Annotated in this window: 55 protein-coding genes (2 of these 55 running past the window's edge); 22 read left to right on the forward strand and 33 right to left on the reverse strand. The window is 71.5% G+C overall.

The window, feature by feature from the left end; translation table 11 throughout:
• From KUM38_RS24460 to KUM38_RS24485, 6 genes are all read right to left on the reverse strand, one after another.
• Positions 1–868, reverse strand: the 5' portion of a protein-coding gene (locus KUM38_RS24460) for a hypothetical protein (protein ID WP_217131627.1). The gene continues 131 nt to the left of window position 1, outside the view; 868 of the gene's 999 nt are visible here — the first part of the coding sequence; the start codon lies at positions 866–868; its stop codon lies off the left edge, out of view.
• Between the two features lie 170 nt (positions 869–1,038).
• Positions 1,039–3,489, reverse strand: coding sequence for a hypothetical protein (locus KUM38_RS24465; protein WP_217131629.1), 2,451 nt, complete (start codon positions 3,487–3,489; stop codon positions 1,039–1,041).
• A complete protein-coding gene (gene pstS / locus KUM38_RS24470; protein WP_217131631.1) occupies positions 3,486–5,207 on the reverse strand; it encodes a phosphate ABC transporter substrate-binding protein PstS in 1,722 nt (573 codons plus the stop codon). Before pstS ends, KUM38_RS24465 begins: the two co-directional genes overlap by 4 nt.
• Positions 5,204–6,502 (reverse strand): phosphate ABC transporter permease PstA, encoded by a 1,299-nt coding sequence (gene pstA / locus KUM38_RS24475; RefSeq protein ID WP_217131634.1) that lies wholly within the window; start codon positions 6,500–6,502, stop codon positions 5,204–5,206. Before pstA ends, pstS begins: the two co-directional genes overlap by 4 nt.
• A gap of 13 nt (positions 6,503–6,515) precedes the next feature.
• Entirely contained in the window at positions 6,516–7,532 is a 1,017-nt protein-coding gene (gene pstC, locus KUM38_RS24480) for a phosphate ABC transporter permease subunit PstC (protein WP_217131636.1), read from the reverse strand.
• Between the two features lie 219 nt (positions 7,533–7,751).
• Complete coding sequence (locus KUM38_RS24485; protein ID WP_308409033.1) at positions 7,752–8,024, reverse strand: hypothetical protein; 273 nt, start codon at positions 8,022–8,024, stop codon at positions 7,752–7,754.
• 582 nt (positions 8,025–8,606) lie between these two features.
• Here KUM38_RS24485 and KUM38_RS24490 point away from each other — a divergent pair.
• Positions 8,607–9,389, forward strand: a complete 783-nt coding sequence (locus tag KUM38_RS24490) for a calcium-binding protein (RefSeq protein ID WP_217131640.1) — start codon at positions 8,607–8,609, stop codon at positions 9,387–9,389.
• Positions 9,390–9,802: 413 nt separating this feature from the next.
• On the opposite strand, the gene KUM38_RS24495 is transcribed toward KUM38_RS24490, so the two are convergent.
• On the reverse strand, positions 9,803–10,480 hold the full coding sequence (locus KUM38_RS24495) for a PH domain-containing protein (protein WP_217131642.1): 678 nt from the start codon (positions 10,478–10,480) through the stop codon (positions 9,803–9,805).
• Between the two features lie 112 nt (positions 10,481–10,592).
• Between KUM38_RS24495 and deoC the strand changes: the two genes are divergently transcribed.
• From deoC to KUM38_RS24510, 3 genes are read left to right on the forward strand one after another with little or no spacing between them, the layout of a single operon-like run.
• Positions 10,593–11,546 (forward strand): deoxyribose-phosphate aldolase, encoded by a 954-nt coding sequence (gene deoC / locus KUM38_RS24500; RefSeq protein ID WP_217131795.1) that lies wholly within the window; start codon positions 10,593–10,595, stop codon positions 11,544–11,546.
• A gap of 5 nt (positions 11,547–11,551) precedes the next feature.
• Entirely contained in the window at positions 11,552–12,988 is a 1,437-nt protein-coding gene (locus tag KUM38_RS24505) for an aldehyde dehydrogenase family protein (RefSeq protein WP_217131644.1), read from the forward strand.
• The gene (locus KUM38_RS24510; protein ID WP_217131646.1) at positions 12,981–13,880 is read left to right on the forward strand and encodes an aldehyde dehydrogenase; all 900 of its coding nucleotides are present in this window, start codon (positions 12,981–12,983) and stop codon (positions 13,878–13,880) included. Before KUM38_RS24505 ends, KUM38_RS24510 begins: the two co-directional genes overlap by 8 nt.
• A gap of 148 nt (positions 13,881–14,028) precedes the next feature.
• Here KUM38_RS24510 and KUM38_RS24515 read toward each other — a convergent pair whose 3' ends face one another.
• Positions 14,029–14,694, reverse strand: coding sequence for an NAD(P)-binding domain-containing protein (locus KUM38_RS24515; RefSeq protein WP_217131648.1), 666 nt, complete (start codon positions 14,692–14,694; stop codon positions 14,029–14,031).
• Positions 14,695–14,794: 100 nt separating this feature from the next.
• On the opposite strand from KUM38_RS24515, the gene KUM38_RS24520 reads away from it, so the two are divergent.
• A complete protein-coding gene (locus tag KUM38_RS24520; RefSeq protein WP_217131656.1) occupies positions 14,795–15,172 on the forward strand; it encodes a helix-turn-helix domain-containing protein in 378 nt (125 codons plus the stop codon).
• Positions 15,173–15,351: 179 nt separating this feature from the next.
• On the opposite strand, the gene KUM38_RS24525 is transcribed toward KUM38_RS24520, so the two are convergent.
• The 3 genes from KUM38_RS24525 to KUM38_RS24530 all read right to left on the reverse strand — a co-directional run bounded on the left by KUM38_RS24525 (position 15,352) and on the right by KUM38_RS24530 (position 16,209).
• Positions 15,352–15,552, reverse strand: coding sequence for a hypothetical protein (locus KUM38_RS24525; RefSeq protein WP_217131658.1), 201 nt, complete (start codon positions 15,550–15,552; stop codon positions 15,352–15,354).
• A gap of 1 nt (position 15,553) precedes the next feature.
• Entirely contained in the window at positions 15,554–15,676 is a 123-nt protein-coding gene (locus KUM38_RS42990; protein WP_302181266.1) for a hypothetical protein, read from the reverse strand.
• Between the two features lie 83 nt (positions 15,677–15,759).
• Complete coding sequence (locus tag KUM38_RS24530; RefSeq protein ID WP_217131660.1) at positions 15,760–16,209, reverse strand: hypothetical protein; 450 nt, start codon at positions 16,207–16,209, stop codon at positions 15,760–15,762.
• A gap of 860 nt (positions 16,210–17,069) precedes the next feature.
• Between KUM38_RS24530 and KUM38_RS24535 the strand changes: the two genes are divergently transcribed.
• A complete protein-coding gene (locus KUM38_RS24535; RefSeq protein WP_217131662.1) occupies positions 17,070–17,237 on the forward strand; it encodes a DUF397 domain-containing protein in 168 nt (55 codons plus the stop codon).
• A gap of 52 nt (positions 17,238–17,289) precedes the next feature.
• Here the strand turns inward: KUM38_RS24535 and KUM38_RS24540 are convergent, their stop codons facing one another.
• Positions 17,290–17,628 (reverse strand): hypothetical protein, encoded by a 339-nt coding sequence (locus tag KUM38_RS24540; RefSeq protein ID WP_217131664.1) that lies wholly within the window; start codon positions 17,626–17,628, stop codon positions 17,290–17,292.
• A 127-nt stretch (positions 17,629–17,755) separates the two neighbouring features.
• Between KUM38_RS24540 and KUM38_RS24545 the strand changes: the two genes are divergently transcribed.
• Positions 17,756–18,397, forward strand: coding sequence for a uridine kinase (locus tag KUM38_RS24545; protein WP_308409034.1), 642 nt, complete (start codon positions 17,756–17,758; stop codon positions 18,395–18,397).
• A 268-nt stretch (positions 18,398–18,665) separates the two neighbouring features.
• Here the strand turns inward: KUM38_RS24545 and KUM38_RS24550 are convergent, their stop codons facing one another.
• Positions 18,666–19,403 carry a SigE family RNA polymerase sigma factor gene (locus KUM38_RS24550; RefSeq protein ID WP_217131666.1) on the reverse strand — a complete coding sequence of 246 codons (738 nt, stop codon included), beginning with the start codon at positions 19,401–19,403 and terminating at the stop codon, positions 18,666–18,668.
• Between the two features lie 243 nt (positions 19,404–19,646).
• On the opposite strand from KUM38_RS24550, the gene afsQ1 reads away from it, so the two are divergent.
• The 5 genes from afsQ1 (at position 19,647) to KUM38_RS24575 (ending at position 23,463) form a co-directional block, all read left to right on the forward strand.
• Positions 19,647–20,324, forward strand: a complete 678-nt coding sequence (gene afsQ1 / locus KUM38_RS24555) for a two-component system response regulator AfsQ1 (RefSeq protein ID WP_024883374.1) — start codon at positions 19,647–19,649, stop codon at positions 20,322–20,324.
• On the forward strand, positions 20,321–21,916 hold the full coding sequence (locus KUM38_RS24560; protein WP_217131668.1) for a HAMP domain-containing sensor histidine kinase: 1,596 nt from the start codon (positions 20,321–20,323) through the stop codon (positions 21,914–21,916). The genes afsQ1 and KUM38_RS24560 overlap by 4 nt, the downstream gene beginning before the upstream one ends.
• Complete coding sequence (locus tag KUM38_RS24565; RefSeq protein WP_217131670.1) at positions 21,916–22,539, forward strand: hypothetical protein; 624 nt, start codon at positions 21,916–21,918, stop codon at positions 22,537–22,539. The genes KUM38_RS24560 and KUM38_RS24565 overlap by 1 nt, the downstream gene beginning before the upstream one ends.
• Before the next feature lie 82 nt (positions 22,540–22,621).
• Entirely contained in the window at positions 22,622–23,203 is a 582-nt protein-coding gene (locus tag KUM38_RS24570; protein ID WP_217131673.1) for a VanZ family protein, read from the forward strand.
• 59 nt (positions 23,204–23,262) lie between these two features.
• Positions 23,263–23,463 (forward strand): PspC domain-containing protein, encoded by a 201-nt coding sequence (locus KUM38_RS24575; RefSeq protein ID WP_217131675.1) that lies wholly within the window; start codon positions 23,263–23,265, stop codon positions 23,461–23,463.
• Positions 23,464–23,549: 86 nt separating this feature from the next.
• Here KUM38_RS24575 and KUM38_RS24580 read toward each other — a convergent pair whose 3' ends face one another.
• On the reverse strand, positions 23,550–23,897 hold the full coding sequence (locus KUM38_RS24580; RefSeq protein ID WP_217131677.1) for an ATP-binding protein: 348 nt from the start codon (positions 23,895–23,897) through the stop codon (positions 23,550–23,552).
• Positions 23,898–24,035: 138 nt separating this feature from the next.
• Complete coding sequence (locus KUM38_RS24585) at positions 24,036–25,193, reverse strand: adenosine deaminase (RefSeq protein WP_217131679.1); 1,158 nt, start codon at positions 25,191–25,193, stop codon at positions 24,036–24,038.
• A 113-nt stretch (positions 25,194–25,306) separates the two neighbouring features.
• Here KUM38_RS24585 and KUM38_RS24590 point away from each other — a divergent pair, with 113 nt between their 5' ends.
• Entirely contained in the window at positions 25,307–26,068 is a 762-nt protein-coding gene (locus KUM38_RS24590) for an alpha/beta hydrolase (protein WP_217131681.1), read from the forward strand.
• 94 nt (positions 26,069–26,162) lie between these two features.
• On the opposite strand, the gene KUM38_RS24595 is transcribed toward KUM38_RS24590, so the two are convergent.
• Entirely contained in the window at positions 26,163–27,125 is a 963-nt protein-coding gene (locus KUM38_RS24595) for a LysR family transcriptional regulator (RefSeq protein ID WP_217131682.1), read from the reverse strand.
• A gap of 63 nt (positions 27,126–27,188) precedes the next feature.
• Between KUM38_RS24595 and KUM38_RS24600 the strand changes: the two genes are divergently transcribed.
• Positions 27,189–28,490, forward strand: a complete 1,302-nt coding sequence (locus KUM38_RS24600; RefSeq protein WP_217131684.1) for an MFS transporter — start codon at positions 27,189–27,191, stop codon at positions 28,488–28,490.
• A gap of 318 nt (positions 28,491–28,808) precedes the next feature.
• Positions 28,809–29,825: a sigma-70 family RNA polymerase sigma factor gene (locus KUM38_RS24605; RefSeq protein ID WP_217131686.1), complete on the forward strand. Its 1,017-nt coding sequence runs from the start codon at positions 28,809–28,811 to the stop codon at positions 29,823–29,825.
• Here KUM38_RS24605 and KUM38_RS24610 read toward each other — a convergent pair.
• Positions 29,709–30,107 carry an STAS domain-containing protein gene (locus tag KUM38_RS24610; RefSeq protein WP_217131799.1) on the reverse strand — a complete coding sequence of 133 codons (399 nt, stop codon included), beginning with the start codon at positions 30,105–30,107 and terminating at the stop codon, positions 29,709–29,711. The two genes, KUM38_RS24605 and KUM38_RS24610, sit on opposite strands and share 117 nt — an antisense overlap.
• Before the next feature lie 127 nt (positions 30,108–30,234).
• On the opposite strand from KUM38_RS24610, the gene KUM38_RS24615 reads away from it, so the two are divergent.
• Entirely contained in the window at positions 30,235–31,155 is a 921-nt protein-coding gene (locus tag KUM38_RS24615) for an AEC family transporter (protein ID WP_217131688.1), read from the forward strand.
• Position 31,156: 1 nt separating this feature from the next.
• On the opposite strand, the gene KUM38_RS24620 is transcribed toward KUM38_RS24615, so the two are convergent.
• The 16 genes from KUM38_RS24620 to KUM38_RS24695 form a co-directional block, all read right to left on the reverse strand.
• Positions 31,157–31,747 (reverse strand): Uma2 family endonuclease, encoded by a 591-nt coding sequence (locus KUM38_RS24620; RefSeq protein WP_217131690.1) that lies wholly within the window; start codon positions 31,745–31,747, stop codon positions 31,157–31,159.
• Between the two features lie 74 nt (positions 31,748–31,821).
• Positions 31,822–33,099 carry a thymidine phosphorylase gene (locus KUM38_RS24625; RefSeq protein ID WP_217131801.1) on the reverse strand — a complete coding sequence of 426 codons (1,278 nt, stop codon included), beginning with the start codon at positions 33,097–33,099 and terminating at the stop codon, positions 31,822–31,824.
• Between the two features lie 97 nt (positions 33,100–33,196).
• Positions 33,197–33,610, reverse strand: a complete 414-nt coding sequence (locus KUM38_RS24630) for a cytidine deaminase (protein ID WP_217131691.1) — start codon at positions 33,608–33,610, stop codon at positions 33,197–33,199.
• Complete coding sequence (locus KUM38_RS24635; RefSeq protein WP_217131693.1) at positions 33,607–34,881, reverse strand: ABC transporter permease; 1,275 nt, start codon at positions 34,879–34,881, stop codon at positions 33,607–33,609. Before KUM38_RS24635 ends, KUM38_RS24630 begins: the two co-directional genes overlap by 4 nt.
• Entirely contained in the window at positions 34,878–36,002 is a 1,125-nt protein-coding gene (locus KUM38_RS24640; RefSeq protein ID WP_217131695.1) for an ABC transporter permease, read from the reverse strand. Before KUM38_RS24640 ends, KUM38_RS24635 begins: the two co-directional genes overlap by 4 nt.
• Positions 36,002–37,561: an ABC transporter ATP-binding protein gene (locus KUM38_RS24645; protein ID WP_217131697.1), complete on the reverse strand. Its 1,560-nt coding sequence runs from the start codon at positions 37,559–37,561 to the stop codon at positions 36,002–36,004. The genes KUM38_RS24640 and KUM38_RS24645 overlap by 1 nt, the downstream gene beginning before the upstream one ends.
• A gap of 198 nt (positions 37,562–37,759) precedes the next feature.
• A complete protein-coding gene (locus KUM38_RS24650) occupies positions 37,760–38,809 on the reverse strand; it encodes a BMP family protein (RefSeq protein ID WP_217131699.1) in 1,050 nt (349 codons plus the stop codon).
• A 261-nt stretch (positions 38,810–39,070) separates the two neighbouring features.
• Complete coding sequence (locus KUM38_RS24655) at positions 39,071–40,120, reverse strand: BMP family protein (protein WP_217131702.1); 1,050 nt, start codon at positions 40,118–40,120, stop codon at positions 39,071–39,073.
• Between the two features lie 248 nt (positions 40,121–40,368).
• Positions 40,369–41,526: an RNA-guided endonuclease TnpB family protein gene (locus KUM38_RS24660; protein WP_217131704.1), complete on the reverse strand. Its 1,158-nt coding sequence runs from the start codon at positions 41,524–41,526 to the stop codon at positions 40,369–40,371.
• Between the two features lie 290 nt (positions 41,527–41,816).
• On the reverse strand, positions 41,817–43,046 hold the full coding sequence (locus KUM38_RS24665) for a M20 family metallopeptidase (protein WP_217131706.1): 1,230 nt from the start codon (positions 43,044–43,046) through the stop codon (positions 41,817–41,819).
• A gap of 289 nt (positions 43,047–43,335) precedes the next feature.
• Positions 43,336–43,740, reverse strand: coding sequence for a type II toxin-antitoxin system VapC family toxin (locus tag KUM38_RS24670; protein ID WP_217131708.1), 405 nt, complete (start codon positions 43,738–43,740; stop codon positions 43,336–43,338).
• 9 nt (positions 43,741–43,749) lie between these two features.
• Positions 43,750–43,989 (reverse strand): hypothetical protein, encoded by a 240-nt coding sequence (locus KUM38_RS24675; RefSeq protein WP_254397686.1) that lies wholly within the window; start codon positions 43,987–43,989, stop codon positions 43,750–43,752.
• Positions 43,990–44,071: 82 nt separating this feature from the next.
• Positions 44,072–45,136 carry a hypothetical protein gene (locus KUM38_RS24680; RefSeq protein ID WP_217131710.1) on the reverse strand — a complete coding sequence of 355 codons (1,065 nt, stop codon included), beginning with the start codon at positions 45,134–45,136 and terminating at the stop codon, positions 44,072–44,074.
• Positions 45,137–45,184: 48 nt separating this feature from the next.
• Positions 45,185–46,123 (reverse strand): N-acetylneuraminate synthase family protein, encoded by a 939-nt coding sequence (locus KUM38_RS24685; RefSeq protein WP_217131712.1) that lies wholly within the window; start codon positions 46,121–46,123, stop codon positions 45,185–45,187.
• A 13-nt stretch (positions 46,124–46,136) separates the two neighbouring features.
• Positions 46,137–47,393 carry an N-acylneuraminate cytidylyltransferase gene (locus KUM38_RS24690; RefSeq protein WP_217131715.1) on the reverse strand — a complete coding sequence of 419 codons (1,257 nt, stop codon included), beginning with the start codon at positions 47,391–47,393 and terminating at the stop codon, positions 46,137–46,139.
• A gap of 32 nt (positions 47,394–47,425) precedes the next feature.
• Entirely contained in the window at positions 47,426–48,766 is a 1,341-nt protein-coding gene (locus KUM38_RS24695; protein WP_217131718.1) for a DUF6716 putative glycosyltransferase, read from the reverse strand.
• 199 nt (positions 48,767–48,965) lie between these two features.
• Between KUM38_RS24695 and KUM38_RS24700 the strand changes: the two genes are divergently transcribed.
• The 6 genes from KUM38_RS24700 to KUM38_RS24725 all read left to right on the forward strand — a co-directional run.
• A complete protein-coding gene (locus tag KUM38_RS24700) occupies positions 48,966–49,952 on the forward strand; it encodes a glycosyltransferase family 2 protein (protein ID WP_217131719.1) in 987 nt (328 codons plus the stop codon).
• On the forward strand, positions 49,952–51,280 hold the full coding sequence (locus KUM38_RS24705; protein WP_217131721.1) for an alpha-2,8-polysialyltransferase family protein: 1,329 nt from the start codon (positions 49,952–49,954) through the stop codon (positions 51,278–51,280). The genes KUM38_RS24700 and KUM38_RS24705 overlap by 1 nt, the downstream gene beginning before the upstream one ends.
• A 121-nt stretch (positions 51,281–51,401) precedes the next feature.
• The gene (locus KUM38_RS24710; RefSeq protein WP_217131723.1) at positions 51,402–52,658 is read left to right on the forward strand and encodes a tetratricopeptide repeat protein; all 1,257 of its coding nucleotides are present in this window, start codon (positions 51,402–51,404) and stop codon (positions 52,656–52,658) included.
• On the forward strand, positions 52,655–54,859 hold the full coding sequence (locus KUM38_RS24715) for a polysaccharide pyruvyl transferase family protein (RefSeq protein ID WP_217131732.1): 2,205 nt from the start codon (positions 52,655–52,657) through the stop codon (positions 54,857–54,859). The genes KUM38_RS24710 and KUM38_RS24715 overlap by 4 nt, the downstream gene beginning before the upstream one ends.
• 45 nt (positions 54,860–54,904) lie before the next feature.
• A complete protein-coding gene (locus tag KUM38_RS24720; protein ID WP_217131734.1) occupies positions 54,905–55,870 on the forward strand; it encodes a glycosyltransferase family 2 protein in 966 nt (321 codons plus the stop codon).
• Positions 55,871–55,873: 3 nt separating this feature from the next.
• Positions 55,874–56,442: the 5' portion of an alpha-2,8-polysialyltransferase family protein gene (locus tag KUM38_RS24725; protein WP_217131736.1), read on the forward strand. The gene runs 787 nt beyond the window's last position; 569 of the gene's 1,356 nt are visible here — the first part of the coding sequence; it begins with the start codon at positions 55,874–55,876; the stop codon falls past the right edge of the window.

A 56,442-nucleotide genomic window follows, 5' to 3' on the forward strand; every position in this document is an offset into this window, starting at 1 on the left:
CGGACAGGTTGGCGGTCGGGACGACGTTGTAGACCTGGCGGAGGAAGTCGGCGTCGAAGCCGGAGTTCAGCGCGAGCGCGCTGCCCGAACCCGTGGTCGGGGCAAGGCTGTTGATGCTGCGCAGACGCGACTGGCCGCGGCGGTTCGGGACGTCGGCGAAGCCCTTGCCCTGGGAGATCCACTGGGCGATCGAGTACGGCATGAGCTGGTTGCCGTTGGCGATGGCCTCGCCGTTGTGCTCCTGGACGTTGTCGACGACGCAGTCGCCGAGGTCGGCCTCCGTCATGCCGAGCGCCGTCAGCCAGAAGGACCGGGTGCCGGAACCGGACTGCGGCAGCAGCGGCTGGGCGTTCGGGTACTGGGCCGAGTCGCACTCGTAGATGTCGATCAGCTGCGCCTTGGTGAGGTTCGTCGGCAGGGTGCTGCCGAGGTCCGTGGCGTAGGTGACACCGTCGAGGGCGAACGGGACGAAGGTGAGGTCGTCGGTGCTGGTGTCCGCGGGACCGCGCGAGGAGCGGGCGAAGTCGACGCAGTCGGTGCCGGCGGCGAGGTCGGCGTTGAGCGCGTTGATGCCGGCCGAGGAGCCGTTCGGACGCGCGATGCCGGCACAGCCGGTCGCCTTGGTCGTGATCGTGGCGGTGCCGGTGGCGTTCCAGGAGGCGATGATCTTGCCGCCCGCGTTGGTGACGGCGGCCGAGTCGCCCAGGCCGTTCATCACGTACTGCGTGGTGTCCGAACCGACACCGGCCAGCTGACGGTAGTCGGTGGCCGGGCTCGGGTCCGCCGAGGCCGGGGAGGACAGGATGCCGAGACCGAGGGCCGCGGCACCGACGACGGCACCGACCTTGGCGTAGGACTTGACGTTCACTTCTGAACCCCTTGCTGGTGGATTTTCGAAGAATGGACGTTCAAGCTGAATCCGGATTTTCTCGCTGCCGACCCGTCGGCCGGCCACCGCATACACTTCCAGGAATTCCCGGCGAATACCAACGAATTCCGCGCGATGGAAAGGTTACGAGAAGGCTCCCTAGGTGTCTCCTAGGAGATCCGGCGATGCGCGAGATGAAGCATCACCGGACCGGAGAGTCCGGCTCCTCCTCCCAGAATGAGTACGCCTATGAGAACCCAGCGGATAATGCCGATGATTTCCCCGCGGGTGATACCCCCGCCGGATTCCGCGGCGACCTTCTGCGGGTCCGAGGCGGCCGCCCCGGAGCCGTTCGCGGCGGACTGCGAGGCATCCGGCCCCGCCGTGCCGCCGTCGCCCCCGCCGGCGGCCGCGCCACCCGTGCCGCCCGCGGACGCGTCCCCGGGACCGCCCGCGGAACCCCCTCCGCCCGGGGAGCCGACGCCGCCGGAGTCCCCGCCGCCGGACGAGGTGCCGTCCGTGACCGTGCCGCGCTCCAGGGCGTCGGCGGCGGACTCGGCCTGGTCGCGCAGCCGTTGCGGCAGCGGCGCGTACCCGGGGGGAAGCTCACCGGCCGCGAGGCCGGGGGTCTGGCCCGGGCCGGCCACGTACCGGATCAGGTCCGCGTAGGCCGCGCGGGCCTCGGCGTCCTGGTTCACCGAGGCCACGGCGTAGGCGACGGCGGTCAGCGGGTACGCCGTCCCCTTGGCGCGCGCCGGATCGGCCTTGAGCACGGAGGGCGTGTCCGCCCAGGGCCGCATGGCTTCGGCGCCGGCCGCCAGGGTGTCGGCGGACGGCTTCACGAAGGTGCCGTCCGCGTTGCGCAGGGCCGCCGTCTTCAGGCCGTACCGCTCGGCGGAGACCGCGTCGACGACGGCCAGTACGGCGCGTGTGCCGAGGAGGGCGGGGTCGTTGACGAGTTTGGGCGGGGCGTCGGTGGGGGGTCCCCACTGGATGGTGCGGTTGTTGTTGCCGCGGAGCGTGCGCAGGGCGCCTTCGTGCAGGTCGGCCGTGTAGGGGTCCAGATCGGTCACCGTGTAGGTGAGGGGCGGGGTGCCGTTGGCGAGGGCGGGCGCCGTAGTGGGGTCCACCTTGGGGTACTCGGTCAGCGTCGTGTTCCCTGCCAGGTCCAGTTCCTCGTAGTACGGGTTCACCCGCGTTCCGTGGGGGTCCGGTTCCCCGGAGAGGAAGTCCCGGGCCTCCGGGTCCGACTGCAGCCAGTTCCAGACGACCCGCGAGGTGTCGGAGTTCTGCAGCGGCACCATGAGGCTGCGCGGCCGCACACCGCCCTTCGGGAAATCAGGGTTCAGCGCGAGGAATTCCGGGTCCTGGGCGAATGATTCCGGATTTCCGCTCACGTGCTCCGGTGTCCGTCCGGGCACGTCCTCCTGGTAGGAATGGGTGAGCATCTTCGCGACGATCCGCGGTGTCAGTTTCATTTCCTGCACGAGGCCCGACGGGTTCTCCATGAAGAAGGCGATCGCCAGTCCCGACACCGCCACCGGCGCGTGCACGATCCCTCCCCCGCCTTCCGCCGGGACCGCCGGGTCGACGGTGAAGCCGAGCAGGGGCGTGTCGGCCGACGTGGCCAGGACCTGGTTCCGGGCCACCTCCTCTCCGCCCTGGGTGAAGGCGAAGGTGCTCTTCAGCGAGGTGCAGAGCTTCGGCTGCCAGGAGGTGACGGCCTCCGTCACCAGTTCGGACCCGGCGGTGGGGCGTTCCGGCTGGCCCGACGGGCAGTAGTCGTCGACCGGCAGGAACTCCAGCGGCACCACCATCCGCTGCTCCCAGTTGGCCGCGGACAGCGGTGAGGAGTGCACGGCGAGGCTCTGGGTGCCGAGGACGTCCGTGCCGTCGGCGTCGTGGGTGCCGCGCGGCACGATGACCAGCCAGCAGGACCGGGGGTCCGCGGCGCTGCCGGCGGGCGCGGTGTTCAGACCGCAGCCGAGGTGGGGGGCCTGGACTCCGTCCTGGACCTCGAAGGTCACCTCGCCCCTGCCGTTGGCGAAGGTGCGGGCGCCGGCCTGCTCGTTCGTGTCCAGCGGACCGAAGTAGGTCCAGTCGGTGCGGGACTTGGTGGGCGGCAGACCGCCCACGGGCTGGAAGGGCGCGAACGTCTGGTCCCCCTTGTACTCGGTCTCCCGGGGGTCGTAGGCGTGGTTCTCCTTGTCCGTGCTGAGGGACCGGCCGGCGGTGTACTGGCCGGGGAACGGCTGGCCCGTGGCGCCGAACACGCACTGCTCGCGGTCCGGGCCCGCCGGGTCGTCCCCCCAGCACTGCATGATCTGCAGGAAGTTGTTGGTGAACTTGCCGGCCGGGGTCGCCTTTCCGCCCTCCCAGCTGACCCGGACCCCCTGCGAGCGGAGCCCTTCGGTCTGGTGCACGGTGACCTTCAGGCCGGAGAAGTCGTCGTGCGGGCCCTTCCGTCCGGAGACCGTCACCGCCGAGTCCTCCCCGGCCTCCGCCGCGGCGGCCGGCTGCGTGGCCGCCGGCGGCGGCAGCAGGGCCAGGACCAGCGCGGCGAGCAGGGAGCCGACGGCGGCCGGCACGCGCGGCCGGAACCTCTTCGGCGTGTTCGTCATGCCGCACCGCCGTTGCGCCGGGCCCGGTTCGCCATCACGCGGGCGACCAGCGGGGGGCCGATGACGACGCCGACCAGCAGGACGGCCGAGAGGGCCATCAGCGCGGTGCGCAGACCCGTCGTGTCACCGGAGGCGAGGGAGACCGGGCTGGCGGCCACGGAGCCGTCGCCGCCGTCGCCGGAGCTGAGCACCTCGCCGGTGTCGGGGTCGACGACGGTGCCGCCGGTCGACCCGCCCGTGCCCGCACCGCCGGTGTCGCCGCCGGTCGTGCCGTCGGCGCCGCCCGAGCCGGTGGAGCCCGCGCCGCCCGTCGAACCGGTGCCGCCGCTGCCTCCGGTGCCGCCGCCTCCGGGGCCCCCGGAGCCCGACCCGCCGCCGCTGCCGCCGTTGCTCACCGGGGTGGTCTGCTTGGCGCCGCCGGTGCCGGTGGCGCACTGGTCGGTGCCCTTCTTGTCGCACGCCTGCGGGTAGGGGGCGTTCTTCGCGAGGAGGTTCTCGCCGCTGGAGGAGAACGTCGGGTTGTTGCAGGACTTGATGTCGATCTTCTCGGTCTCGGCGCCCGGGATCTTGCGCACCTGCTCCATGCCGGCCTGGACGAGGTTCATCGGCAGGGGCGAGTAGCCGAGCCGGTCGGCCTGCTGCTGGCCCTCGCAGAGGAAGTAGTTGCTGAACGCGCTGAGCGTGGCGCCCTTGGCCTTGGTGAAGCCCATCTCCTCCTTGGTCGGGACGATCATGTAGCTGTAGCTGGAGAGGGGGTAGGTGCGCCGGTCGTCGAAGGTGTAGACCCCGTCCAGGTTCTGGGTCAGGTAGTTCGCCGAGCGCGGGTCGTTGTTGATCCGGGCGCGGGTGAGGGCGACGGCGACGCTGGAGGCGGTCGGCTCGACGTAGTAGCCGGACCGGTTGAGGACCTTCACCACCGGGAAGTTCGCGTTGCGGGCGTAGGAGTACTCGACGTAGGTGATGGCGCCCTCGGCCTGGGGCTGCTTGGTGTAGCCGGCGACGCCGAGAGAGCCGGACTGGGCGACGAAACCGGAGCCGGGGATGTTGGGGAAGTACGACGTCAGACCGCAGGGTGTGGGCTTGTTCGCGCGGCGGCAGTAGTCGTTCCACAGGGAGCCGTACTGCTTGGACATCCACAGGGTGAACTGGGCGGTCGTACCGGAGCCGTCGGAGCGGACGACGGGGACGATGCGGCGGGCCGGCAGGTTCAGCCTGGGGTTGTCGGCCCTGATCTCCGGCGCGTTCCACATGGTGAGCTTGCCGGTGAAGATCTTGCTGATGACGTCGCCGGACAGCCGCAGGTTGGTGACCTGCCTGCCGCCGATCTTGAGGTTGTACATGAACGACGTACCGCCGGCCACGATGGGCATGTAGGCGTACTTGCGCTTGGGCGGGGTGTCGGTGGTGCCGAACTCGGTGAGGCCGTAGGGGATCTCGGAGACGCCGAAGTCGGAGGTGCCGTTGGCGAACTGGTTGCGGCCGACGGTGGAGCCGACCGACGCGTAGTTCACGGTCATGCCCTGCTGGCGGACGTTGCGGCGCCACTGTTCGATCGCGTTGGCGCTCCACGTCGAGCCGGAGCCGCTGATCTTGACGTAGGTGGCGGCGAGCGCGGGCGGCGGGTTGACGGCCAGCAGCACGCAGCCCAGGGCGAGGCACAGTGCCAGCGCCTGGTACACGCGCGGTGCGCGCGGGCGTCGGACAGGTGCGGTTGTCACGGGGTGCTCCTCGTCGGTGCGGGGTGGTCGGTCGTCTGGTCGGCCCGGCCGCGGGCCGCGAAGCGCTGCGCGTCACGGCGGGAGGCCCGGACCCGGCGGTGTTCCTGTCGGCGGGACAGCCGGCCCGGCCCGCGCCCGCCGAGGACGCGGGCGAGGACGAACAGGACGAGCACCAGCACCAGAAGCACCGCCGCGGTGCCGAAGCCCCGGGCGATGTAGGTCGGTTCGGGGGACTTGACCAGCTCGAAGGCGGCGAGCGGCAGCGAGACCATCGGGTCCTGGAGCGGATTGGTGTTGAGCTCCGCGGTGAAGCCGGCGGTCAGCAGCACCGGCGAGGTCTCCCCCACCCCGCGGGCGGTGCCGAGGATGACGGCGGTGGTCAGCCCGGACCGGGAGGTGGGCAGGACGACGTGCCAGACGGTCCGCCAGCGCGAGGTGCCGAGCGCGTACGACGCCTCCCGCAGGGTTCCGGGCACCAGCCGGATCACCACGTCCGCCGCCCGGATGATGATCGGCAGCATCATCACCGAGATGGCGAGCGCGGCGGCGAGTCCGGAGCGGTCGAAGCCGAGGCCCAGGATGAAGGTGGCGTAGATGAACAGGCCGGCCACGATGGACGGCAGCGCGGTCATCGCCTCGACGATGGTGCGCACGAACCGGCTGAACGGGCCCGGCACCTCGTTGAGGAAGACGGCGCAGACCAGTCCGGCGGGGATGCAGACGGCCAGGGCGATGCCGATCTGCCACAGGGTGCCGACGATCGCGTGCAGGATGCCGCCGACGCCGAGCGGCTCGACCGGACCGGCGTCGGCCATCGACTGGGTGTAGAAGTTCAGGTGCGGCAGCGCCTCGCGGCCCTCGTAGAGGGTGTAGACGACGACGAAGGCCAGGACGGCCAGCATCAGCAGCCCGAGGGTCTGCACGACGGCCGCGGCGACCCGGTCGCGCACCGCGGGGCCGTCCTCGTCGAAGGAGACCAGCAGCGCGTACACGCCGAGGAAGAGCACGTAGGCGATGGCGAGGAAGCCGAGGACGCCGTTGAAGGGCAGCAGCCGGTCGAAGATCAGCCAGGTCAGCGCGAGGGACGCGGCGGCGGCGCCGAGCAGGGCGTAGACGTCGGTGGCGCGCAGTGTGGACAGGTTGCGGCGGGACTGCCCGGGCGCGGTCCGGGCGCCGGGGCCGCGCCCCGGCAGCGTGGTTCCCCCGGCCGGCGGCTTCGGCGGTCCCGCGAGGGCGGCCGGCGCGGCCGGCGGTCCCGGGTCGCCCGGCGGGCTCTGGGGAGCGGTGACGGTCATCCGGTCGTTCTCCTCAGGAGTCGCTCGCCGCGCCGGAACGGCTGCGGGCGACGATCGTCGATGCGGCGAAGTTGACGACCAGGGTCATCAGGAAGAGCGCGAGGCCTCCGGCCATCAGCGCCGACATGCCGATCTCGGACGCCTCCCCGTAGCGCAGGGCGATCAGGGAGGAGACCGAGCTGGTGCCGTTCTGCAGGATGTGCGGCTGGATCACGAACACCGGGGAGATCACCAGGTAGACGGCGATGGTCTCGCCGAGCGCCCGGCCCAGGCCCAGCATGGTGCCGCCGATCATGCCGCCCTTGCCGAACGGCAGGACGACGCTGCGGATCATGCCCCAGCGGTTCGCGCCGAGCGCGTACGCGCCCTCCCGCTCGCCGACCGGGGCCTGCGAGAAGACCTCCCGCATCACCGAGCAGATGATCGGCGCGACCATGAGGGACACGACCATGCCGGCGATGAAGGTGGAGGAGGTGTAGACGGTCGCGGTCGCGAGCGGGTCGCGGGGATCGGAGCCGTCGACCTCGAACAGCGGGATCCAGCCGAGGTAGGTGGAGATCCAGCGGGAGACCGTCACCACGTGGCCCTGGAAGAAGAACAGCCCCCACAGGCCGTAGACCACCGACGGCACGGCGGCCATCAGGTCCACGGTGCTGATGAGGGTCTGCCGGATCCGGGGCGGGGCGTATTCGGAGATGTAGAGCGCGGTGCCGAGGGCCATCGGTACGGCGAACAGGATGGCGACGAGCGCGATCAGCACCGTCCCGACCAGTACCGCGGCGATGCCGAAGTTGCCGCCGTCGGGCTCCCACGCCTCGGTGGTGAGGAAGTCCCAGCCCGCGACCTCCAACGCCTGCCAGGCCCGGAAGGTCAGGAAACCGCCGACCAGCAGCATGATGGCGAGCACCAGACCGCCGCCACCGCGCAGGACGCCCCGGAACACGCGGTCGGCGGCGCCCGTGTCGGGATGCAGGCGTCTCGGCGGGTCGTCGGCGGCTGCCGCGGCCGGCTCAAGGGTTCGCGTCGTCACATGTCATGACGCTCGTGAGGCGTGGTGGACGACTGCGCACACGCATGTGAACGAGATGCCCCCGAGAGGCAACTTCCGGGTTTGTCGTGAACGCGGCGCTCAGGAGGGAACAGTGGGGCCGGGGCCCGCCGTCGTGGCGCACCCCGGCCCCTGGAACCACCGGTCGGTCAGTGCCGTGTTCCCGTCCCGCCGGTCAGTGCCGTGTCCCCGTCCCGCCGCTCACTCCGACTCACCCCACGTGATCGGCCCGCCCGATCCGAGGTCGGCCAGCAGCGCCCGGAACCGGTCGTAGGCGGCCTGGCAGGTCGAGTGCCGTTCGTAGGCCCGCGCCGACACGGCGAGGGCACCGCCGGAAGGGTCGCGCAGGCGCCAGACCCAGCCGCTGCCCCCCGAGGTGTGGTGCACGGCGCCGGGCATTTCCGTCACGTCGGCGCACAGCCGCTCGAACGCCGTCCGGCAGTCGTCATGGTTTCTGTATGTGCGCGCTCCCACGGCGATGACCCGTCCATTGGTCGCCGTCAGCCGCCACGAATAAGTTCCGTCTGCACCAATGTCTATGTGGCAGCGCGTGCCGTGCACGGCAGCGCCCCCTCTTCGTGCCGTCATCCATCCCCACCCCTGTGTTTTCCGGCATCGGAAAGCCGCACTCCGATTCATGGTTCGTCGTTCGAGCGGCACTCGCAGGCTAGTGAGGCGGGAGTGACACGCGATCGGCACGGACTGGCGCACTCGCCACGCTTCACGTGAAAGTTGCCCCTCGTTCACGGCGCGGCGCCGCGCGTTCCCATGGGGACCGACACGCCCCCTGACGCCGGGTCAGACCGCCGGCCCGGGGCCGGGGAACGCGGCGGCGGCCGCCCGGCCCCCTGAAATTCCAGTCGAATTTTCCCTTCGGCTTTCCGCCGGGAGAACCCGTCCGATATTCGCGCGCATTATTCCAGGGGAATCGCATGCTGTTTTCAGGTCACACACGGAACATTCACAAAACCTGACGCCATGAGTACGCTGCAGACGTCCAATGAGGGCCCGCCGACGACATTGCGACGGGCTTCGACATTCACCGTGGGGATTTCCATGCGCATAAAGAGCGTGTCCGCGTCCTTCGTTGCCGCCGCGTGCGGCGCCATGGTCCTGTCCGCCCTCGCCGCTCCCGCCGCGCACGCGGACGAGCGGTTCGGCGACACCGACATCACCGGCGTGGTCGTCGCCGGCGGTGACCCCGTCGTCCTCGGCACCGGCCCGAGAACGGTGACCGTCGAGGTCACCGCGACCGACCCGGCCGGCCTCCAGGAGATCGACGCCACCCTGTACCACGGCTCGTTCTCCGCCCAGGACGCCGCCATCGCCTCGGACGCGGCCTGCGGGCCCGCCGCCGCGGCCACCACCACCTGCACCCTGACCTTCACCCTCACCCCCGGCACGGCCCCGGCCGACGACGCGCTGGCCGGCACCTGGAGCGTCGGCGCCTACGCGATCGCCGCCGACGGCGACGCCGCCTTCCTGGACTCCGCGGCCTCCTTCGACCTGCGCCGCGAGACCCTGCTGACCGCCGACGCCGCGCCCGAGAAGGTGCGCTGGGGCAGGACCGTCACCGTCACCGGTGAGGTGCGGCACGCGGGCTGGGCGGCCGGCGCGCCGGTCGCCGCCGCGGCCGGGCAGGAGGTGCGGCTGCAGTTCCGCGCGAAGGGCGGCTCCGCCTACCGCACCGTCAAGACCGTGACGACCGCCGCCGACGGCACCGTCTCCGCGAACGTCCGGGCGTTCCAGGACGGCTCCTACCGCTGGTCGTACGCCGGTACGTCCGGCACCGCGGCCGCGGTCTCCCCGGCCGACTGCGTCGACGTGCGCTTCCCCTGAGCCGACCGACCACCGAACGCCGGCGCCGGGCCGTCCCGCACGGGCACCCGGCGCCGAGCCGTCCGTACGGCGCGCCGACGCCGGGCCGTCCGTACGGGCATCCGGCGCGGCCGCCTCGCGCGACACAGACCGGCGACCGGCGACTGACGGCTGACGACCGTCAGCTGGCGACCGGCGACCGGCCGGGACCACGACTCGTGCCGTCCGCGCGGTCACGGGATACGGCACATCTGCCGACCGGCACCTTCAAACCCGGCACACCGCTCGGCCGGCGTCTTCGAACCCGGCGCGCCTGCCGACCCGCACCTTCGAACCCGGCGCGCCTCTCGACCGGCACCTTCCGGACACAGGACAGCGGTCACCACCCACCCGGCACCCTCACCGAAGCCCGAGCCCGCCCCGCGTCCTCGCGCTCACCCGACGGCGAACAGGACCGCCAGCAGCACCGCCCCCGCGACGGCGGGCGCCGCGATCTCGTAGGCCCACCGCACGGTCACCTCGCCCTGCGCGGCCTCGGCACCCTGCCGCCGTTCGTGCAGCTCACGCATCTCGTCCATGGCCCGGTCGCTCTCATGCCGCCGGGGCCCCTCGGCAAGGCCCTCCGCGCCACGGCCGCCGCGGCCGCCCCCGCGGGCGGCCTGTGCCGCGGCCCGCGCCTCCTGCCGGTGCGCCTTGCTGCGGGCCCGCAGCGACACCGGAAGGGCCCACAGCTGGTACTTCGCGCCGGACTCGGTGAAGACCTCGTTGGTGAAACCGGACCGCAGCGAGGCGACCTGCCCCCAGGGCAGCACGATCACGCGGAACGGGTTGCGGACGCGCAGCCGGTCGTCGTTCACGGACACGGCGGGGCGCAGCGTGTAGGCGACGACCAGCGGCACGAGGAAGAGCATCGCGGCGAGGGCCAGCCACGGGGTGCGGCCCTCACCGGCGAACACCGCGTCGACGCCGAGCCATCCCATGACGGCGAGCAGCAGCACACCGCCGACGAGGCCCGCGGGTGAGCGGTAGATGCGGTCCTGGTACTGCGGCTCCGCGGGCCCGGTCGGCTTCGTGGGCTCCGGGTCGGGCGACTGGTGCTCGGGGGACGTCATGCTCCCGATTCTGCACGACGCCCCGGAGGAAGCCGTATGCGGTGGAAGCCGTACGCGATCCCTCACGGGGCTGTACAGCCGCTACGCGCGTAGATATGCTCGTCTGGTGACCATGCCCACCACTGCACCACACGCTCTCAGCGACGTCACCGCGTCCGACGGCACGCTGCGCCGCTTCCTCCACGGGCTGCCCGGCGTCGACGCGGTCGGCCTGGAGGCGCGCGCCGCCTCCCTCGGCACCCGTTCGATCAAGACGACCGCGAAGGCGTACGCCATCGACCTCGCCATCTCGATGGTCGACCTGACGACGCTGGAAGGCGCGGACACCCCGGGCAAGGTCCGGGCGCTCGGCGCGAAGGCGGTCCGTCCCGACCCGACCGACCGCACCACGCCCGCCACGGCCGCGGTCTGCGTCTACCCCGACATGGTGGCCACGGCGAAGGAGGCCGTCGCCGGCTCCGGCGTCAAGGTCGCCTCCGTCGCCACGGCCTTCCCGGCCGGCCGCGCCCCGATCGCCGTGAAGCTGGCGGACGTCCGCGAGGCCGTCGCCGCCGGTGCGGACGAGATCGACATGGTCATCGACCGCGGGGCGTTCCTCGCGGGGAACTACATGAAGGTGTACGACGAGATCACCGCCGTGAAGGAGGCCTGCGGGACGAACGCCCGCCTGAAGGTCATCTTCGAGACCGGCGAGCTGTCGACGTACGACAACATCCGCCGCGCCAGCTGGCTCGGCATGCTGGCCGGCGCGGACTTCATCAAGACCTCGACCGGCAAGGTCGCCGTCAACGCGACCCCCGCGAACACCCTCCTCATGCTGGAGGCGGTCCGCGACTTCCGCGCCCAGACCGGCGTCCAGATCGGCGTGAAGCCGGCCGGCGGCATCCGCACGACCAAGGACGCCGTCAAGTTCCTGGTCCTGGTCAACGAGACCGCGGGCGAGGACTGGCTGGACAACCACTGGTTCCGCTTCGGCGCCTCCTCGCTGCTGAACGACCTGCTGATGCAGCGCCAGAAGCTGGCCACCGGCCGCTACTCCGGCCCCGACTACGTGACGGTGGACTGATCACCATGGCACCCGTTTTTGAGTACGCACCGGCGCCCGAGTCCCGCTCGGTCGTCGACATCGCCCCGTCGTACGGCCTGTTCATCGACGGCGAGTTCACCGAGGCCGCCGACGGCAAGGTCTTCAAGACCGTCTCCCCCTCCACCGAGGAGGTCCTCTCCGAGGTCGCCGAGGCCGGTGAGGCGGACGTCGACCGCGCCGTGCAGGCCGCCCGCAAGGCCTTCGAGAAGTGGTCGGCGCTGCCGGGCTCCGAGCGCGCGAAGTACCTCTTCCGCATCGCCCGCGTCATCCAGGAGCGCAGCCGCGAGCTCGCCGTCCTCGAGACCCTCGACAACGGCAAGCCGATCAAGGAGACCCGCGACGCGGACCTCCCCCTGGTCGCCGCGCACTTCTTCTACTACGCGGGCTGGGCCGACAAGCTCGACCACGCCGGCTACGGCGCGAATCCGCGGCCGCTGGGCGTCGCGGGCCAGGTCATCCCCTGGAACTTCCCGCTCCTGATGCTGGCGTGGAAGATCGCCCCCGCGCTCGCGACCGGCAACACGGTGGTCCTGAAGCCCGCCGAGACGACCCCCCTCTCCGCGCTCTTCTTCGCGGACATCTGCCGTCAGGCCGGGCTCCCCAAGGGCGTCGTCAACATCATCACCGGCGACGGCCGCACCGGCGCCGCGCTGATCGCCCACCCCGACGTCAACAAGGTCGCCTTCACGGGCTCCACGGCCGTCGGCAAGGAGATCGCGCGCACGGTCGCGGGCACCCGCAAGAAGCTGACCCTCGAACTGGGTGGCAAGGGCGCCAACATCGTCTTCGACGACGCCCCGATCGACCAGGCCGTCGAGGGCATCGTCAACGGCATCTTCTTCAACCAGGGCCAGGTCTGCTGCGCGGGCTCCCGCCTGCTGGTCCAGGAGTCGATCCACGACGAGCTCCTCGACTCCCTCAAGCGCCGCCTGTCCACGCTCCGCCTCGGCGACCCGCTGGACAAGAACACCGACATCGGCGCGATCAACTCCGCCGAGCAGCTGGCCCGGATCACCGCACTGGCCGACCAGGGCGAGGCGGAGGGCGCCGAGCGCTGGTCCCCGGCCTGCGAACTCCCGGAGAACGGCTTCTGGTTCGCCCCGACGCTCTTCACGAACGTCACCCAGGCGCACACGGTCGCCCGCGACGAGATCTTCGGCCCGGTCCTGTCCGTCCTCACCTTCCGCACGCCGGACGAGGCGGTCGCCAAGGCCAACAACACCCCGTACGGCCTGTCGGCGGGCATCTGGACGGAGAAGGGTTCGCGCATCCTGGCGGTCGCGAACAAGCTCCGCGCGGGCGTCATCTGGTCCAACACGTTCAACAAGTTCGACCCGACCTCGCCGTTCGGCGGCTACAAGGAGTCGGGCTTCGGCCGCGAGGGCGGCCGCCACGGCCTGGAGGCGTACCTCGATGTCTGAGAAGTCCGAGCAGCGACTGAGTGTCTTCAAGACCTACAAGCTGTACGTCGGCGGGAAGTTCCCGCGTTCCGAGAGCGGCCGGGTGTACGAGGTGACCGACGCAAAGGGCAAGTGGCTGGCCAACGCCCCGCTCTCCTCCCGCAAGGACGCCCGTGACGCGGTGGTCGCCGCGCGCAAGGCGTTCGGCGGCTGGTCCGGCGCGACGGCGTACAACCGCGGCCAGATCCTGTACCGGATCGCGGAGATGCTCGAAGGCCGCCGTGACCAGTACGTCGCGGAGGTCGCCGACGCCGAGGGCCTGTCGAAGTCGAAGGCTGCGGCGCAGGTCGACGCGGCGATCGACCGCTGGGTCTGGTACGCGGGCTGGACCGACAAGATCGCCCAGGTGATCGGCGGCGGCAACCCGGTCGCCGGCCCCTTCTTCAACCTGTCCTCCCCCGAACCGACGGGCGTGGTCGCCGTACTGGCCCCCCAGGAGTCGTCCTTCCTGGGCCTGGTCTCGGTGATCGCCCCGGTCATCGCCACCGGCAACACGGCGGTCGTGGTGGCCTCGGAGAAGTCCCCCCTCCCCGCCCTCTCCCTCGGCGAGGTGCTGGCCACCTCCGACCTCCCCGGCGGCGTGGTCAACGTCCTCTCCGGACGTACGGCGGAGATCGCCGCCCCGCTCGCCGCGCACCAGGACGTCAACGCGATCGACCTCGCGGGCGCCGACGAGGTGCTGGCGAAGGAGCTGGAGATCGCGGCCGCGGACAACCTCAAGCGCGTTCTGCGTCCACAGCCTGTGGACGACTGGTCGGCGGCCCCCGGCACCGACCGCATGACGGCGTTCCTGGAGACCAAGACGGTCTGGCACCCGACGGGTTCCCTGGGCGCGTCGGGCTCCGCGTACTGACGCGCGCGAGCGGCCCCGGCGGCTTCCGATGCCGTCGGCCCCGCCCCGGCACCATGAGGGGAGCGTTTCTCCAGGCACGACGCCGCTCACGCGGTGTTTCACCTGGAGAAACGCTCCCCTCACCGAACGGCGCACGTGAGAGACACACCTACTCCTGTACGCCGACACGCCTGTCGTCCGAGTGGAGGTGAGGGACGGCGGAGCCGGGGTCGAAGCCCGCGAAGGCCAGGCCGATGACGAAACCCGCCGCTTCCTCCAACTGACGAACGCGAGCCAGCGCTCCCAGGAGCGCCGGCACTCCGCCGACGTCACGGACCAGCTCACCGACGACGTTCAGTGCCGCCGTGTCGTCACCGCACATCGCCACCGTCGCACGAGGGTGGCCATCACCGGGCGGGCGCGTCCACTGGTCGGCGGGAAAGAGGTGGAACGCCTTGACGACCTGGGCTCCCGGAGCCAGCCCGGCGATGCGCTCCGCCATGGACTCGCCGTATTCGGTGAGCAGAGTGCCGACGCCGTGCACGACGGCGTTCGTGGGGTCGATCAACGGCATCCCGTCGAGCGCGCCACCGGACGCGCCCACCGATTCCAGCATCTCCTCGACGCCGTCCCAGGACACGGCGAGGAGCACCGCATCGCGCCCGGCGACCGTCTCACGCGGGGTGGCGGCACGGACCCCGTGGCCCAGCCGCTCGGCGAGTTCCTCTGCCTTGGCCTGCGAGCGTCCACCGATCACTACCTCATGTCCCGCCCGGGCCCAGCCCTCTCCGAGGGCCGCCGCCAGCGTTCCCGTTCCCAGGATCCCGATGCGCATCCGTCTGTGCCTCTCCCGTAGCGGTCGGTCGGATGGCTACGGTAGGCAAGGCGTTACGCACCGATCGGTGCGTGACCGGCGCGCGATGATGGGCGGCGAGATGACTGATCACGACGCCCACTGCCATGATCTGGTCGCCGATTGCCGTCTGCGCTCGGCCACCGATCTCCTCGCCCACACCTGGGATCCCGTTGTGCTGGCGGCACTTCGCGTGGGCCCACGACGGCGCCGTGAGCTGCGCGCCGCGATCGGAGGCATGAGCGACAAGGTGCTGACCGAGTCCTTGCGCCGTCTGCTCGCGCACGGACTGATCGAGCGGCACGCCCGCGCCGAGGCGCCACCACGCGTCGACTACGCCCTGACCGGCTTGGGGCAAAGCCTGGTCGAGGGCCCGATGACCGCGCTCGGACGCTGGGCGCTCGAACACGGCGACGAACTTCTCGAAGCCCAGGAGTCCAGCGCCACGAGAGGTCTGTGAGCGCGGCTTGACATGGATCAAGCCGTCGTTCCTGCGGGTGGAGCACCGAGGAAGGCCAGAAGACGGTCCTCAGGTGAAACGGGCGCCTGCCAGGGTGCGATGGACCCCGAACGCGACGTACGACTTCAACCGCTTCCACTCCAGTCACAGCCCGGGTCCGGCGGTGGCGCCCGCGCGCCTCACCGCGCCGCCCCCTGACCGGCCCGGAGCGCGGTGGCAAGCGCACGGGCCGTGGCCACGTTGCAGCGCCCCAGGTCGATCCACGCGAGCGGAGCGGACCCGGCGCACGAGGCCGCGTCGAGTCCGAGGGACGGCAACGTCACCCCCGCCGCCTTGAGCGCGTCGCGCAGCTCCGCACACGCCCGTTCGGCGTCTCCCACCTCAGAGAACCTCCCCTCTGCTGCGGGCGTCGGCCCTGGCGATCCGGGCCCGCAGCAGTGGCTCCGCCCGTTCCAGGACGTGCAGCGGCCGCACGTCGGCGGGCAGCGCCGTCCACATTCGCACCCACACTGTCACCAAGCGCGACCACCGTTGGTGGACGTCCTGTTCCCCTGTGCCACCGGGGAACAGGCGCCTCGCGCAGGGGTTCAGCCCTGGAGCTTCATGCCCTTGGGTGAGGTGAGGCCCTCGGTGGGGTGGGCACGGAACGTCGCCGTCCAGACGGTTGGCGGACAGGACGTGCCGTTGGGGTGCTGTTCCGTCAGTTCGGCTCCGGTACTGTCCTCGACGACCGTGTCGCCGCTCTTCGCGGATGTCACGATGAGCCGCACCGGCACGGTCTTCGCACCGACGTCGTCGGGCAGGCGGACCGCCAGCGACATGAACGGGTCGCCGGAACTGCCCGACGCCCGCTCCTCGCAGGCGTCGTTCACGCACAGCCGGATTCTCGCCGCGTCCGGCCCGCCGAAGTCGGCGGGCTGCCACACGACGGACACCTGCGAGTCCGCGGCGGCCTCGGTGCACGGCGTGTCCCCGCCGAGGACCGAGCATCCGGTCAGGGCCACCGCCAGCAGCGGGACGAACAAGGCTCGGCGCATGTCAATACCTCGCTACGGTGCCGGGGAAGGCGCTGTTGGCCAGCCCGATGTCGGTGAAGCACAGCCAGCACGGGCCGAAGAGGCCGCCGCTGTTGTCGTCGCCGCCTCCGCGGCCTCGGCGGACGCGGGCTCGTTGAGCAGGGGCAGCGGGGCGCACACGAGAGCGGTCAACAGGCCTGCCGCCGGCGCTCGTCGTCCGATGCGGGATCTTCGCCGGCCGGGAACCGGGGCGATCGGCGTGCGGTCGTACACAGAGGAACCTTCCCACCCATCTCGGTCAAAGGTTGGATGATCTTAATGTCCATGCATGGCATGTCCACAAAGAGACCATGCCGCTCCGGCCGAACGGACGGGGCGGCCGGACGAGGCTTGGCTTACAAGCCGCCGCACACGAAGGGAAGTTGACACCAACCGGCCGAGGCGGATCCACTTGACCTGCCACCACGTCAACCGAGCCGACCAGTAGAGCGGTTGACGCGCCGCGAGGACGTCACGGCCGCATCACGAATCCGTCCTGGTGGTCCATGACGATCCCCCGCGTGTCCCGCCGTACGTCATGGGCGAGTTCACCGACCGGGAGCCGGGTCCCACTTGGTGCGGTCTGCCACCGCTCCCGGAGAAGCCGGACGCGGCACTCGGAACAGGGGAGTCGTTTCAGGGGCTGCGGGGAACGGTGAAGCGGGATCGCACACCGAAGCGAGGGCCGCCAGGAGATCCCGCGGCGGGAGCCACGGGGAAGTCATCGACGACCGGGAAGCCGTCACCCAGCACGTGCAAGAGCACGATCCGAAGAAAGCCTGCGCTCTCTCGCCACACGAGTCGGCAACGCCGATCGAGACGATGCCGGAGACATACGAGTCATGAGAGCCACCCCAGACCTGAGCACCACTTGGCGCAAGTCCTCCTCCAGCGGGGGCGAGCAGGGAGACGAATGCGTCGAGGTCTGCGACGACTTCCCCGGCACGGTCCCCGTCCGCGACAGCAAGGACACGTCCGGACCCGTCCTGATACTGGACGCGGCGGCCTGACAGCCCTTCGTCGATGGCGTCAAGGGCCGTTTCCTGCAGGACGGACGAGGGGTCAGTTCCTCAGCGCGTCCGTCGCCTGTCCCGCCACCGGGATGCCGCCGATCGACGGCGCCTGGGCGACCGGGCCGGTGACCGATCGAGAATCCACCGGCTGGAAGTCGGCGACCTGCGTGCCGACGCCGTTGTCGAGCGGGTCGACGCCCGTGCCGGCGAGTGGGTTGGGCTTGAGGCCGGCGACCGCGTCCACGGCGTGGCCCGCGTCGTCGAGGACCGGTACGGAGTCCACGGCCGCCGCCGTCGTCACGCCCGCGCCGAGCGCCACGCCCGCCGTCGCGAGGACCGCCAGGGCGCGTCGGACGGTCGGCGTCTTGGGTGCCTTGTGTCGGGCCATCGCTCTGCCACCTGTCGCCTTCGCTGGGTGATCGGGTCGCCGCGCAGCGTAGTGGAGATGTGACGCGCGCTTCAAAGCCGTACTGCGGGGCGTACGCCGCGCGGGCGATGCCTCAGACTGGTGTCCCGTGAGTTCCCAGTCGCCCATATCCGCGCGAGTCGTGCTGCTCTGCGGCCCCTCCGGCTCCGGCAAGTCCCTCATCGCGGCCCGTTCCGGTCTTCCCGTGCTGCGCCTCGACGACTTCTACAAGGAGGGCGACGACCCGACCCTCCCCCTCGTGGCGGGCAGCACGGACATCGACTGGGACCACCCCGGCTCCTGGGACGCGGACACCGCCGTCGCCGCGATCGAGCGGCTGTGCCGCACGCGTCGTACGCCGGTTCCCGTCTACGACATCTCGCTGAGCGCCCGTACGGGCGAGACGGCCGTCGACATCGGCGGGACCCCGCTGTTCATCGCCGAGGGCATCTTCGCCGCGGAGATCGTCGAGCGCTGCCGCGAACTCGGTCTGCTGGCCGACGCGCTCTGCCTGAACCGGGGTCCGGTGCGGACGTTCCGGCGGCGGTTCCTGCGGGACCTGAAGGAGGGCCGCAAGTCGGTGCCGTTCCTGCTGCGCCGCGGCTGGCGGCTGATGCGGCTGGAGCGGACGATCGTGGCCCGCCAGACGGCGCTGGGCGCGTACGCCTGCGACCGGGACGAGGCGCTGGGCCGCCTCGCGAGGGCGGCGGTCGCCGGGCGTACGGCGACGGGGACGAGCACGCCGGCCTAGCGGGGCGCCCGCACCACCGGGCGCATACGAAAGGCGGGACTGGGCGGGCCCCCCGGCCCTCCAGTCCCGCTGTTTCGCACTCCCCCGTGATCCCCCCGGATCCCTCTTGCTCCCCCGTGATCCCCCCGGATCCGCAGAGGTCCCCCGTGACCCCCTCGTGCATCCCCCTCCGGTCCCCCGCTTGTCACGGCGACGTCCCCCGACGCCCCCGCGGTCCCCCCGCTTCTCGCGGCGACGTCCCCCGACATCCCCGCGGTCCCCCGTACCCTCAGGCGACGAGCTCCCCGAAGGCGTTCTCCTCGTCACGGCCGAAGCTGAGGACCTCGTCCTCGCGCAGCCGGCGGAGCGACCGCCAGATGCTGGACTTCACCGTGCCGACACTGATGCCGAGGATGTCCGCGATCTCCGGGTCCGTGCGCCCCTCGTAGTAGCGCAGGACCAGCATGGTGCGCTGGAGCTCGGGCAGCCGGGCCAGCGCCTGCCACAGCACGGCGCGCAGCTCGGTGCCGCGCATCGCGTCCGTGTCACCGGCCGTCTCCGGCAGTTCCTCGGTCGGGTACTCGTTCAGCTTGCGGCGGCGCCACGCGCTGATGTGCAGGTTGGTCATGGTGCGGCGGAGGTATCCGCCGACCGCGGCCTTGTCGCTGATCCGGTCCCACGCCCGGTAGGTCGAGAACAACGCGCTCTGCAGCAGGTCCTCGGCCTCGAAGCGGTCGCCGGTCAGGTGGTAGGCGGTGGCGTACAGGGAGGCGCGGCGCTCCTGGACGTAGGCGGTGAACTCCGCCTCCGACAGCGAGCGGCGCTCCCCCGAGCCCTCCCCGTACGCGTTCCCCCCGTTCGTGTCCCCCGTGGGCGCGTCAACCACCGTCATGATCGTGGTGTGCTGACGCCCGGTGCCGCGGGCGCACCCCCGCATGCCCGCCGCACCGGACTTCTCGGAACCCCGGTGCACGTCGTGCAGACGCGTGATCACTGCGCTGGTGCTGGTGCCGTGCAGCGTGTTCATCTCGCGCCCCCCGTCGTGGACTTCCGGTGTTCTGTCCTGCTGTTGTGCTTGTGTCGAAAAGCTTGCCCGGGGACCTTCATGGCCGTGTCAGCCGACTGTCACAGGCGTGTCACAGAGGTCGGTCACGGTGGGTCCACAGGTTCTCCACAGGTGTCCGTGCACGTAGCGGCACGTATGCGGGCTCAATGGGCATCTGTCGTCCACGGGTCGAACAGGGGGCCCTCCATGGGCCAGAATGAGCCCGTGCCTTCCCTGTTGCTGATCGAGGACGACGACGCCATCCGCACGGCCCTGGAGCTCTCACTGACGCGCCAGGGTCACCGGGTGGCGACCGCTGCCAGCGGTGAGGACGGTCTGAAGCTGCTGCGTGAGCAGCGGCCGGATCTGATCGTGCTGGACGTGATGCTGCCCGGCATCGACGGGTTCGAGGTGTGCCGGCGCATCCGGCGCACGGACCAGTTGCCGATCATCCTGCTGACCGCGCGCAACGACGACATCGACGTGGTGGTCGGGCTGGAGTCCGGCGCCGACGACTACGTCGTCAAACCGGTGCAGGGACGGGTGCTGGACGCCCGTATCCGGGCGGTGCTGCGGCGCGGGGAGCGGGAGTCCAGCGACTCGGCGACCTTCGGCAGCCTGGTCATCGACCGTTCGGCGATGACCGTGACCAAGAACGGCGAGGACCTCCAGCTGACGCCGACCGAGCTGCGGCTGCTCCTCGAGCTGAGCCGGCGGCCGGGTCAGGCGCTGTCCCGGCAGCAGCTGCTGCGGCTGGTGTGGGAGCACGACTACCTGGGCGACTCGCGTCTGGTGGACGCGTGTGTCCAGCGGCTGCGCGCCAAGGTCGAGGACGTGCCGTCGTCCCCGACCCTGATCCGTACCGTGCGCGGTGTCGGCTACCGGCTGGATCCGCCTCAGTGACACAGGAGCACGACGGGGAGACCCGCGGCTGGTCCGCGGCGCGCAAGGGAGTCTGGTCACGGCTGCGGTTCACCAGCCTGCGCCTGCGGCTGGTCGTGGTGTTCGGGCTGGTCGCGCTCACCGCCGCGGTGTCCGCGTCCGGCATCGCGTACTGGCTCAACCGCGAGTCGGTGCTGACCCGTACCCAGGACGCGGTGCTGCGCGACTTCGAGCAGGAGATGCGCAACCGGGCGGGCGCGCTGCCCGAGCGCCCCACGCAGGACGAACTGCAGCGCACGGCGGGCCAGATGGCGAACAGCAGCCAGCGCTTCACCGTGCTGCTGGTCGCCGAGAACCCCGACGGGCGGACCGTGTACGGCAGTTCGGGCGGGCTGAACGGCTTCTCGCTGCGGGACGTGCCGGTCTCGCTGCGCGAGGCGGTGACCGAGCGGCAGAAGATCACGTCGAACAACAAGTACCCGCACCATCTGTACTGGCAGCGGATCGTCGACGACGACACCCCGTACCTGGTGGCGGGGACGCGGGTGATCGGCGGCGGGCCGACCGGCTACATGCTGAAGTCGCTGGAGCCGGAGGCCAAGGACCTCAACTCGCTGGCCTGGTCGCTGGGGATCGCCACCGGGCTGGCGCTGATAGGCGCCGCGCTGCTCGCGCACGCGGCGGCCACGACGGTGCTGAAGCCGGTGCAGCGGCTCGGGGTGGCCGCGCGGCGGCTCGGCGAAGGGAAGCTGGACACCCGGCTCAGGGTGTCGGGCACCGATGAACTGGCTGACCTGTCGAGGACGTTCAACAAGGCGGCCGAGGCGCTGGAGAAGCGGGTGGCGGACATGGCGGGGCGCGACGAGGCGTCCCGGCGGTTCGTGGCGGACATGAGCCACGAGCTGCGTACGCCGCTGACCGCGATCACGGCGGTGACCGAGGTCCTGGAGGAGGAGCTGGACTCCGAGGGCGGCGGCATCGACCCGATGATCGAGCCCGCGGTACGGCTGGTGGTGAGCGAGACCCGGCGGCTGAACGACCTGGTGGAGAACCTGATGGAGGTGACCCGCTTCGACGCGGGCACCGCCCGGCTGGTCCTCGACGACGTCGACATGTCCGACCAGATCACCGCCTGCATCGACGCGCGCGCCTGGCTGGACGCGGTCGACCTGGACGCCGAGCGCGGCATCCACGCCCGGATCGACCCGCGCCGGCTGGACGTGATCCTGGCGAACCTGATCGGGAACGCGCTCAAGCACGGCGGATCGCCGGTGCGGGTCTCGGTGCGGGAGGACGGCGCGGAGGGCGCCGGGGACGGGGGCGCGGTGGTCATCGAGGTGCGGGACCACGGTCCTGGCATCCCGGAGGAGGTCCTGCCGCACGTCTTCGACCGCTTCTACAAGGCGAGCGCCTCACGGCCGCGTTCCGAGGGCAGTGGCCTGGGCCTGTCCATCGCGCTGGAGAACGCCCACATCCACGGTGGCGAGATCACCGCGGCCAACTCCCCCGAGGGCGGTGCCGTGTTCACCCTGCGGCTGCCGCGGGACGTGTCCGCGCGGAGCGCTTCGGAGAAGGACGGCGAAACCGGGGACGAGGGCGCTGAGGGGGCCTGATGAACGTACGACGGACTGCCGTACGCCGTGTGCCGGTGCTGCTGGCCGCGGGAGCGCTCGGGGCGCTGCTCGCCGGGTGCGGGATACGGGCCACGGAGGTGCCGACCGACTTCGGTCCCGCGCCGTCGCGGGTGAGCTGCTCCCCGGCCGGGCAGGAGGCGTCGGCGCAGGCGGAGCGGGGACTGCCGGTGCAGGTGTTCCTGCTGTGCGGGTCGTCGCTGGTGGCCGTGGACCGGACGGTGCGGGTGCCGGACGGGGCGGCGGACTCGCGGCGCGTGCTGGTGGCGCAGGGGCTGCTGGACGAGTTGTCGCGGGAGCCGTCGGCCGCCGAGCAGCAGGCCGGGTACAGCACGCGGGTACGGAGCGGGACGACCGTGAGCGGTCCGCGGCCCGGCGATCCGGAGGACACGCTGCGGCTGAGCACCGTGCCCGGGAGTCTCACCTCCGCCGGGCTCGCGCAGATCGTGTGCACCTTCTCCGACTCGGCGGCGGCCGAGGGCGACGGCTCGGTGATCCTGGGCGGCCCCGACGACGCCCGGCCGCGCCGCTACGCGTGCACGGACGAGGTCCGGTCCCGTCCGGACGACGAGGAACCGCCGTCCTCGGAGGTCACCGGCGGGTGAGCCCGCGTTGTGGCGCATGCCTCATGCGGTGAACGGGTGACGTCCCGGAACCGATCGTGCCGGAGGCCGCGTCTAGGGGGGCGTGCAGCGTCAAGGCCTCATCGGCGGCTCCGCCGCGACCCGTATCCGTGTGACAGGGGGTCTCCTCCTGGCCGCGTATCTCGCGTTCGTCGCCTGGTACACGCTGCGCCCCCTGGACGTCCCCTGGGTGATGCCCGCCAATCTGCGGCCGCTGGACGGCATCCGGGGCGACTTCGCGCTGGGCTGGATGACGGGGGTGCGCCGGGTCTGCGAGGGGCTGGCGCTGCTCGCGCCGCTGGGGGTGCTGCTGCCGATGGCCGGGGGCCGGCTGGCCGTCTCGCGGCTGGGTTCGCTGATCCGCACCACGGCGGCGACCGCGCTGGTGTCGCTGGCCGTCGAGATGTTGCAGACGGCGGTGCCGGGCCAGGTCGTGGACGTCGACTCGCTGCTGCTCAACACGGCGGGCGCGGCGCTCGCGCATATGACGGTGGTGCCGGCGGGCCGCGCCCGGCTGCACCGCCGGGCGGTACGGCGGTCCGTCACGGCCCTCCTCACGGAGGAGCCGGCTCAGGGGAGGACCCCGACGATTCCCAGGGTCGGGATCGCCCCGTGGAGCGACGCTTTGCCCCCTTCGTCTCCGTAGCGTGGAGTGTACGGAGGCAGCCGTTCGGGCGGCCTCGCACCGCTCACGAAGGAGTCGCGATGAGCCGCCTCGCCCGCCCCACCGACAACCGCATGATCGGCGGAGTGTGCGCCGCGCTGGCCCGGCGCTTCGGCACCTCGGCGACCACGATGCGGGTGATCTTCCTGCTGTCGTGTCTGCTTCCGGGGCCGCAGTTCCTGCTGTACGTGGCGCTGTGGATCCTGTTGCCGTCGGAGGACAAGGCCCGCGCGGCCTGGTGACTCCGCGGCGCCGTCTCCCGCGCGCACGCCGATGGGGCGCACCCGGTTCCGGGTGCGCCCCATCGGTACGTTTCCGCCTGACGGGATCAGGCGCCGACCGGCATCCCGTTGAGGGCGAGGCCCTGGGTGGGCAGCTCCTGCAGCGGCAGGCCGCCGAGGAGGCCGGTGGCCGGAGCCTCCTGGCCCGCCTGCTCGACGACCGGCTGCGCGGTCGCCAGACCGGTGTCGGCCAGCTCCTGCCCCGTCGCCAGCACCTTCTCCGAGCCGGGCAGCGTGGCGGTCAGCTTCTCCGCCGGTACGGCCTGGCTGACGGTGTCCAGCACCGGAGCGGCGTCCGGGACGGCCGGGGCCGCGTTGGCGGCGCCGGCACCGGCGGCGGCGAAGGCGGCACCCAGCACGGCGACACCGAGGGTCTTGGCAGCAGACTGCTTCATGTAAATGCGTCCTCGAAATGGGATACGGGGGGTGAGCGGTGCTGAGACCGTAAACACGGGGCCCCTCCCGCCGCAAACATCGAAATACGGACGACTTGTGAACGTCGACCGTGTTCGGGTTTCCCGCGGACGCCGCCCTCAGCCTTCCTTTGCCGGAGAACCGCTGGTGGAAGCCGTCTGACGGAACAGCCATTCGGATTTCAGCTCGGCGTAGCCGGGCTTGATGACGTCATTGATCATGGCCAGTCGTTCATCGAAAGGGATGAAGGCGGACTTCATAGCATTGACGGAAAACCATTGGAGGTCGTCGAGCGTGTAACCGAATGCGTCGACCAGGTGCTCGAATTCCCGGCTCACGGTGGTGTGGGACATCAGGCGGTTGTCGGTGCTCACCGTGACCCGGAAGTGCAGCCGGCGCAGCAGGCCGATGGGATGCTCGGCGTACGAGGCGGCGGCCCCGGTCTGGAGGTTGGAGCTCGGGCAGAGTTCCAGCGGGATGCGCTTGTCCCGGACGTAGGAGGCCAGCCGGCCGAGCTCGACCGTGCCGTCGTCGCGGACCCGGATGTCGTCGATGATGCGCACCCCGTGTCCCAGCCGGTCGGCGCCGCACCACTGGAGGGCCTGCCAGATGGACGGCAGCCCGAACGCCTCGCCCGCGTGGATGGTGAAGTGGTTGTTCTCCCGCTTCAGGTACTCGAAGGCGTCGAGGTGCCGGGTGGGCGGGTAGCCGGCCTCGGCGCCCGCGATGTCGAAGCCGACGACGCCCAGGTCCCGGTAGCGGTTGGCGAGTTCGGCGATCTCCAGCGCACGGGCGGCGTGCCGCATCGCGGTGAGCAGGGCGCCGACCCGGATGCGGCGGCCGTTCTCCCGCGCGCGCCGCTCCCCCTGCCGGAAGCCCTCGTTGACCGCCTCGACGACCTCTTCGAGGGTCAGTCCGCCGTCGAGGTGCTGCTCGGGCGCGTAGCGCACCTCGGCGTAGACGACACCGTCCTCGGCGAGGTCCTCGGCGCACTCGGCGGCGACCCGGACGAGGGCGTCGCGGGTCTGCATGACGCCGACGGTGTGCGAGAACGTCTCCAGGTACCGCTCCAGGGAGCCGGAGTCGGCCGCGTCCCGGAACCACAGGCCGAGCTTGTCGGGATCGGTCTCGGGGAGCTGGAGGTACCCGTTCTCGCGGGCCAGTTCGACGACGGTGCCGGGGCGCAGCCCGCCGTCGAGGTGATCGTGCAGCAGGACCTTGGGCGCCCGGCGGATCTGCTCCGGCGTCGGGGTGTTCGCGATGGTCTGGCTCGTCATTTCCGCACTCTAACTCCTACGCGCGTAGATCGCTGGGTGGGCGCATGCGTCGATACGCAACGGTGACCGCACGGCCGGGTGGAGTACACCCGCACTTCTGAGAATGTTCTGTCATGGCACAGGAAGCGACGCCGGTTCGCACGGCCCGGCTGGGGAGGGCGCTCGGCCCGGAGCCGACAGCGGTGAGCGGAGTGGTGCTGCTGCTCCCCGGCGGCGAGGAGGTGTCCGGCCGCAGACCGTCCGCCGTGCTGGCGGCCGCCTCCGTACGCGCCTTGGGACGCCGTCTCACCCGCGCGGGCCGGGACCGGGGTCTCGCCACCCATGTCGTCCACTACCGCTACCGGGGCTGGAACGGCAGCGAGGCGCATCTCGCGCGCGACGCCGCGTGGGCCGCCGCCGAGGCCGTACGGCGCTACGGAGACGTCCCCGTCTGCCTCGCCGGGATCGGCATGGGCGGCAGGGCCGCGCTCCGCGCGGGGGGCCACGAGGCCGTCAACTCCGTGCTGGCGCTGGCCCCCTGGCTGCCGGACGAGGACGTGGCGGCACCACCCGAACCGGTGAAACAGCTCGCCGGGCGGCGGGTGCTGATCGTGCACGGCACGAACGACGCGCGGAGCGATCCCGAGTTGTCGTTCCGGCTGGCGGCGCGGGCGAAGAAGGCGAACCGGGAGGTGTGCCGGTTCGAAGTCCATTCGGACGGGCACGGCTTGAGCCAGTACCGGGACGAAGTGCTGGCGCTGTCCGAGGACTTCGTGATGGGGGCGTTGTTCGGGCGGGCGTTCTCGCGGCCCGTGCAGGACGCCTTGGCGGCGCCTCCGCCGTTGGGGTTGCGGATGCCGCTCGCCGCCGGGTTCGGCAAGTCCTTGCGGCGGTAGCGCCGGTGGGGTTGGTGTTGTGTCGCCGCCGCGGGCCGTCGGTGGCTGGTCGCGCCCACGCGGCGGAGCCGCAGATCGATACAGCCCCGCACCCCTAGGTGGGCAGCAGTGTGCCCCTCTTGGAGAGCAGGAACTTCTTGAAGGCCGCCACGGGGGGTGTGTCCGGACGGCCGGCCAGCCAGGCCACGCCGATCTCCCTCGCCGCCCTGGGGGCCGTGACCGTCAGTTCCACCACTCCGGGGCGGGGGAAGGCCGGTGGGGGGAGGAGGGCCACACCCAGGCCCGCCGCCACCAGGCCGCGCAGGGTCTCGGCCTCCTCGCCCTCGAAGGCGATGCGGGGTTTGAAGCCGGCCTGCGCACAGAGGTCGTCGGTGATGCGGCGCAGGCCGTAGCCGGGTTCCAGGGTCACGAAGGTCTCGTCGGCGGCCTCGGCGAGGCGGATGCGGCGGCGGACGGCGAGGCGGTGGTCGGCGGGGACGACCAGCCGCAGCTTCTGCTCGTCGAGGCGGCGGGCGACGAGGTCGGGGGCGTCGGGCACCGGGGAGGTCAGGCACAGGTCGAGTTCGCCCGCACGGAGGCGTTCCAGCATCGCCTCGCCGTAGTTCTGGACCAGGCTGAAGCGGATGCGCGGATGGTCGGCACGGAAGGCGTGCAGCAGGCCGGGTACGGTCTCGGCGCCCATGGTGTGCAGGAAGCCGAAGGCGACCTTGCCGGTGGCGGGGTCGGCGTCGGCGCGCACCTCGTCGGCGGCGCGTTCGATCTCGGCGAGGGCGCGTTCGACGGAGGCGAGGAAGGTGCGGCCGGCCGGGGTGAGGGAGACGGTGCGGCCGTGGCGGGCGAACAGGTCGACGCCCAGGTCCTGTTCGAGGCGAACCATCGCCCGGGAGAGGGTGGACTGCGGGACCTGCATCTCCTGGGCGGCACGGGTGACGTGCTCGGTACGGGCGACGCCGGCGAAGTGGGCGAGGCGGGGTGCGAGCAGCCTCGACATGTCGTCCGTGTCTCGTGTGTCACTGGTCCGTGACAGCCGACTCCGTGACCTCTGCTCATGCACCATGGGAACGATTATGACGATTCCGTGCATTGGACGGATGAGCGGGGGCGTACGTAGCTTCGAGGCATGACTCCCGCCAGTACCGGGGCGTCCACCAGCGTGGGCGCCGTCGCATCCGTTCCTTCGCCTTTTTCGACCCCGCCCGTCCCCGCGGCCGTCCCCGAGTCCCGGATGTCTCCGGGCGGGCCCGGTTACCGCCGGATGAGTCTCGCCCTGTTCCTCGCGGGCGTCGCGACCTTCGCGCTGCTGTACTCCACCCAGGCCCTGCTGCCGCTGATCTCCGACGACCTCGCGGTGAGCGCGGGGGACGCGAGCTGGACGGTGGCGGCGGCGACCGGCGGCCTGGCGCTGTTCGTGCTGCCGATGAGCGCGCTGTCGGAGCGTTACGGACGGCGTACGGTCATGACGGCCTCCCTGGCCGTCGCGGTGACCCTCGGACTGCTGGTGCCGTTCGCGCCGTCGCTGGGCACGCTGGTGGCGCTGCGCGCGCTGCAGGGGGCGGCGCTGGCCGGGCTGCCGGCGTCGGCGACCGCGTATCTCGCGGAGGAGGTCACGCCGAAGGCGCTGGTGACCGCGATCGGGCTGTTCGTGGCCGGCAACAGCGTCGGCGGGATGAGCGGCCGGGTGATCACCGGCTGGGTGGCGCAGGAGTGGGGCTGGCGGGTCGCCGTCGGGGTGATCGGCGTGGTCGCGGTGGCGTGCGCGGTGGCGTTCCGGCTGCTGCTGCCGGCGCCGAAGCACTTCCGGGCGGGCTCGCTGCGGCCGGGTGTGCTGGTGCGGACCGTCCGGGACCATCTCGCCGACCCGCTGCTGCGGCGGCTGTACGCGATCGGCGCGCTGTTCATGACGGTGTTCGGCGGTGTCTACACGGTCATCGGCTACCGGCTGACCGAGGCGCCGTTCTCGCTGCCGCAGGGCATCGTGGGCTCGATCTTCCTGGTGTACCTGGTGGGCACGGTCTCGGCGTCGGCGGCGGGGCGGCTGGTGGGCCGGCTGGGCCGCCGGGGCGCGCTGTACGCGGGCGGCGGGACGACCGCGGCGGGACTGCTGCTGTCGCTGGCCGGGTCGCTGCCGGTGGTGCTGCTGGGGCTGGTGCTGATCACGGCGGGGTTCTTCGCGGGGCACGCGGTGGCGTCGTCGGCGGTCGGGAAGACGGCGACGGTGGGGCGGGCGCAGGCGTCGGCCCTGTATCAGTCCGCGTACTACGTCGGGTCCAGTGCGGGCAGCACGGTGGGGGCGCTCGCGTTCCACGCGGGGGGCTGGGGCGGGACGGTGGCGGTCGGGCTGGTCGCGGTGGCCGGGGTCGTGGCGATCACCCTGGCCGGGACGCGGGCGGCGGCGCGGGCGGCCGTGGCCCGGCCGGCCTGAGTTCTGCCGCCCCCGCCGCCCCTTCCCGTCCCGTCCCCGAGGGCTGCGCCCCCGGACCCCCGTTTCAGCCCTGGACGGGCCTCGTCCTCAAACGCCGGACGGGCTGACTCCCAGCCCCTCCGGCGTTTGAGGAGCGGGGTCCGGGGCGGAGCCCCGGGTCGGGACGGGAAGGGGCGGCGGGGGCGATGAATCTCCTGCGTCAGCAGCTCTGACCTGCACGTTCGTTCACCCGGCGGGCCGTTGTCAGTGGGCTGCGGTAGCTTCCGGAGTGGTGGGTGCGATGGTGCGCCACGAGAAGCCACATGGGGTGGGTGGACGATGATGAACAGCACCGCGACGACGACCGATCTGGACGCCAGGCTGGAGGCGCACCGGGTCGAACTGACCGGGTACTGCTACCGGATGCTGGGCTCCTCCTTCGAGGCGGAGGACGCGGTGCAGGACACGATGATCCGCGCCTGGCGCAGCTTCGACAAGTTCGAGGGCCGCTCCAGCCTGCGCTCGTGGCTCTACCGCATCGCGACCAACGTCTGCCTGGACATGCTGACGGCGGGCAACAAGCGGGCCCGGCCGATGGACCTGACGGAGTCCACACCGCTGGCGCAGGCCGCCCTGTCGCCCCGCCCGGACAGTACGTGGCTGGAGCCGATGCCCGACTCCCGGGTGCTGCCCACGCCCGCCGACCCGGCGGAGGCGGCGGTCGCCAAGGAGTCGGTGCGGCTGGCCTTCATGGCCGCGTTGCAGCAGCTGCCGGCCAGGCAGCGGGCGGTGCTGATCCTGCGGGAGGTGCTGGCCTGGAAGGCGAGTGAGGTCGCCGAGCTGCTGGGCACGTCGGTCGCGTCGGTGAACAGCGCGCTCCAGCGGGCCCGGGCGACGCTGGCGGAGCGGCAGCAGCCGGGCGCCGACGCGTCGGTGTCCGACCCGCTGGACGAGGAGCAGCAGAAGCTGCTCGAGCGCTATGTGGCGGCGTTCGAGGGGTACGACATGTCGGCGCTGACCGCGCTGTTGCACGAGGACGCCCTCATGACGATGCCGCCGTTCGACCTCTGGCTGACCGGCGTCGACGACATCACGGGCTTCATGACGACGCTGGGCGCCCCGTGTGCGGGTTCGCGGCTGGTGCCGGTGGAGGTCAACGGGCTGCCGGGGTTCGCGCAGTACAAGCCGGACCCGGAGGCCGGCGGTTTCACGCCCTGGGCGGTCCAGGTGCTGGAGATATCAGACGGCCGGATCACCGGGTTCCACTGTTTTCTCGACACCAAGCGGTGGTTCCCGCTGTTCGGGCTGCCCCTCCATCTCGAAGCGGAGGCCGACCAGGTCGAGCAGAGCGCATAGCGACGGGGAGGGGTCGCGCAGCCGTATCCGGCCGCCGGACCGGCGGGCGGTGAGCTGGAGCCGTGCGAGCAGGTTCACGGCGGCGAGACCGGCCGGTCCCAGCCCGGCGACATCGCACACGACCACCCTGCCCGGGCCGCCGCCACCGCCGCCCTCCATCAGCGCCCGCAGCGCATCGCAGGGCCCGCCCACCTCGTCCGGGGTGAGGGGGCCGCTGAGCACGAGCACGGGCGGTGTCATGGCGTCCACGATCGGTAGACCGGGCGGCGGCGCGTAACTCATCGCGGGGGTCGGCGCCGTAAGGATCACATTGACCTGGGTACGCCCCTCCCCGGAGGGTTGGGTGTATGCGCCATAGATCATCCCCGCCCGCGGTGTCCGGTGCCCTTCGCATACGCGAGGAGCTGCCGTGCAGGGGGTGCTGAGCGGATTCCTGGTGATCGCCGTCGTCATCGGCGTCGGCTATGTCATCGGCCGCCGGGGGTATCTCGGCGCGCAGGGCCGCGAGGTCCTGACGAAGCTGGCGTTCCATGTGGCGTCGCCCGCGCTGCTGTTCACCACGCTCGCCCGGGCCGACCTGTCGGTGGTCTTCTCCAGCCGGCTGCTGGTCACCGCGCTGAGCACGGCGGCGGTGGCGGGCGTCTTCGTCGCGGTGGGTGTCGTACGCCGCTGGGGCGTCGGCCGCACCACCATCGGCGCCCTGTGCTCCAGCTACGTCAACTCCGGCAACCTGGGCATCCCGATCGCCGTGTACGTGCTGGGCGACGCCTCGCTCGTGGCGCCGGTGCTGCTGTTCCAGCTGGTCGGGGTCACGCCGGTCGCGCTGACGATCCTCGACCTGTCGACGGCGGGCGAGAAGCAGCCGCTGTGGCGGCGGCTCCTGACCCCGTTGCGCAATCCGATCGCGGTGGGGTCGCTGGCGGGGGTGGCGGCGTCGGCGGCCGGGGTCGAGATACCGGGGCCGGTGTGGGACCCGGTGACCCTGATCGGCAACATGGCGGTCCCCGCCGTGCTCCTCGCCTTCGGCATCTCGCTGCGCGGCAGCACGCTGCCCCTGCGGGGCGGTGACCGTGGTGCGGTCCTGCTCGCCGTGGGTCTGAAGGCGGTGGGCCAGCCGCTGGCCGCCTGGGCGCTGGCGGTGGGCGTCTTCGGCCTGCGCGGCGCGCATCTGCTGGACGTGGTGGTGACCTCGGCCCTCCCGGCCGCCCAGAACCTCTTCACGTACGCGAGCAGCTACCGGGTGGGCGAGAAGCTGGCCAGGGAGGCGATCCTGGTGTCGACGGTGCTGTCGGTGCCGGTGCTGGTGGTGGTCGCGACGCTGCTGGGGTGAGTCAGGTCCCGGGGAACTCGCCGGTGTCGATGACGAGGTCGAAGGGGGCGGGGAGCTTGATCGGTTCGCCGAACGGACCCGCGTCGAGGACGCGGTAGACGCCGTTCTCCGGTGCGCCGTGGAGCGTGAAGGCCGGCCCGCCCGGTGCCAGGCCGTCGATCAGCAGGTAGAGCGGGACACCGCCCGTGGCACATGCCTCGGGCTTCACCGTCCGGTCACGGCTCGCGGTGGCCTTCGAGGTGATCTCCACGACGAGTTCGGCTGCCGCCGCGGGGCACAGGCCGCCGTCGCCTATGTCCCCGGTGTTCTCCCGCACGACCACGAGGTCGGGCACGTAGAGCCCGAGGCGCTCCGGCACGGCGATGTCCCACCACTGATGAGCGCCCCAGTCCTCCGGGGTCGCTTCGTGGAGGCGCCGGTGCACCTGTGCGGCGATGATGTGGTGGCGGGCCCTGGCGAGTGGTGTCACGGTGACGAGCCCTTCGACGATCTCCACCCGGCAGCCCTTGGGAGCGTCCGTCCGCTCCCGGATCCAGCGGAGTTCGTCCCACTCGTTGTCGGCCTTGACGTAGTCGCCGTCGCACACGTCCATGAGGGCATCGAACACGCGGAACGGGACCGGTGGGGGTCCACCGGTCCCGTTCACCCGAATGAGGAAACTCCAGGTCAGGCGATACGTTCCCGCACGACCGGCGTAGCAGTGAAGTCCGTGCCGGGGGCGGCGATGTCGTAGGAGCCCTCGATCGACTGGAGCGCGTACTCGAAGCGGTCCGGGGTGTCCGTGTGGAGGGTGAGGAGGGACTGGCCCTCCGTCACCGTGTCGCCGGGCTTGGCGTGCATCTCGACGCCCGCGCCCGCCTGCACCGGGTCCTCCTTGCGGGCGCGGCCCGCGCCGAGGCGCCAGGCGGCGACGCCGATGTCATAGGCGTCCAGGCGGGTCAGGACACCGGAGGACGGGGCCTTGATCACATGCTGCTCGCGGGACGTCGGAAGCTCCGCGTCCGGGTCGCCGCCCTGGGCCGCGATCATGCGGCGCCAGACGTCCATCGCGGAGCCGTCGGCGAGGGCCTTCGCCGGGTCGGCGTCGCGCAGGCCCGCCGCGTCCAGCATCTCGCGGGCCAGGGCGAGGGTCAGTTCGACCACGTCCGCGGGGCCGCCGCCCGCCAGGACCTCGACCGACTCGCGGACCTCGAGGGCGTTGCCGGCGGTCAGGCCGAGGGGGGTGGACATGTCGGTGAGGAGGGCGACCGTCTTCACGCCGGAGTCGGTGCCCAGGCCGACCATGGTGCGGGCCAGTTCGCGGGCGTCGTCGATCGTCTTCATGAAGGCGCCGGTGCCGACCTTCACGTCGAGGACCAGGGAGCCGGTGCCCTCCGCGATCTTCTTCGACATGATCGAGGAGGCGATGAGCGGGATCGCCTCGACCGTGCCCGTGACGTCCCGGAGCGCGTACAGCTTCTTGTCCGCCGGGGCCAGCCCGTCGCCCGCCGCGCAGATCACCGCGCCGGTGCCGTCCAGCACCGACAGCATCTCCTCGTTGGAGAGCAGCGCGCGCCAGCCGGGGATCGACTCCAGCTTGTCGAGCGTGCCGCCGGTGTGGCCGAGGCCGCGGCCGGACAGCTGCGGGACGGCCGCGCCGCAGGCGGCGACCAGCGGGGCCAGCGGGAGGGTGATCTTGTCGCCGACGCCGCCCGTGGAGTGCTTGTCGGCGGTGGGGCGGGAGAGCGAGGAGAAGTCCATGCGCTCGCCGGAGGCGATCATCGCGGCCGTCCAGCGGGCGATCTCGCTCCGGTTCATGCCGTTGAGCAGGATCGCCATGGCGAGGGCCGACATCTGCTCGTCGGCCACCTCCCCGCGGGTGTACGCGTCGATCACCCAGTCGATCTGCTCGTCGCTGAGTTCGCCGCGGTCCCGCTTGGTGCGGATGACGGAGATGGCGTCCATGGCCATGGCTGGCGTTCCTTCCGGGGGTGCGAAGGGTGCGGCCCCTCCGGTCGACGGTAACGGCTGTCGCCCGGAGGGGCCGCGGGGAATGACGGGGTTACTTGGTGAGGTGCTGCGGGCCGAAGGCCTGGGGCAGCATCTCCGACAGCGGCAGGATGCCCGCCGGGGTCTCCAGGAGCAGACCGGGGCCGCCGAACTCGTACAGCAGCTGGCGGCAGCGGCCGCACGGGACGAGGATCTCGCCGTCGCCGTCCACGCAGGTGAAGTGCGTGAGCCGGCCGCCCCCGGTGCGCTGGAGCTCGGAGACCAGTCCGCACTCGGCGCACAGCCCGATCCCGTACGAGGCGTTCTCGACGTTGCAGCCGGAGACCGTGCGTCCGTCGTCGACCAGGGCCGCTACGCCGACCGGGTAGCCCGAGTAGGGGGCGTAGGCGTGGGACATGGCGTCCCGCGCCACGGCGCGCAGCGCCTCCCAGTCGACGTCGGCCGTGGTGGCCCCTGAGGAGGTCACTTGCCCTGTCCCTTCCGGTACGGCATGCCGTCCGCCTTCGGCATGCGCAGCCGCTGGGCGGAGAGGGCGAGGACGACGAGGGTGATGACGTACGGCGTGGCGGCGACGACCTGGTTGGGGACCTCGTTGGTGCCGGCGTACCAGGCGAAGACGAGGGCGCCGACGACCAGGGTGATCACCGCGTGGACGTACTTCTTGCGGACGGCCAGCCAGATCGCTCCGATGAGCAGCAGCAGCGCGCCGAGCAGCAGCAGGGCGTGCACGTTGGCGGAGCCACCGCGCAGGTTGAGGCTGTCGGTGTAGCCGAAGAGGCCGGCGCCGATGGCGAGGCCGCCCGGCATCCAGTTGCCGAAGATCATCGCGGCGAGGCCGATGTAGCCGCGGCCGCTGGTCTGGCCCTCCAGGTAGAAGGGGTTGGCGACGATGGACAGGAAGACGCCGCCGAGGCCGGCCAGGCCGCCGGAGATGATCACGGCGAGGTACTTGTACTTGTAGACGTTGACGCCGAGGGACTCGGCGGCGATCGGGTTCTCGCCGCAGGAGCGCAGCCGCAGGCCGAACGCCGTGCGCCACAGGATCCACCAGGTGGCGGGGATGAGCGCGACGGCGATCAGGGTCAGCCAGGAGACGTCGGTGACCAGTCCGCCGAGCAGGCCGGCGACGTCGGAGACGAAGAACCAGCCCTTGTCGTTGAGGTCGCTGAGCCCGTCGGACAGTCCCGGCACGGTGAAGTGGCCGAGGGAGTCGACCGCCGGGGACTGCTTGGCGGAGCCGCCCTGGTGGCCCTCGAAGGCGAGCGGGGCGAGGTAGCGGGTGGCGCCGAGGGCGAGGATGTTGATGGCCACACCGGAGACGATGTGGTTGACGTTGAAGGTGACGGTGACGATCGCGTGCAGCAGACCGCCGAGCGCGCCGCCGAGGATGCCGACGAGGACGCCGGTCCACGGGCCCCACTGGAATCCGGCCCAGGCGCCGAACCAGGTGCCGAGGATCAGCATGCCCTCGAGGCCGATGTTGACGACGCCCGCGCGCTCGGCCCAGAGTCCGCCGAGACCGGCGAGGCCGATGGGGACGGCGAGTTGGAGGGCGGTGGACATCTGGCTGACGTTGGTGATGCCGTCCGCGCCGGTGATGATGCGGACGATCGAGACCAGTGCCAGGGCTCCGGCGATGACCAGGAGCAGGACGGGCCACGACATGCGGCGGCCGGTCGGCGGTGCGTGTTCCAGCGACGGCTGGTTGACGTCGGTCGCTGTGGTCGGAGCGGTCATCGGCCGGCCACCTCCTTCGTGGTGTTGTTGTCGGCGCCCAGGACGTGCCCTGCGGCGAGCTCCGCGCCGACCCGGCGCTGCTGGCGGCGCAGGCCCCACTCGCGGACGGCCTCGTAGGAGACGACGACCGAGAGGACGATCAGGCCCTGCATGATGACCGCGATCTCCTTGTCGTAGCCGTGGAAGTCCAGCTCGGGCGAGGCCTTGTCGAGCCAGGCCCACAGCAGGGCGGCGAAGGCGATGCCGACCGGGCTGTTGCGGCCGAGGAGGGCGATGCCGATGCCGAGGAAGCCGATGCCGGTGGGGAAGTTGAGGCTGTAGGTGTGGGTGTCGCCCATCAGGATGGGCAGGCCCGCGAGTCCGGCGATGGCGCCGGAGAGCAGCATGGCGGTGAGGACCATGCGCTTGGGGCTGACGCCGCTGGCCGCGGCGGCGGACTCGGAGGCGCCGGAGGCGCGCAGGTCGAAGCCGAAGCGGGTGCGGTTGAGGACGACCCAGTAGCCGATGCCGAGCAGGACGGCGAGGATCACCAGGCCGTAGACCTCGCCGGCCTCGCCCATGTCGATGCCGGGGATCCAGCCGGACTCGTGCATCTCGCCGGTGGTGTTGTTGTTGCCGACCTTGACGCCGAAGACGGTGGGCAGCCACAGGTAGCCGATGACGGAGGTCGCGATCGCGTTGAGCATGATCGTGGCGACGACCTCGCTGACCCCGCGGGTGACCTTGAGGACACCGGCGATGCCGGACCAGAAGGCGCCGGTGAACACGGCGGTGAGGAGCAGCAGCGGGATCTGCAGCGCGGCCGGCAGGTTCATGTGGGCGCCGACGACGGCGGCCATCATGGCGGCGAGCTGGTACTGGCCGTCGACGCCGATGTTGAACAGGTTCATGCGGAAGCCGATGGCGACCGCGAGGGCGGCGATGTAGTACATCGAGGCCTGGTTGATGATCAGGACCTGGATGTCGGAGAACCCGGCCTGCTCGAACATCAGGGCGAACGGCTCGACGGGGTTCTTGCCGGAGGCGATCAGGACGATCGCGCTGAGCACGAAGGCCACGGCGAGCGCGATGACCGGCCCGGCCACCGCGAGGAGCACGCGCTCCTTGTCGAACTTCTTCATCAGCGGGCCTCGTCTTCCGCACCCGAGCCGCCGTCGGCCGGGGTCTCTTCGTGCTCCAGGTGTCCGGAGGCGGCGCCGGTCATGGCGGTGCCGAGTTCCTCCGGGGTGATGGTGGCCGGGTCGGCGTCCGCGACCAGCTTGCCGTCGTAGATCACCCGGAGGGTGTCGGACAGACCGATGAGCTCGTCCAGGTCGGCGGAGATCAGCAGCACGGCCAGGCCCTCGCGGCGGGCCTCGCGGATGTGGTCCCAGATGGCGGCCTGCGCGCCGACGTCCACACCGCGGGTGGGGTGGGCGGCGATCAGGAAGCGCGGCTTGTGGCTCATCTCGCGGCCGACGATCAGCTTCTGCTGGTTGCCGCCGGACAGGGAGGCCGCGGTGACGTCGATGCCGGGGGTGCGGACGTCGTACTCCGTCACGATCCGGCGGGTGTCCTCCTGGGCGGCCTTCGGGTCGAGCCAGACGCCCTTGGCGTTGGGCTTCTCGGTGACGTGGCCGAGGATGCGGTTCTCCCAGAGGGGGGACTCCAGGAGCAGGCCGTGGCGGTGGCGGTCCTCGGGGATGTAGCCGATGCCCTGTTCGCGGCGCTTGCGGGTGGCCCAGGAGGTGATCTCCTCGTCGGCCAGCCGGATGACGCCGGAGTCGGCGTGCTTCAGGCCGATGAGCGCGTCGACCAGCTCGGTCTGGCCGTTGCCCTCGACGCCGGCGATGCCCAGGACCTCGCCCGCGTGGATGGTGAAGCTGATGTCGTCGAGCAGGGCCTTGCCGCCGGGGGCCACCAGGCGCAGCTTGTCGACGGTGAGGACGGGGCGGTCGGTGACGGTGGACTCGGCCGTCTCGGGGGTGGGCAGCTCGCTGCCGACCATCAGCTCGGCGAGCTGGCGCGGGGTCGTCTCGGCGGGGACGGCCGTGCCGACCGTGGTGCCGCGGCGGATGACGGTGATGTCGTCGGCGACGGAGAGGACTTCGCCCAGCTTGTGGGAGATGAAGATGACCGACAGGCCCTCGGCCTTCAGCTCGCGCAGGTTGTCGAAGAGCGCGTCGACCTCCTGCGGCACCAGGACGGCGGTGGGCTCGTCGAGGATCAGGGTGGTGGCGCCGCGGTAGAGGACCTTGAGGATCTCCACGCGCTGGCGGGCGGCGACGCCGAGCTCCTCGACCAGGACGTCGGGGCGCACGCCGAGGCCGTAGCGGTCGGAGAGCTCCTTGATCTTGCGGCGGGCCTTGGCGCCGATGCCGTAGAGCTTCTCGCTGCCGAGGACGACGTTCTCGAGGACGGTGAGGTTGTCGGCGAGCATGAAGTGCTGGTGCACCATGCCGATACCGCGGACGATGGCGTCGGCGGGCGAGGAGAAGCTCACCTGTTCGCCGTGGATCGCGATGGTGCCCTCGTCCGGCTTCTGCATGCCGTAGAGGATCTTCATCAGGGTCGACTTGCCGGCGCCGTTCTCACCGACGAGGGCGTGGACGGTGCCCTTGCGGACGGTGAGGTGGATGTCGTGGTTGGCCACGACACCCGGGAAGCGCTTGGTGATCCCGGCGAGTTCGACGGCGGTCACCGAATCGTTGACCGCCGCTCCGGCCGGAGGGCTGCTGGACGCGTTGATGACGCACTCTCCTGGGGACGGGGGCCGTCTACGCGCGTAGTGCCCCTACGGCATGCAAAGGGGTGGCGCACTCGACCGACGGGGTACGAGGAGCCGTGCTCCTCGTACCCCGTCGAGCGGACGCGACCCCGGGGTCGTTCAGGGGGTGTCTCAGCTCGACTTGACCTTGATCTCGCCGCTGATGATCTTCTCCTTGGCCGCCTCGATGGCTTTCTGGAGCTCGGCGTCGTCCGCGAACTTCGGGTTGGAGTTCGACAGGCTCACCTCACCCGTCTTCAGATCGCCCTTGACGATACCGGTCGTGGGCTTGCCGTCCTCGACCGACTTCGCCAGGTTGTACACCGCCTTGGCGACGTCCTTCATCGCCGAGGTGAGGATCGAGTCCTTGTACTTGGCGAGGGCCGCCTGCTGGTACTGGTCGGAGTCGACACCGATCGCCCACACCTTGTTGGCGGCGGCGGCCTCGATGACGCCCTGACCGGACAGACCGGCGGCCGCGTAGACGACGTCGGCCTTCTTCTCGATCTGGCCCTCGGCGGCGCTCTTGCCCTTGTCGGGGCTGGAGAAGCCGCCCTCCTCCGCGGTCTGCGTCAGGAACTGCGAGATGACCTTGACCTTGGGGTCGGTGTCCTTCACGCCCTGCTCGAAGCCCGCGCGGAACTTGTGGATCAGCGGGATGTCCACGCCGCCCACGAAGCCGACCGTCTTCGTCTCGGTGCTCTTGGCCGCGGCGACACCGGCCAGGTAGGAGGCCTCCTCCTCGGAGAAGACCAGGTCGGCGACGTTCTTCGCCTCGACCGTGGCGTCGTCGACGATGCCGAAGGTGGTGTCCGGGTACTTCTCCGCGGCGCCCTTCACGGCGGCGGCGTACGCGTAGCCGACACCGACGACCGGGTTGTAGCCCTGCTTCGCCAGCGAGACCAGACGCTGCTCCTTGTCGGCGTCCGTCTCGCCGTCGGTGGGCTCGACGTCGGCCGTCTCGTAGCCGAACTCCTTCTTCGCCTGCTCCAGGCCCGCGTACGCGGCGTCGTTGAAGGACTGGTCGCCCTTGCCGCCGACGTCGTAGGCGATGGCGAGACCCTTGTCGCCCTTCGACTCCGAGGAGCCCGAGGAGGTGGAGGTGCCGCCGCAGGCGGAGAGCGCGAGGGCCAGGGAGGCGGTCGCTGCGCCTGCGACCGTGATCCGGGAAATCCGGCGCATGTGTGGTGCTCCTAGTCGTACAAAGCGCCGGGACGTGTTCAGCTGCGGCGCTGGCTTTGCCGCAGATTAACGCGCGTAGACCTGCCTGAAAACCCCTTCTGTCCACCTTGTTATCCGGCCGTGGCCAACACCACTCCGAGCCGTGGTCAACGCATCGCCGATCGCGAACGGAGGGTGGCGGTGGGTGAGCGGACGCGGGAACGGCGGAGCGGGCGGGCGCTCGTGGGCGCCCGCCCGCTCCGTGGGTTTCCGCCGGGTCCGCTACTCGGTCTTCACCTTGATGGAGCCGTCGATGATGCCTTCCTTGGCCTTGGCCACGGCGTCCGTCAGGCCGGCGACCTCGGCCATCTTCGGGTTGCTCTCGGAGAGGCCGACGCCGTTCACCTTGAGGTCGAAGACCTGGGTGCCGGTCAGCGGCTTGTCGTCCTCGACCGACTTGGCCAGGGTGTACACCGCGCCGCCGACGTCCTTCAGGGCGGAGGTGAGGATGTAGTCCTTGTACGCCGCGAGGGCTTCCTGCCGGTACTGGTCGGAGTCGACGCCGATCGCCCAGACCTTCGCCTTGGCGGCGGCCTCGATGACGCCCTGACCGGAGAGACCGGCCGCCTGGTAGACGACGTCGGCGTTCTTCTCGATCTGGCCCTCGGCGGCGGCCTTGCCCTTGTCGGGGCTGGAGAAGCCGCCCTCCTCCGCGGTCTGCGTCAGGTACTGCGGGATCACCTTGACCTTGGGGTCGGTGTCCTTGACGCCCTGCTCGTAACCGGCCTGGAACTTGTGGATCAGCGGGATGTCCACACCGCCCACGAAGCCGACCGTCTTCGTCTTGGTGGCCTTGGCGGCGGCGACACCGGCGAGGTAGGAGGCCTGCTCCTCGGCGAAGACGAGGGAGGCGACGTTGTCGCCCTCGACGACGGAGTCGACGATGCCGAAGGTGGTCTTCGGGTACTTCGCGGCCACGGCCTTCATCGCGGGGCCGTAGGCGAAGCCGACGCCGATGACCGGGTTGTAGCCCTGGCGGGCCAGCGAGGCCAGGCGCTGCTCCTTGTCCGCGTCGGTCTCGCCCTCGGTGGGCTCGACGTCGGCGGTCTTGTAACCGAACTCGTCCTTGGCCTTGGTGAGGCCGGCGAAGGCGGCGTCGTTGAAGGACTGGTCGCCCTTGCCCCCGATGTCGTAGGCGATGGCGAGGCCGAGGTCTTCCTTGGCGCCGCCGCTGTCGCCGTTGTCACTGCTGGTGCCGCCGCAGGCGGTGGCGGCGAGTGCGAGCGAGGCGACCCCCACCGCGACGCGGGTCAGTTTGGATATCCGACGCATCTGAAGTTCCCCATTCTCCAAAGCCCCGCAGCGGGTGCTCGGTTCGGCGCACATTAACGCGCGTAGACACTCCTGGGAACGGGATCGAGCGGGGCCGTTATCCATTCGTGCCGATGGCCGGTTACGTCCCTGTCACCTTCTCGGTCGTGGACGGCCGAGTTTGTGCACTCGGTCATTCACACCTTGTCGCGCTCCCGACTGTCCCCTACGGCAGGACGGTCACGGGTCGCATCTCCCCATGCCCCGGCTTACGTCGGCGCGGGGACGGGTGCGGTGACGAACACCCACGCCGAGCGCGCGCGGTTGCGCACGTTGACCCCGGCGACGTGGTCGGCGGGCCCAGCGAGGCCGCACCGACAACAGCGGAAATGGTCCCGGGTGGGCCGGTTGGCCTTCTCGGTGTGCCCGCAGCGCGGACAGCGCTGCGAGGTGTAGGCCGGATCCACCTCGACGAACGGCACCCCGGCCCGCCTGGCCTTATAGGCAAGGTGCTGTCCGAGCTGGTGGAACGGCCACGAGGAAAGCGCGCCCCGCTGGTCGCGACGAAGCCGTACCCGCTCACGAATCCCGCCGAGCTCCTCGACGGCGATCCCGCGACCGGTGCGTTGCGCGATAGACACGATCTCCTTGGAAATCCGGTGGTTCACCTGCGTGGCATGACGATGCTCCCTCTGTGTACGGCGGGCCAGCCGACGAGTGGCCGAACGGGTCCCCTTCGCTTGCAGTTCGGCGCGTTTGCGGGCCTGCCAACGCCGGTAGCGCTCCAGGCGACGCCCCTGGTAGTTGATGCCATCGCTGGTGGTGGCGAGGTTGACGATGCCGCGGTCCACGCCGATGAAGTCGGCCGGCTCGTACACCTCGACGTCCGGGATCTCGCAGGTGGCGATCAGAAACCACTTCCCGGCCCGCCGGACCAAATCCGACTCGCCCTTGCGGTGCTCTGCCAGCATCTTCAGCTGGTCCGGCGAGCCGGTAAAACGCAGGCCACGCATCCGCCCTTCAACCGTCCAGACCGACACCGTGCGCGCGTCCGTCTGCCACGACAAGCACCGGTCATCGAACGGCTGCGCCGCATCCGGCCGGAAGCCGATCGGCGAACCCACCGCCCTGCGATACCGCTTCGATGATGGCCGGCCCAGCCGTCCCGCCTTCATACTCGCCGCGAGCCCGCTGTATGCGTCCACGACCTTCTTCACCACCCGCACCGCAGGCTGCGCGGACAACCCGAACATGGTCTTGATCTCCGCGTACACCAGCTTCTGCAACCCGTTCCGGTCCCGCGTTCCCGACTCATACGCCACCCGGGAGGCATGGCCAGCGGCTCGGTTACAGGCGCGTAGCGTTGCCTCCAGCGCCGCCGCCTGCTGCTGCGACGGCAACAGCTTCACCTGCACCACCACCTTCATGCTCCCCACGTAAGCAACGGCATCGCACACACAGGCGGACTCTGTACACATCCACCCACCCATGTGACCCCATCGCACATACGAACGCATTCCGCAACATGTCGTCTGCAGTGTGAGGCGCCTTGCCGACCACGACGACACGGCCGTGCAAGAGCCGGGTGGCTGGAAAAACCGACAGGCACGATCGGTGCGGCACGCCTGCGATAGGCCATGCGCCCACGCTGCCCCTCTCCCGTACGGACCGCAAGCGGAGCGTGCGGTCGGGGACGGAGCCGGCTTGTGCTGATGAACTACCGCAAGGCGTCCAGGAGGGCGGCGCCGGTGAAGAGTTCCACGCCGACGGTGATGGCGTGCTCGTCGACGTCGAAGTCGCCCTGGTGCAGATCGCGCACGGTGCGCTCGCCCGGGGGGCGGACGCCGAGGCGGGCCATGGCGCCGGGGACGCGCTCCAGGTACCAGGAGAAGTCCTCGCCGCCGAGGCTCTGCTCGGTGCCCTCGACGGACTCCGCTCCGCGCCGCGCGATCATGGCGTCGCGCAGCAGCTCGGTGGCGCCGGCCTCGTTGACGACCGGCGGGACGCCGCGCACGTAGGTGATCTCCGACTTGGCGCGGTGCAGGTTGGCCACCTCGTCGATGGCGGCGACCACGATGTCGGGGGCCTGCCGCCAGGTCTCCAGGTCCAGGCAGCGCACGGTGCCGGACAGCTCGGCGTGCTGCGGGATGACGTTGGGCGCGTGGCCCGACTCGACCCGGCCCCAGGTCACGGCGAGTCCGCTGCGGCTGTCGACGCGCCGGCCGACCAGGGCGGGCACGTCGGTGACGACCCGCGCGGCGGCGGTGACCAGGTCGGTGGTCAGATGCGGGCGGGCGGTGTGGCCGCCGGGGCCGTCGAGGGCGATCTCCAGCCGGTCGCAGGCGGAGGTGATGGGCCCCTCGCGCAGGCCGATCTTCCCGGCGTCGACGCGGGGGTCGCAGTGCACGGCGAGGATCCGGCCGATGCCGTCGAGTCCGCCGTCCTCGACGACCTCGGCCGCTCCGCCGGGCAGCACCTCCTCGGCGGGCTGGAAGATCAGCCGCACGGGGCGCGGCAGCAGCCCCTGGCGGTGCAGTTCGGCGAGGACCAGGCCGGCGCCGAGCACGACGGTGGTGTGCACGTCGTGGCCGCAGGCGTGGGCCCGGTCGGGCACGGTGGAGCGGTAGGGGCAGGAGGCCTTCATGTCGGGGATGGGCAGGCCGTCGATGTCGGCGCGCAGGGCGAGCATCGCCGAGTCCGTGCCGGCCTCGCCGTCGGTTCCGATGTCACAGATCAGGCCGGTGCCGCCGGAGAGGACGCGCGGCTGCAGACCGGCCTGCTCGAGGCGTTCCTTGATCGCCGCGGTGGTGCGGAACTCCTGGTGACCGAGCTCCGGGTGCATGTGCAGGTCGCGCCGGAAGGCCACGAGTTCGGCGCGCAGGGCCTCGGGCAGCGCGCCGGGGAGCACCGCTCCTCCGGGGAGATCGATCTCGGACTCCAGTGACATCAGTGGTTTCACCCTTTGAAGAGTAGGGCGCCGGAGCCGTCCACTGACCCCTGATCAAAAAAATTCAATCCGTTGGGGGGAGAAAATCCGGCTGCCCTACGCATAGTTGTGTATTGAGGTGGGTACACTCACCGCCTTTTGCGAGGGTATAGGCCGATGGCCTGCCGGTCCATGAGGTCGATCACAGTCCCGGCCACGGTTCCGGCACCCGTCCACTCCTCACGGTTACCACGCTCGGCCCAAGGCACGCGGACGGGTTCATTCGGCGGATGCCGGCGGGCGACGGCTGCTATTCGGCACCGAGAACGCGAAGGCCGTGGTGAAGGCGGAAGTCCTCGTAGTCCTTGAGGTTGAGAGTGGCCAGCGGCAGGTCGTAGGTGAGAGCGCTGGCGGCGATCCACATGTCGTTGGTGGGACGGGGCCGACCACGCTGTATCCCGGCGGCGGACAGTCGCCCCCAGGTGGTGGCGACGGCTTCGTCGCCCGGAAGGACAGGGATGTCGGCGAGCCAGTCGGCAAGCTCCTGGCGGCTCCGGGTGCCCCAGTGACGGATCTCCATCCACTTCGTGAGCTCACCGTAGGTCACGAATGTGATCAGCGGTTTGCGGCCGATCAGGCGGGTCGCCAGTGGCCCGGTCAGCTTGCGCTTGTGCAGCAGGGAGGCGACGTCGGTGTCGAGGATGACGGGTTGCATGCGGCGGGCTCAGGCGGCGTCGCGCCGACGCTCGGCGTAGGTGAAGACGAGGAACTCTTCCAGCTCCTCGTCCGACTCGAAAGTGTCGGCGGCGAGGTCGTCCAGGGAACGGATCGGCTGGGTGTTCTTCGCGGCCAGCAGCTCCTCGACCGACACGCGCGGCCTCGGCTGTGGGTGGCCGAGGCCTTCGGATGCGGGCGTGCTCATCGGGACCTCCAGCAGGGCGAGAACCGGCTCCACGGCCAGCATACGAGCGCTCTCACCTGGTGACATCGGGTTTCGCCGACATGAGCGCGCATCCGAACACCCGCTCCCTTCCGGCAGCGGCGACTCACACCGCCGGTGCCGTCCGCAGGTGGTGGGCGGACTTGGCCGTGTCCGTGACGTTGGCCAGGAAGCCCTGGGCGCGGGGGGAGGCGTTCTTGGTCAGCCAGGCGGGGTCTATGTCGCACACCGCGACGCGGACGCCGGTGCCGGCGAGGGCGAGGGGCAGGGTGTGGACGACCGTGGAGGGGAAGCTGACGATCGTACGGCCGATGGGGCCGCGGCGGGCGATGAGCTCCAGCGGCAGCTCCGGGCGGACGATCTCCAGTCCGGTCCCGACGGCGAGCCGGTGGAGTTTCTCCGTGCTCTCGCGGCGGTGGGCGAAGTAGCGCTTGGCGCCGTGCGTGGCGACCAGGGCGCTCACGGCCTCCAGGTAGGCGTCGGTGTCCACCACGCCGGTCTCCACCAGGGAGGTGCCGACCAGGTCGGCGCCCCGGGTGACGCTGGGCGGGCCGAAGCGGTCCCGGGTCCAGGCGAAGGTGTGGGAGCTGACGGTGACCCCGGGCGGGACGTCCTCCATGGGCATGGAGGTGAAGACCTCCACCGTGCGCTTCCCCCCGGGGGTGAGCCGGCGCCGGGCGGCGGCGGACACGGGGGCGAGGACGAGTTCGCGGGGGCCCGGGCGGCCGCCCTTGCGGTGCCAGCGCACCAGGCGTTCGCCCCGGGCCAGCTGGCCGACGAACTCCATGGTCGCGGTGCCGTCGTCGACGACGACGACCTCACGGGCGCGGGTGATCGTCAGCAGCAGCTGGACGTAGCGGGAGAAGGGGTCGCCCAGGACGACGCGGGTGGCCCGGCGGAGCGGGGCGGTCAGACCGCCGACCGTCTGGAACGGTGCGCCGGCTCCTCCCCGCGCCTCCTCCCAGCGGACCTCGTGGCCTTCCTCGCGGGCCAGCTCCGCCATGCGGCGCAGCTGGCCCCGGGTCATGGGGTCGACCGGGGACAGCACCACGAGGGTGAGCCCCACGCCGGGCGCACGCGTGTGCGCCCACTCCAGCACGTTGAGCAGTTGTACCGGGCTCTCGACGAAGGCGAGAGTGTGGGGGCCGGGCCGGCCGGCGCGGGGGCTCATCGACGTACGACCATTCCCGTCGTCGTAGGGGTGGGGGGTGCGGTCCGCTCAGACCGACAGCGGTTCGCCCGCGGCCGCCGCGATCTCCGCCTCGGCGACCACGCCGCTGACGCGGCGCAGCTTCTTCATCGGGCCGAGCTCGGAGTCGTAGACCTTCTTGACGCCGTCACCGAGGGAGGCCTCGATGGTGCGGATGTCGCGGACCAGGCGCTGCAGGCCCTGCGGCTCGACGGAGGCGGCCTGGTCGGAGCCCCACATGGCGCGGTCGAGGGTGATGTGGCGCTCGACGAAGACGGCGCCGAGGGCGACGGCGGCGAGGGTGGTCTGCAGGCCGGTCTCGTGGCCGGAGTAGCCGATCGGGACGTTCGGGTACTCCTGCTGGAGGGTGTTGATGACCCGCAGGTTCAGCTCCTCGGCCTTCGCCGGGTAGGTGGAGGTGGCGTGGCAGAGCAGGATGTTGTCGCTGCCCAGGACCTCGACCGCGTGGCGGATCTGCTTCGGGGTGGACATGCCGGTGGAGAGGATGATCGTGCGGCCGGTGGCGCGCAGGGCGCGCAGCAGCTCGTCGTCGGTGAGGGAGGCGGAGGCCACCTTGTGGGCGGGGACGTCGAACTTCTCCAGGAAGGCGACGGCCTCGGTGTCCCACGGGGAGGCGAACCAGTCGATCCCCTTCTCCTTGCAGTACTCGTCGATCTGGCGGTACTCGTCCTCGCCGAACTCCACGCGGTGGCGGTAGTCGATGTACGTCATCCGGCCCCAGGGGGTGTCGCGCTCGATGTCCCACTGGTCGCGCGGGGTGCAGATCTCGGGGGTGCGCTTCTGGAACTTGACCGCGTCGCAGCCGGCCTCGGCGGCGGCGTCGATCAGCTTGAAGGCGTTCTCGAGGTCACCGTTGTGGTTGATGCCGATCTCACCGGTGACGTACACGGGGCGGCCGGGGCCGGCCTCGCGGGAACCGAGGGTGCGGATGCGGGAGTTGGTGCTCATGTCCGGGGTTTCCTTACTTGGGGAGGGAATCGAGAGAGGGACCGAGGATCCAGCCGGCGATCTCTCGGATCGCGCCGTCACCGCCGGGGAGGGTGGTGACCGCGCGTGCGGCGCCGCGTACGACGTCGTGGGCGCTCGCGACCGCCACGGGCCAGCCGACGAGGGCGAAGCACGGGAGGTCATTGACGTCGTTGCCGACGTAGAGCACGCGCTCGGGCGCGATGCCCTGTTCCTCGCACCACTGCTTGAGCGCGAGGTCCTTGCGGTCGATGCCGTGCAGCACGGGGAGCTTGAGCTTGCGTGCGCGGGCGGCGACGACCGGGTTCTGCTCCGTGGACAGGATCAGCAGCTTCAGGCCGCTGCGGCGCAGGGCCGCGATGCCGAGTCCGTCCCCGCGGTGCACGGAGACGAATTCCCGTCCGTCGGAGTCGATCAGCACCCTGTCGTCGGTCTGGGTGCCGTCGAAGTCGAGGACGACCGCGTCGATGTCGTCGGCGGTCGGGAGGGCGCCGGGCCGGTCCCCGTCGAAGAGCGGGGCGAGGGCGCGGGCCCGGGCGAGGTCGTGCGGGTCGTCGATCTCCAGGACGCGGGCCGGGTCGGTGCGCACGAGTTCGGTGCGGCCGAAGAACCGGTGCTTGTGCTCGCGGAAGCCGGCCGCGTCCATGGCGTAGGCGGCACCGGTCTCCAGGAGGTCCTGGGGGCGGTCCTGGCGGCGGGGGCGGAAGGACTTGTCGTGGTTGACGCCGTGGCCTCCGGCGGCGGACGGGTCCGCTCCCGCGACGGCGGCCGGGGCGCCGGGGGTCTCGTCCGCCGCGTCCCGCCAGATGAAGCCGTGGAAGGGGGCGACGGTCACCGCGGTGTCGGCGCCCTGGTCGACGACCGCGCCGGCCACTCCGTCGACGTCCTCGCGGAGCAGGAAGGGGCTGGTGCACTGCACGAGCAGGACGACGTCCACGGGGGCGCCGTGGAGGGCCTCGTGGGTGTCCATCGCGTGCAGGACGGCGGCCTCGGAGGTGGCGGTGTCGCCGGCGATGGCGGCGGGCCGCAGCACGACCTCGGCGCCGGCCTGCCGGGCGGCGGCCGCTATGGCCTGGTCGTCGGTGGAGACGACGACGTCCGTGACGTACCGCGCGGCCCGGCACTCGCGCACGGCGCGCGCCACCAGCGGGACACCGCCGACGGGGGCGAGGTTCTTCGCGGGAACGCCCTTGGAGCCGCCGCGCGCGGGGATCACGGCGAGCACACGGCGCACCGTCGGCGGGTGGGACATGGGATCAGCTCCTTGAGCAGGGGTCGGGCCGGTCACAGCTCCCCCATCCGGCGGATCACCGGGGCCACGCGCTGCACGCCGTGCCGGTAGGCGCCGCGCGCCGCCCGGCGCACGATCTGCCGGACCGGTCCGGGCTCCTTGTCGGCGGCGGGGGCGCCGGGCAGTGGGGTGCCGTCCGGGCCGAGGTGGTGGCGGGCGAGGATGCCGGGCAGGTAGCCGGGCGCGGTGACGGGCGTGTAGTACGGGGTGAGGGGCGGCAGTCCGCCGGGGCGGTCGAGCAGCTTGGCGATGCGCGCGCGGGCCGCGTCGAAGGCCGTCCCGTACGAGCCGTCCGACGCGACACCCTGCCGGGCGACCCACTCCGCGTCGGGCACCGGGCGGTGTCCGTCGTCGAGCTGGTCCCAGGAGGCGAGGCAGCCGGAGCCGAGGAAGTGGTGGTTGCCGAGGGATTCCCGGATGCCGAGGTCGGTGAGGACCACGGTCGGGATGCGGCGGTGCAGCGACTCCAGGGCGGCCGTGGAGCTGACGGTGACGAGCAGGTCGGTCCGGTCGAGGACCTCGCCCATGTGCCCGTAGACCAGGCGGAAGTTGGCGGGGAGGTCCAGCCGCTGGGACAGCTTCTGGTAGGGCAGTTCCTCGATGTGCGTGGTGTGTTCGCCGGGCTTGGAGCGCAGCTTCAGCAGCACCTCGCGCTCGGGGTGCCGGCGGGCGTGCTCCACCAGCCGGTTCAGCAGGTACGTACGGTCCTTGCGGCTCTCCGGGACGGAGGGCTGGGCGGCGAAGACGACCGTGTAGGGGTCGTGCTCGCCCTCGTAGGAGGCCCCGCCGAGGAACGGCAGCGCGACCTCCGTCACCGAGGAGGCGTCGGCGCCCACTCCCTCGTACACGGCGCGGAAACGGTCCGCGTCCTGGCGGGAGTTGGCGAGCACCAGGTCGGCGCCGTGGCGCAGCAGGAGGCCGTCGGCGAGCTTCTCGTAGACGACGCCGACGTATCCGGTGACGACGACGGGCCGCTGCGGCCGGTCCTCCCAGACCCGCTTGAGTCCGTGCAGCATGGCCTGCACGCCGCCGCCGACCAGGGCGAGCACGAGGATGTCGTACGACTCCTCGCGCATCGCGCGCAGGAACTCGACGGCGGTGACCTCGCGGAGCGAGTCCGCCCGGACGCCGACCTCGCCGAGCTGGCGGGCGGTGGGGGTGGCGCGGCCCCGCAGGAGGTATCCGTCCAGGCGGATGTCCTGACCGGCCGCGGCTCCCGGGTCTCCGGGCTCCGACGGCGCGATGCGGTTCGCGGTGAGCGCGCCCCATTTCCACCGGGTGTCGGAATCCGCGAGGACCGCGACCCTGAGGGGCTTCGTTGCACTTGCTGGCACGCCGAAGACGCTAGGAAGCGAAATCTAGGTATGCCCCAACCGTGAATCAACGAAAAGTTAACAACACCCCACCGAGAGCCGAACCAGCTCGTGGGAGCGCGGTACGTAGGCGCGATACACCGTACGGACACATGGAGTTCATCCCCTGGACGGCCACCGGAAAGTTGCCCGGCCGGGCGGGCCTCCTAGTGTTCCGCGAGTGCCAAAGCTTTCCGTGATCGTCCCGTTCTGCAACGTGCGGCAATACGCCCCCGACACCGTGCGGAGTCTTCGTGCGAACGCCCGGCCGGATTTCGAGTTCGTTCTGGTCGACGACCATTCCGAGGACGAGACCCCGGCGATTCTCGAGCGTGCGGCCGAGGACCTCTCGGAGGTCGCCCAGGTGCGCTACATCCGCCATGACAAGAATGCCGGGATCGCCACCGCGCGCAACACCGGGCTGGACGCGGCGCGGGGCGAGTACCTGGCCTTCCTGGACGGCGACGACTGGTTCGCCCCGGGGTACCTGTCCGAGCTGGTGGCGGCCGTCGAGGGGCTGGGCTGCGACTTCGTCCGCACCGACCATGTGCGGGTGACCGGCCGGGCCCGGTCGGTGCAGCGGGTCCCGGTCGGCCTGCGCGACGAGGTGCTGCACCCGCGGGACGCGATCCTGCCCGCGGACCGGACGACCGCGGTGGACTACGTGTCCGTCTGGGCCGGCGCCTACCACCGGCGGCTGCTGGAGCGGGGGCTGCTGCACTTCACCGAAGGGCTGCACACGGCCGAGGACCGGCCGTGGACCTGGAAGCTGCACCGGGAGGCGGAGTCGTTCGCCGTGGTCGGCCTGCTGGGTGTGTTCTACCGGCGCGGGGTCGCCTCCTCCCTCACCCGGATCGGCGACGTCCGCCAGCTCGACTTCATCCGCGCCTTCGACCAGATCGTCGAGGAGACGGCGGCGGACCGGGACGCCGACCGGCTGCTGCCCAAGGCGGTGCGGCAGTACTGCGCGATCATGGCCCATCATCTGGCCGAGGAGGACAAGTTCGAACCGGCCGTGGCCAGGCGGCTGCGGGCGATGAGCGCGGCGGCGCTCGACCGGCTGCCGCAGGACCTGCTCGGAGACGTCCTGGGGGCCATGGACATGGATCGTTCCGCCCGGCTGCGGCGGCTACGGCGCCGGACCGGCGCGGGGAAGGGGGCCGCGTGATGTCCCGTACCACCCAGATATTCTGCGCCTCGTCGCTGTACGGCCTGGCCACGCTGGCGGCCGCGATCGAGTCCGGCTGCTTCGCGGACGCGGAGCGGCGGGTGCTGCTGGTGTGCAACGACGCCGCGGTCCCGGAGGGCGCGCCGGCCCTGAACGAGATGCCGGGCTTCGCGCCGCTGCGCGACCACTTCGACGACGTGCTCTCCTGGAACGAGGCCATCGCTCCCTTCCACCCGGCGGCCTGGACGCCGCGCTCCGCCGACGTCCCGCTCCTGGAGCGGCATCTGCGGCGGTTGTGGGGGCTCGGCGACGACCGTGTGGAACTGGTCCTGGAGTCCGTCGCGGTTCCCCCCGCCCTCGCGGTGGCCCAGGTGTTCACCGGGGCCCCGGTCCACGTCTACGCCGACGGGCTGATGAGCTACGGTCCCACCCGCGCCAAGCTCGACCCGCTCGTGGGCACGCGGGTGCGGCAGTTGCTCCACCTCGACCTGGTGCCGGGCCTCGCGCCGATGCTGCTGACCGAGTTCGACGTGCCGGCGCGGGTGGTGCCGACGGACGCCTTCCGGCGGGCGGTCGGTGAACTGTCCGAGGCGGCCGGCGGGCTGCCCGAGCTGCCGGACGACGCGGCGCTGCTGGTCGGCCAGTGTCTGTCCGGGCTCGGCGTCCTCTCCGTCGAGGAGGAGGACGACCTGCATGTGCGGATGATGCGGGGGGCGGTCGAACGCGGCCACCGCGCCGTCGTGTTCAAGCCGCACCCCCTCGCGCCGGTCCACCACGGCCGCGCGCTGGCCGCCGAGGCGGAGCGGCTCGGGGTGGACCTCACCGTCGTCGACACCCCCGTACTCGCCGAGGTGCTGTTCGAGAGGTCCCGGCCCGCGCTGGTCGTCGGCTGCTTCTCGACCGCGCTGTTCACGGCGTCCGCGCTCTACGGCCTGCCGGTGGCCCGCACCGGTACCGAGCGGGCCCTGGAGCGGCTGACGCCCTACCAGAACGGGAACCGCGTCCCGGCGGTCCTGGCCGACGCGCTGCTGCCGCCCCTGGAGCCCGGCGGCGAGAGCGCCCTGCCCGCCGACGAGCTGAACGACCTGGTCACCACGCTCGGCTTCACCATGCAGCCGCAGATCCACCCACCCCTGCGTCCGGTCGCCGAGCGTTACCTCGCACGGCACTTCGGCCCGCGCACCCGGCACTGGTTCAAGCGCAAGCGGCTCACCTCGCTGGGGCTTCCCGGCGGCATTCCGAAACGGCTGGCGTTCCTGCCCCGCAGCACCACCGCGCGCCGGGTGGTGCGGCGGGCGCGGACGCTGAGGAAGGCCGTACGGCGCTGAGGAGCCCACGACGCCGAGCCGACTGTTCGAGAGGGAGTGTTCACCCGTTGTCCACCCGGAGGCCACCGCCGGCCCGCCGTACTGGGGCACATTCGGCCTCCGATCGGAGGACGGTGGAAGCATGACGAACCCCCTGGCGGGATTGTTCACGGCACGGCAGAAGGAGGCCGCCAGGCGGGACCTGTACGCCCGGAGCCTGCGCCTGTGCGGTGAGTACCTCGCGTCGCGGGACGGCCGCCCCACTGCCCGGGACACCCGCCTCACCCAGGCGATCGGCGTCCTCACCTGCTCACTCGACACCCCGTCGGCCGATCCCTTCGACGCCCTGCTCAAGGTCGGCGAGCGCGCGCTGGAGACCGGTGGGGACGACGGACTCGCCCTGGCCCTGGACATCGCCGAGGCGTCGACCGGGATCCGGCAGCGGTCCCGGGGCGCGTGGCGGCTGCGCGGCCGGGCGCTGGACGGGCTCGGCCGCGGCGACGAGGCACTGGAGTGCTACGAACGCCACCTCGCGCTGCTGCGGGACGGCGAGGCGGCCGAGGAGGTCTCCCGCAGGATCGACACGCTGCGGCGCCGGAAGGAGTGCCTGGAGGAGGCCGCCGCGCTGTTCCCCGGCTCCGGCACCGTGCTGCGCGGCCTGTCCGGGAAGCCCACCGCGGTCGCGGCGCCGGAGTTCGACGCCCACGTACGGGCGCGGGTGGCCGAGCACGGCACGGGCGACCCGGCCGTACGGCGTCTGCTCGCGCTGTACGGCACCCACCGGCGGCTCGTCGAGCGGTCCGGGATGTCCGACCCGCTGCTCGGCGGGAGCACACCGGTCGGGGTCGGCGGGCTGCGCGGCCTGATCGCGGGGCGGACGGTGTGCCTGGTGTCGAACGCCGCCGAGGTCGCCGGGAGCACGCTGGGCGCCGAGATCGACCGCTACGACCTGGTGGTGCGCTGCGACTCCTTCCGTCTCCACGCGGAGGGCACCGGCGCGCGCACCGGTCTGCACGCCGTCTCGCTGCGGGGCGACGCCCCGTGGGACGGGCCCGCCTGGACGCGGCCGGCCGGCATCCGGCTGGTGTTCGGCGACCCGGCCGCCGCGTGGCGGCGCGCCACGCGGCAGCGGCTCGTGGCCGGGGCACAGGAGCACATCGGTGACGCCTCCCTGCGCCGGCCGCTGAACGACCCGGCGCTGCTGGGTGAGGACAGCTGGGGCCCGGGGGCCACCACCGCCTTCACCGTCCTGCGGCTGCTGGACTTCCTGGACGTCAGCCCCCGCCTGGACCTCATCGGCTTCGACAAGCCCGGCCGGCTGCGGCCGGACGAGGCCGAGTGGGTCATGGACCGCGCGACGCACGTCGACGACAGCAAGATGAGGATCGCCCTGCGATGACCCACGCCTCCGCCTCCTCCGCGGACGACCGGAGCACCGTCACCGGCAGACGCCGGATCGCCTTCGCCGTCCACACCGGCACCGACGGCCTGCCCGCCCTGCCCACGCTGCTGCGCAGCCTGGCGCTCACCAATCCGGGCGTGTGCGAGGACTTCGTGGTGCTGCACCCCGGGCTGCCGGACTCCTCCTTCGACGTGCTGCGCCGGCTGCACCCGCGCGTGGTGACGCGCCGGGCGGACGGCCGTGGTGACGTCTTCCGGCTGGAGGGCTACGACACCGTCGTCGCGTTCGCCCCGGCCATGGTCGTGCTGGGCGACATCGGCGAACTGCTGCGGATGCGGCACGGGGTCGGCGCCGTACCGCAGCTGCTCTGCGACGAGGAGGGGCGGGAGCGGCGTACGGTCCTGCCGGACGGGCTGCTGGTCGTGCAGCGCGCCGATGTGGACGGCACGGCGGCGGCCGGCCCGGATCCGGTGCCCGAGGGGGTCCTGGCTCCGCTCGACGCGCGGTACGACTTCCTCACCCGCCGGCTGTACGACGACGCTCCGGTGCCCCCGCAGGTCGCCGTCCTGCACTTCACCGGCCCGTTCGACGAGCCCGGGTACGGTCCGGCCACCGAGGCCCGGCGCCGCTTCGAGATGGGCGACGAGGAGTTCCGGGCCGCCTACTGCGCCCTGCCCAGCGAGAAGCACCCCGACCTCCTGGCGCACCTCGCGCCGCCCCTGCTCCGGGCCCGCCCCTCGCTCGGCCTCGCCCGTACGGTCGCCGACGTGTACCGCAGGCAGGGCCGCTACGACGAGGCCGTCGACGTCCTCGCCCCGGTCGTCGGCGACCGGCTGGACGCGCCGCGTTGCCAGGAGACGCTCGGCGTCTGCCTGATGGCGCTGTCCCGTTACGACGAGGCCGAGGCGCACCTGCTCCTGGCGGCGGCCTCGCCCGACGTCGCTCCGCGCGCCTTCGCCCAGCTCGCCCGTCTGGCGTGGCTGTGCGGACGGGAGGCGGACGCGCACGCCTACGCCCGCGACGGGCTGGAGGCCGACCCCACCGACGCCGGGTGTCACAGCTGGTACGTCCGTACCCGCGAGAAGGCCCCGGAGACGGAGCCGCTGCCCGCGGCGGAGCAGCTGGCGCACGTGGCGCTGTTCGCCGAGGGCCAGGAGAACGCGGGCGACAAGGTCCTGCCCGAGGCCGTGCGCATGTGCTTCGACACCGACACCGGCCCGCGCCGCTGGTACCAGCAGCCGGTGCACCGGCTGGTCGACGAGGCGGCGCTGGAGGAACTGAACGCGCGGCGCGGGGTGGTCGTGGGCGGCGGCGGACTCTTCCTGCCGGACACCTCCCCCAACGGCAACAGCCACTGGCAGTGGAACGTCCCGGACGACGTGCTGGCCCGGCTGACCGCGCCGCTGGCGGTGTTCGCGGTCGGCTACAACGTGTTCGACGGGCAGCTCTACCGCCGCGGCCGGTTCGCCGAGAGCCTGCGGGTCCTCGTCGAGCGGTCGGCGTTCTTCGGGCTGCGCAACCACGGCTCGATCGACCGGGTCCGCGAACTGCTCCCCGCGGAGCTGCGCGACCGGGTGCGCTACCAGCCCTGTCCGACCACGGTGGCCCGGTACCTCGTCCCCGGTTGGCTGGACCCGGTGGAGCGGGACGACACCGTCCTGGTCAACTGCGCGTACGACCGCGCGGGGCTGCGCTTCGGCCACGACTACGGCCATTTCCTCGGCCAGCTGGCCGGCGCGCTGAAGAGCCTGCGGGACAGGGCCGACGTACGGTACGCGGCCCACATGCCCGCCGACGAGAAGTTCGTGCACGACCTGCGCCGGGAGCACGGCATCGCGCTGCCCGTGGAGCAGCTGTACGACATGACGAACGACGGGATCCGCGAGCTGTACCGTCGGTCGCGGCTGGTGATCGGGATGCGCGGGCACGCGGGAATGATCCCGTTCGGTTGCGGCACCCCGATCCTCAGCCTCGTCTCCCACCCGAAGCTCGCCTACTTCCTGTCCGACATCGGGCGCGAGGAGTGGGGGCTGTCCGTGCACGACCGGGAACTCGGCTCCCGGCTCGTGGAACGGGCGGCGGCGCTCCTCGACGACCACGCCGCCGCGGTGGCGGACGTGCACGGCGCGCAGAAGCTCCTGTGGGAGACCACCCGGTCGAACCTCGACGGGCTCCGGGAGACCTTCGGCCCGGCATGAGCCCTCGCACCACCGCCGCTTCGAGCTTCCGAAAGAGAGAACCACGTGCCGAAACTGTCCGTCGTCGTCCCGATGCACAATGTGGAGGCCTTCGCCGAGAGCACCCTGCGCAGTCTCGCCGCCAACGCGCACCCGGACTTCGAGTTCCTGCTCGTCGACGACTGCTCCACGGACGCCACGCCCTGGGTGATCGACCGGTGGGCGGAGAAGCTCCCGGGCGCCCGGGTGATCCGGCACGAGACGAACAGGGGCATCGCGCAGGCGCGCAACAGCGGCATCGACGCGGCCGAGGGCGAGTTCGTCACGTTCCTCGACGGCGACGACTGGTACGGGCCGCGCCATCTCGCCGGAATGGTGCGGGCCATGGAGGAGCTGGGCTGCGACTTCGCCCGTACCGACCACGTCCAGGCCACCGGCACCGAGCGGGTGATCCGGCGGCCCCCGGCGCAGGTCCGCAACGCGGTGATGGACCCGCGTGACGGGATCGCGCCGGCCGACATGGAGACGATGGTCGACTATCCCTTCGTCTGGGCGGGGATCTACCGCCGGCACCTCTTCGCCGACGGCGGCATGCGCTTCGCGACCGAACTCCGCACGGCCGAGGACCGGTTGTGGATCTGGCGGCTGCACCTGAAGGCCCGTACGTACGCGTCCCTGGGGCTGCACGGGGTGTTCTACCGGCGGGGCGTGGCGACCTCGCTCACCCAGATCAAGGACGACCGCCAGCTGGACTTCATCCCCGCGTACGACGCGCTGATGCGGGACGTGCAGCAGGACCGGGAGGCCGACCGGTTCCTCCTCAAGGCCGTACGCACCTACTGCGCCATGATCGCCTTCCACATCGGCAAGGCGAACGAGTACGAGCCCGCGGCGGCGCAGCGGCTGCGGCGCGAGACGCGGGCCGCGCTCCAGCGGATGCCCGAGCAGGCGCTGGAGGAGACACTCAAGACCATCGACAGCACACGGAGCAGGTTGCTCAGCCGCCTGCGCGACGGGCGGAAGGCTGCCTGATCCATGCCCCACACGACCCAGATCTTCCAGGTCTCGACCCTCTACGGAGCGGCCACCCTCGCCGCGGCGCTGGACGCGGGCCGCTACGGACCGCGCGGCGGGGCCCGGCGCATCCTGCTGGTCTCCAACAACGCCGCCCTGCCGGAGACGGCGCTGCGCCTGGACGAGATGCACGGCTACGGGCCGATAGCCGGCCGGTTCGACTCGGTCATCAGCTGGAACGAGGCGATCAGCCCGTACCACCCGAGCACCTGGGGTCCGCGCGGCAACGACACGACGCTGTGGCAGCGGGCGTTCCGTCTGCAGTGGGACATCGACGAGCGGGACATGATCGAGCTCGCCGTCGAGTCGATCCAGGTCAACCCGGCCCGCGCGCTGGCGGCGATCTTCTCCGAGGCCGCCGTCGACGTGTACGCCGACGGGCTGATGAGCTACGGCCCGACCCGGGAGAAGCTGCCGCTGACGATCGCGCGCCGCATCCGGCGGCTGCTGCACCTCGACCTGATCCCCGGTCTGAAGCCGCTGCTGCTGTCCGAGTACGGCGTGAAGCCCGAGATCGTCCCGGACGAGGC

The organism is Streptomyces sp. AC558_RSS880 (assembly GCF_019049255.1).
Classification (GTDB): domain Bacteria; phylum Actinomycetota; class Actinomycetes; order Streptomycetales; family Streptomycetaceae; genus Streptomyces.

Bases quoted from the DNA above. Each gene is read 5' to 3' on its own strand.
- KUM38_RS24640 (WP_217131695.1), bottom strand. From the start codon at position 36,002: ATGAAGAAGTTCGACAAGGAGCGCGTGCTCCTCGCGGTGGCCGGGCCG.
- KUM38_RS24510 (WP_217131646.1), top strand. From the start codon at position 12,981: ATGTCTGAGAAGTCCGAGCAGCGACTGAGTGTCTTCAAGACCTACAAG.
- KUM38_RS24575 (WP_217131675.1), top strand. From the start codon at position 23,263: ATGAGCCGCCTCGCCCGCCCCACCGACAACCGCATGATCGGCGGAGTG.
- KUM38_RS24595 (WP_217131682.1), bottom strand. From the start codon at position 27,125: ATGGTGCATGAGCAGAGGTCACGGAGTCGGCTGTCACGGACCAGTGAC.
- KUM38_RS24515 (WP_217131648.1), bottom strand. From the start codon at position 14,694: ATGCGCATCGGGATCCTGGGAACGGGAACGCTGGCGGCGGCCCTCGGA.
- KUM38_RS24620 (WP_217131690.1), bottom strand. From the start codon at position 31,747: ATGGACGTGTGCGACGGCGACTACGTCAAGGCCGACAACGAGTGGGAC.
- KUM38_RS24610 (WP_217131799.1), bottom strand. From the start codon at position 30,107: ATGAGTTACGCGCCGCCGCCCGGTCTACCGATCGTGGACGCCATGACA.
- KUM38_RS24635 (WP_217131693.1), bottom strand. From the start codon at position 34,881: ATGACCGCTCCGACCACAGCGACCGACGTCAACCAGCCGTCGCTGGAA.
- KUM38_RS24495 (WP_217131642.1), bottom strand. From the start codon at position 10,480: ATGACGTCCCCCGAGCACCAGTCGCCCGACCCGGAGCCCACGAAGCCG.
- KUM38_RS24685 (WP_217131712.1), bottom strand. From the start codon at position 46,123: ATGAGCACCAACTCCCGCATCCGCACCCTCGGTTCCCGCGAGGCCGGC.
- KUM38_RS24675 (WP_254397686.1), bottom strand. From the start codon at position 43,989: ATGCTGGCCGTGGAGCCGGTTCTCGCCCTGCTGGAGGTCCCGATGAGC.
- KUM38_RS24585 (WP_217131679.1), bottom strand. From the start codon at position 25,193: ATGACGAGCCAGACCATCGCGAACACCCCGACGCCGGAGCAGATCCGC.
- KUM38_RS24680 (WP_217131710.1), bottom strand. From the start codon at position 45,136: ATGAGCCCCCGCGCCGGCCGGCCCGGCCCCCACACTCTCGCCTTCGTC.
- KUM38_RS24540 (WP_217131664.1), bottom strand. From the start codon at position 17,628: ATGGCCCGACACAAGGCACCCAAGACGCCGACCGTCCGACGCGCCCTG.
- KUM38_RS24490 (WP_217131640.1), top strand. From the start codon at position 8,607: ATGCGCATAAAGAGCGTGTCCGCGTCCTTCGTTGCCGCCGCGTGCGGC.
- KUM38_RS24590 (WP_217131681.1), top strand. From the start codon at position 25,307: ATGGCACAGGAAGCGACGCCGGTTCGCACGGCCCGGCTGGGGAGGGCG.
- KUM38_RS24535 (WP_217131662.1), top strand. From the start codon at position 17,070: ATGAGAGCCACCCCAGACCTGAGCACCACTTGGCGCAAGTCCTCCTCC.
- KUM38_RS24605 (WP_217131686.1), top strand. From the start codon at position 28,809: ATGATGAACAGCACCGCGACGACGACCGATCTGGACGCCAGGCTGGAG.
- KUM38_RS24670 (WP_217131708.1), bottom strand. From the start codon at position 43,740: ATGCAACCCGTCATCCTCGACACCGACGTCGCCTCCCTGCTGCACAAG.
- KUM38_RS24705 (WP_217131721.1), top strand. From the start codon at position 49,952: ATGTCCCGTACCACCCAGATATTCTGCGCCTCGTCGCTGTACGGCCTG.
- KUM38_RS24530 (WP_217131660.1), bottom strand. From the start codon at position 16,209: ATGCGCCGAGCCTTGTTCGTCCCGCTGCTGGCGGTGGCCCTGACCGGA.
- KUM38_RS24650 (WP_217131699.1), bottom strand. From the start codon at position 38,809: ATGCGCCGGATTTCCCGGATCACGGTCGCAGGCGCAGCGACCGCCTCC.
- KUM38_RS24660 (WP_217131704.1), bottom strand. From the start codon at position 41,526: ATGAAGGTGGTGGTGCAGGTGAAGCTGTTGCCGTCGCAGCAGCAGGCG.
- KUM38_RS24690 (WP_217131715.1), bottom strand. From the start codon at position 47,393: ATGTCCCACCCGCCGACGGTGCGCCGTGTGCTCGCCGTGATCCCCGCG.
- KUM38_RS24505 (WP_217131644.1), top strand. From the start codon at position 11,552: ATGGCACCCGTTTTTGAGTACGCACCGGCGCCCGAGTCCCGCTCGGTC.
- pstA (WP_217131634.1), bottom strand. From the start codon at position 6,502: ATGACCGTCACCGCTCCCCAGAGCCCGCCGGGCGACCCGGGACCGCCG.
- KUM38_RS24665 (WP_217131706.1), bottom strand. From the start codon at position 43,046: ATGTCACTGGAGTCCGAGATCGATCTCCCCGGAGGAGCGGTGCTCCCC.
- KUM38_RS24580 (WP_217131677.1), bottom strand. From the start codon at position 23,897: ATGAAGCAGTCTGCTGCCAAGACCCTCGGTGTCGCCGTGCTGGGTGCC.
- KUM38_RS24710 (WP_217131723.1), top strand. From the start codon at position 51,402: ATGACGAACCCCCTGGCGGGATTGTTCACGGCACGGCAGAAGGAGGCC.
- KUM38_RS24550 (WP_217131666.1), bottom strand. From the start codon at position 19,403: ATGAACACGCTGCACGGCACCAGCACCAGCGCAGTGATCACGCGTCTG.
- KUM38_RS24565 (WP_217131670.1), top strand. From the start codon at position 21,916: ATGAACGTACGACGGACTGCCGTACGCCGTGTGCCGGTGCTGCTGGCC.
- KUM38_RS24715 (WP_217131732.1), top strand. From the start codon at position 52,655: ATGACCCACGCCTCCGCCTCCTCCGCGGACGACCGGAGCACCGTCACC.
- KUM38_RS24465 (WP_217131629.1), bottom strand. From the start codon at position 3,489: ATGACGAACACGCCGAAGAGGTTCCGGCCGCGCGTGCCGGCCGCCGTC.
- KUM38_RS24520 (WP_217131656.1), top strand. From the start codon at position 14,795: ATGACTGATCACGACGCCCACTGCCATGATCTGGTCGCCGATTGCCGT.
- KUM38_RS24600 (WP_217131684.1), top strand. From the start codon at position 27,189: ATGACTCCCGCCAGTACCGGGGCGTCCACCAGCGTGGGCGCCGTCGCA.
- KUM38_RS24625 (WP_217131801.1), bottom strand. From the start codon at position 33,099: ATGGACGCCATCTCCGTCATCCGCACCAAGCGGGACCGCGGCGAACTC.
- deoC (WP_217131795.1), top strand. From the start codon at position 10,593: ATGCCCACCACTGCACCACACGCTCTCAGCGACGTCACCGCGTCCGAC.
- KUM38_RS24655 (WP_217131702.1), bottom strand. From the start codon at position 40,120: ATGCGTCGGATATCCAAACTGACCCGCGTCGCGGTGGGGGTCGCCTCG.